At 72.1% G+C, this 54,344-nt stretch carries 57 protein-coding genes and 1 tRNA gene (1 of these 58 running past the window's edge); 29 read left to right on the top strand and 29 right to left on the bottom strand.

Features of this window, described 5'->3' with window-relative positions; translation table 11 throughout:
- The 3 genes from E0493_RS20400 to E0493_RS20390 all read left to right on the top strand — a co-directional run.
- Positions 1-185, top strand: partial view of an RNA-binding S4 domain-containing protein gene (locus E0493_RS20400; protein WP_160939107.1) — the 3' portion only. It extends 115 nt beyond the left edge of the window; the window shows 185 of its 300 coding nt (coding positions 116-300); its start codon lies off the left edge, out of view; the stop codon is at positions 183-185.
- A gap of 103 nt (positions 186-288) precedes the next feature.
- Complete coding sequence (fdxA, locus tag E0493_RS20395) at positions 289-621, top strand: ferredoxin FdxA (protein WP_160939106.1); 333 nt, start codon at positions 289-291, stop codon at positions 619-621.
- A 205-nt stretch (positions 622-826) separates the two neighbouring features.
- Positions 827-1,483: a CarD family transcriptional regulator gene (locus tag E0493_RS20390; RefSeq protein ID WP_235913911.1), complete on the top strand. Its 657-nt coding sequence runs from the start codon at positions 827-829 to the stop codon at positions 1,481-1,483.
- 90 nt (positions 1,484-1,573) lie between these two features.
- Here E0493_RS20390 and E0493_RS20385 read toward each other — a convergent pair whose 3' ends face one another.
- The 3 genes from E0493_RS20385 to E0493_RS20375 form a co-directional block, all read right to left on the bottom strand.
- Entirely contained in the window at positions 1,574-2,359 is a 786-nt protein-coding gene (locus E0493_RS20385; protein ID WP_160939105.1) for a Bax inhibitor-1/YccA family protein, read from the bottom strand.
- Positions 2,360-2,743: 384 nt separating this feature from the next.
- On the bottom strand, positions 2,744-5,245 hold the full coding sequence (locus tag E0493_RS20380) for an ABC transporter permease (protein WP_160939104.1): 2,502 nt from the start codon (positions 5,243-5,245) through the stop codon (positions 2,744-2,746).
- A complete protein-coding gene (locus tag E0493_RS20375) occupies positions 5,242-5,985 on the bottom strand; it encodes an ABC transporter ATP-binding protein (RefSeq protein ID WP_160939103.1) in 744 nt (247 codons plus the stop codon). The genes E0493_RS20380 and E0493_RS20375 overlap by 4 nt, the downstream gene beginning before the upstream one ends.
- Positions 5,986-6,052: 67 nt before the next feature.
- On the opposite strand from E0493_RS20375, the gene E0493_RS20370 reads away from it, so the two are divergent.
- The 7 genes from E0493_RS20370 to E0493_RS20340 all read left to right on the top strand — a co-directional run bounded on the left by E0493_RS20370 (position 6,053) and on the right by E0493_RS20340 (position 11,274).
- A complete protein-coding gene (locus E0493_RS20370; RefSeq protein WP_456316352.1) occupies positions 6,053-6,655 on the top strand; it encodes an arylesterase in 603 nt (200 codons plus the stop codon).
- Between the two features lie 6 nt (positions 6,656-6,661).
- The gene (thpR, locus tag E0493_RS20365) at positions 6,662-7,246 is read left to right on the top strand and encodes an RNA 2',3'-cyclic phosphodiesterase (RefSeq protein WP_160939101.1); all 585 of its coding nucleotides are present in this window, start codon (positions 6,662-6,664) and stop codon (positions 7,244-7,246) included.
- A 112-nt stretch (positions 7,247-7,358) separates the two neighbouring features.
- Positions 7,359-7,733, top strand: a complete 375-nt coding sequence (locus E0493_RS20360) for a DUF2946 family protein (protein WP_160939100.1) — start codon at positions 7,359-7,361, stop codon at positions 7,731-7,733.
- Positions 7,734-7,837: 104 nt separating this feature from the next.
- Entirely contained in the window at positions 7,838-8,302 is a 465-nt protein-coding gene (locus tag E0493_RS20355; RefSeq protein WP_202397247.1) for a copper chaperone PCu(A)C, read from the top strand.
- A 105-nt stretch (positions 8,303-8,407) separates the two neighbouring features.
- On the top strand, positions 8,408-9,907 hold the full coding sequence (locus tag E0493_RS20350) for a hypothetical protein (RefSeq protein WP_160939099.1): 1,500 nt from the start codon (positions 8,408-8,410) through the stop codon (positions 9,905-9,907).
- A gap of 33 nt (positions 9,908-9,940) precedes the next feature.
- Positions 9,941-10,663, top strand: a complete 723-nt coding sequence (locus E0493_RS20345) for an NAD-dependent deacylase (protein WP_202397246.1) — start codon at positions 9,941-9,943, stop codon at positions 10,661-10,663.
- Positions 10,654-11,274 (top strand): uracil-DNA glycosylase family protein, encoded by a 621-nt coding sequence (locus E0493_RS20340; protein ID WP_160939098.1) that lies wholly within the window; start codon positions 10,654-10,656, stop codon positions 11,272-11,274. Before E0493_RS20345 ends, E0493_RS20340 begins: the two co-directional genes overlap by 10 nt.
- 130 nt (positions 11,275-11,404) lie before the next feature.
- On the opposite strand, the gene E0493_RS20335 is transcribed toward E0493_RS20340, so the two are convergent.
- Together E0493_RS20335 and mscL are read right to left on the bottom strand one after the other, a co-directional pair.
- Entirely contained in the window at positions 11,405-11,797 is a 393-nt protein-coding gene (locus E0493_RS20335) for a metallopeptidase family protein (RefSeq protein WP_160939097.1), read from the bottom strand.
- Between the two features lie 44 nt (positions 11,798-11,841).
- Positions 11,842-12,339, bottom strand: coding sequence for a large conductance mechanosensitive channel protein MscL (gene mscL, locus E0493_RS20330; RefSeq protein ID WP_160939096.1), 498 nt, complete (start codon positions 12,337-12,339; stop codon positions 11,842-11,844).
- Positions 12,340-12,521: 182 nt separating this feature from the next.
- On the opposite strand from mscL, the gene E0493_RS20325 reads away from it, so the two are divergent.
- Entirely contained in the window at positions 12,522-12,701 is a 180-nt protein-coding gene (locus E0493_RS20325; RefSeq protein ID WP_160939095.1) for a hypothetical protein, read from the top strand.
- A gap of 577 nt (positions 12,702-13,278) precedes the next feature.
- Here the strand turns inward: E0493_RS20325 and E0493_RS20320 are convergent.
- The 4 genes from E0493_RS20320 to E0493_RS20305 all read right to left on the bottom strand — a co-directional run bounded on the left by E0493_RS20320 (position 13,279) and on the right by E0493_RS20305 (position 16,401).
- Positions 13,279-13,716: a CBS domain-containing protein gene (locus tag E0493_RS20320; RefSeq protein ID WP_160939094.1), complete on the bottom strand. Its 438-nt coding sequence runs from the start codon at positions 13,714-13,716 to the stop codon at positions 13,279-13,281.
- 128 nt (positions 13,717-13,844) lie between these two features.
- A complete protein-coding gene (locus tag E0493_RS20315; RefSeq protein WP_160939093.1) occupies positions 13,845-14,537 on the bottom strand; it encodes a S1 family peptidase in 693 nt (230 codons plus the stop codon).
- Between the two features lie 260 nt (positions 14,538-14,797).
- Positions 14,798-15,682 carry a CDP-alcohol phosphatidyltransferase family protein gene (locus E0493_RS20310; protein WP_160939092.1) on the bottom strand — a complete coding sequence of 295 codons (885 nt, stop codon included), beginning with the start codon at positions 15,680-15,682 and terminating at the stop codon, positions 14,798-14,800.
- Positions 15,682-16,401 (bottom strand): phosphatidylserine decarboxylase, encoded by a 720-nt coding sequence (locus E0493_RS20305; protein ID WP_160939091.1) that lies wholly within the window; start codon positions 16,399-16,401, stop codon positions 15,682-15,684. The genes E0493_RS20310 and E0493_RS20305 overlap by 1 nt, the downstream gene beginning before the upstream one ends.
- A 128-nt stretch (positions 16,402-16,529) precedes the next feature.
- Here E0493_RS20305 and E0493_RS20300 point away from each other — a divergent pair, with 128 nt between their 5' ends.
- Complete coding sequence (locus E0493_RS20300) at positions 16,530-17,201, top strand: cytochrome b/b6 domain-containing protein (protein WP_160939090.1); 672 nt, start codon at positions 16,530-16,532, stop codon at positions 17,199-17,201.
- Positions 17,202-17,237: 36 nt separating this feature from the next.
- Here E0493_RS20300 and E0493_RS20295 read toward each other — a convergent pair whose 3' ends face one another.
- The gene (locus E0493_RS20295) at positions 17,238-17,693 is read right to left on the bottom strand and encodes a c-type cytochrome (RefSeq protein ID WP_160939089.1); all 456 of its coding nucleotides are present in this window, start codon (positions 17,691-17,693) and stop codon (positions 17,238-17,240) included.
- A gap of 158 nt (positions 17,694-17,851) precedes the next feature.
- Here E0493_RS20295 and E0493_RS20290 point away from each other — a divergent pair.
- Positions 17,852-17,928 (top strand) — tRNA-Pro (locus E0493_RS20290).
- Between the two features lie 158 nt (positions 17,929-18,086).
- Positions 18,087-18,836, top strand: coding sequence for a TorF family putative porin (locus E0493_RS20285; protein WP_160939088.1), 750 nt, complete (start codon positions 18,087-18,089; stop codon positions 18,834-18,836).
- Between the two features lie 31 nt (positions 18,837-18,867).
- Here the strand turns inward: E0493_RS20285 and E0493_RS20280 are convergent, their stop codons facing one another.
- Positions 18,868-19,062, bottom strand: coding sequence for a DUF2842 domain-containing protein (locus E0493_RS20280; protein ID WP_160939087.1), 195 nt, complete (start codon positions 19,060-19,062; stop codon positions 18,868-18,870).
- A 142-nt stretch (positions 19,063-19,204) separates the two neighbouring features.
- Here E0493_RS20280 and E0493_RS20275 point away from each other — a divergent pair, with 142 nt between their 5' ends.
- Entirely contained in the window at positions 19,205-19,762 is a 558-nt protein-coding gene (locus E0493_RS20275; RefSeq protein WP_160939086.1) for an adenine phosphoribosyltransferase, read from the top strand.
- A gap of 137 nt (positions 19,763-19,899) precedes the next feature.
- On the top strand, positions 19,900-20,826 hold the full coding sequence (locus E0493_RS20270; protein WP_160939085.1) for a hypothetical protein: 927 nt from the start codon (positions 19,900-19,902) through the stop codon (positions 20,824-20,826).
- 32 nt (positions 20,827-20,858) lie between these two features.
- Here the strand turns inward: E0493_RS20270 and E0493_RS20265 are convergent, their stop codons facing one another.
- The 4 genes from E0493_RS20265 to E0493_RS20250 all read right to left on the bottom strand — a co-directional run bounded on the left by E0493_RS20265 (position 20,859) and on the right by E0493_RS20250 (position 25,328).
- Entirely contained in the window at positions 20,859-21,146 is a 288-nt protein-coding gene (locus tag E0493_RS20265) for a flagellar biosynthesis regulator FlaF (RefSeq protein WP_268894138.1), read from the bottom strand.
- 56 nt (positions 21,147-21,202) lie between these two features.
- Complete coding sequence (locus E0493_RS20260) at positions 21,203-21,631, bottom strand: flagellar biosynthesis repressor FlbT (protein WP_160939083.1); 429 nt, start codon at positions 21,629-21,631, stop codon at positions 21,203-21,205.
- 684 nt (positions 21,632-22,315) lie between these two features.
- Positions 22,316-23,500, bottom strand: coding sequence for a tetratricopeptide repeat protein (locus E0493_RS20255; protein ID WP_268894137.1), 1,185 nt, complete (start codon positions 23,498-23,500; stop codon positions 22,316-22,318).
- A 157-nt stretch (positions 23,501-23,657) separates the two neighbouring features.
- A complete protein-coding gene (locus E0493_RS20250; RefSeq protein ID WP_160939082.1) occupies positions 23,658-25,328 on the bottom strand; it encodes a formate--tetrahydrofolate ligase in 1,671 nt (556 codons plus the stop codon).
- 128 nt (positions 25,329-25,456) lie between these two features.
- On the opposite strand from E0493_RS20250, the gene E0493_RS20245 reads away from it, so the two are divergent.
- Complete coding sequence (locus E0493_RS20245; protein WP_160939081.1) at positions 25,457-26,443, top strand: Bug family tripartite tricarboxylate transporter substrate binding protein; 987 nt, start codon at positions 25,457-25,459, stop codon at positions 26,441-26,443.
- A gap of 142 nt (positions 26,444-26,585) precedes the next feature.
- On the opposite strand, the gene E0493_RS20240 is transcribed toward E0493_RS20245, so the two are convergent.
- The 7 genes from E0493_RS20240 to E0493_RS20210 all read right to left on the bottom strand — a co-directional run bounded on the left by E0493_RS20240 (position 26,586) and on the right by E0493_RS20210 (position 32,656).
- Positions 26,586-27,200, bottom strand: a complete 615-nt coding sequence (locus E0493_RS20240; protein WP_160939080.1) for a hypothetical protein — start codon at positions 27,198-27,200, stop codon at positions 26,586-26,588.
- Positions 27,201-27,327: 127 nt separating this feature from the next.
- Complete coding sequence (locus tag E0493_RS20235; RefSeq protein ID WP_160939079.1) at positions 27,328-27,930, bottom strand: ABC-type transport auxiliary lipoprotein family protein; 603 nt, start codon at positions 27,928-27,930, stop codon at positions 27,328-27,330.
- 19 nt (positions 27,931-27,949) lie between these two features.
- Positions 27,950-28,966 (bottom strand): MlaD family protein, encoded by a 1,017-nt coding sequence (locus E0493_RS20230; RefSeq protein WP_160939078.1) that lies wholly within the window; start codon positions 28,964-28,966, stop codon positions 27,950-27,952.
- Positions 28,967-28,969: 3 nt separating this feature from the next.
- A complete protein-coding gene (locus E0493_RS20225) occupies positions 28,970-29,761 on the bottom strand; it encodes an ABC transporter ATP-binding protein (RefSeq protein ID WP_160939077.1) in 792 nt (263 codons plus the stop codon).
- Positions 29,761-30,858, bottom strand: a complete 1,098-nt coding sequence (locus tag E0493_RS20220) for an ABC transporter permease (protein WP_202397245.1) — start codon at positions 30,856-30,858, stop codon at positions 29,761-29,763. Before E0493_RS20220 ends, E0493_RS20225 begins: the two co-directional genes overlap by 1 nt.
- Positions 30,859-30,918: 60 nt before the next feature.
- Positions 30,919-32,181 carry a flavin monoamine oxidase family protein gene (locus tag E0493_RS20215; protein ID WP_160939075.1) on the bottom strand — a complete coding sequence of 421 codons (1,263 nt, stop codon included), beginning with the start codon at positions 32,179-32,181 and terminating at the stop codon, positions 30,919-30,921.
- A 13-nt stretch (positions 32,182-32,194) separates the two neighbouring features.
- Entirely contained in the window at positions 32,195-32,656 is a 462-nt protein-coding gene (locus tag E0493_RS20210) for a YccF domain-containing protein (protein WP_367614556.1), read from the bottom strand.
- A 189-nt stretch (positions 32,657-32,845) separates the two neighbouring features.
- Here E0493_RS20210 and E0493_RS20205 point away from each other — a divergent pair, with 189 nt between their 5' ends.
- Positions 32,846-35,152, top strand: coding sequence for a molybdopterin guanine dinucleotide-containing S/N-oxide reductase (locus E0493_RS20205; protein ID WP_202397244.1), 2,307 nt, complete (start codon positions 32,846-32,848; stop codon positions 35,150-35,152).
- A gap of 149 nt (positions 35,153-35,301) precedes the next feature.
- Here E0493_RS20205 and E0493_RS20200 read toward each other — a convergent pair whose 3' ends face one another.
- On the bottom strand, positions 35,302-36,465 hold the full coding sequence (locus E0493_RS20200) for a patatin-like phospholipase family protein (protein WP_160939072.1): 1,164 nt from the start codon (positions 36,463-36,465) through the stop codon (positions 35,302-35,304).
- Between the two features lie 79 nt (positions 36,466-36,544).
- Complete coding sequence (locus E0493_RS20195) at positions 36,545-37,522, bottom strand: tripartite tricarboxylate transporter substrate binding protein (protein WP_160939071.1); 978 nt, start codon at positions 37,520-37,522, stop codon at positions 36,545-36,547.
- 198 nt (positions 37,523-37,720) lie between these two features.
- Between E0493_RS20195 and E0493_RS20190 the strand changes: the two genes are divergently transcribed.
- Positions 37,721-38,314, top strand: a complete 594-nt coding sequence (locus tag E0493_RS20190; RefSeq protein ID WP_160939070.1) for a biliverdin-producing heme oxygenase — start codon at positions 37,721-37,723, stop codon at positions 38,312-38,314.
- Entirely contained in the window at positions 38,307-40,892 is a 2,586-nt protein-coding gene (locus E0493_RS20185) for an HWE histidine kinase domain-containing protein (protein WP_160939069.1), read from the top strand. Before E0493_RS20190 ends, E0493_RS20185 begins: the two co-directional genes overlap by 8 nt.
- Positions 40,893-41,211: 319 nt before the next feature.
- Here E0493_RS20185 and purD read toward each other — a convergent pair whose 3' ends face one another.
- The 3 genes from purD to E0493_RS20175 all read right to left on the bottom strand — a co-directional run bounded on the left by purD (position 41,212) and on the right by E0493_RS20175 (position 43,080).
- Positions 41,212-42,480: a phosphoribosylamine--glycine ligase gene (purD, locus tag E0493_RS20180; protein WP_160939068.1), complete on the bottom strand. Its 1,269-nt coding sequence runs from the start codon at positions 42,478-42,480 to the stop codon at positions 41,212-41,214.
- A gap of 58 nt (positions 42,481-42,538) precedes the next feature.
- On the bottom strand, positions 42,539-42,667 hold the full coding sequence (locus tag E0493_RS23800; protein WP_268894136.1) for a hypothetical protein: 129 nt from the start codon (positions 42,665-42,667) through the stop codon (positions 42,539-42,541).
- Positions 42,668-42,780: 113 nt separating this feature from the next.
- A complete protein-coding gene (locus E0493_RS20175; protein WP_160939067.1) occupies positions 42,781-43,080 on the bottom strand; it encodes a hypothetical protein in 300 nt (99 codons plus the stop codon).
- Between the two features lie 176 nt (positions 43,081-43,256).
- Here E0493_RS20175 and E0493_RS20170 point away from each other — a divergent pair, with 176 nt between their 5' ends.
- The 4 genes from E0493_RS20170 (at position 43,257) to E0493_RS20155 (ending at position 46,557) form a co-directional block, all read left to right on the top strand.
- On the top strand, positions 43,257-43,853 hold the full coding sequence (locus E0493_RS20170) for a hypothetical protein (RefSeq protein ID WP_160939066.1): 597 nt from the start codon (positions 43,257-43,259) through the stop codon (positions 43,851-43,853).
- Positions 43,854-43,909: 56 nt separating this feature from the next.
- Entirely contained in the window at positions 43,910-45,382 is a 1,473-nt protein-coding gene (gene xseA, locus E0493_RS20165) for an exodeoxyribonuclease VII large subunit (protein ID WP_160939065.1), read from the top strand.
- An 18-nt stretch (positions 45,383-45,400) separates the two neighbouring features.
- The gene (locus tag E0493_RS20160) at positions 45,401-46,240 is read left to right on the top strand and encodes a M23 family metallopeptidase (RefSeq protein WP_160939064.1); all 840 of its coding nucleotides are present in this window, start codon (positions 45,401-45,403) and stop codon (positions 46,238-46,240) included.
- An 86-nt stretch (positions 46,241-46,326) separates the two neighbouring features.
- Complete coding sequence (locus E0493_RS20155; protein WP_160939063.1) at positions 46,327-46,557, top strand: hypothetical protein; 231 nt, start codon at positions 46,327-46,329, stop codon at positions 46,555-46,557.
- On the opposite strand, the gene E0493_RS20150 is transcribed toward E0493_RS20155, so the two are convergent.
- The gene (locus tag E0493_RS20150) at positions 46,524-47,426 is read right to left on the bottom strand and encodes a lysophospholipid acyltransferase family protein (protein WP_235913912.1); all 903 of its coding nucleotides are present in this window, start codon (positions 47,424-47,426) and stop codon (positions 46,524-46,526) included. The genes E0493_RS20155 and E0493_RS20150 overlap by 34 nt on opposite strands.
- A gap of 164 nt (positions 47,427-47,590) precedes the next feature.
- On the opposite strand from E0493_RS20150, the gene E0493_RS20145 reads away from it, so the two are divergent.
- From E0493_RS20145 to E0493_RS20135, 3 genes are all read left to right on the top strand, one after another.
- Positions 47,591-48,580 (top strand): Tim44 domain-containing protein, encoded by a 990-nt coding sequence (locus E0493_RS20145; protein ID WP_160939061.1) that lies wholly within the window; start codon positions 47,591-47,593, stop codon positions 48,578-48,580.
- Positions 48,581-48,880: 300 nt separating this feature from the next.
- Positions 48,881-50,473, top strand: coding sequence for an ABC transporter substrate-binding protein (locus E0493_RS20140; RefSeq protein ID WP_160939060.1), 1,593 nt, complete (start codon positions 48,881-48,883; stop codon positions 50,471-50,473).
- Between the two features lie 81 nt (positions 50,474-50,554).
- Complete coding sequence (locus E0493_RS20135; RefSeq protein ID WP_160939059.1) at positions 50,555-51,580, top strand: ABC transporter substrate-binding protein; 1,026 nt, start codon at positions 50,555-50,557, stop codon at positions 51,578-51,580.
- A 69-nt stretch (positions 51,581-51,649) separates the two neighbouring features.
- On the opposite strand, the gene E0493_RS20130 is transcribed toward E0493_RS20135, so the two are convergent.
- Positions 51,650-52,015 (bottom strand): hypothetical protein, encoded by a 366-nt coding sequence (locus E0493_RS20130; protein WP_160939058.1) that lies wholly within the window; start codon positions 52,013-52,015, stop codon positions 51,650-51,652.
- Between the two features lie 596 nt (positions 52,016-52,611).
- Between E0493_RS20130 and gpmI the strand changes: the two genes are divergently transcribed.
- Positions 52,612-54,141, top strand: a complete 1,530-nt coding sequence (gene gpmI / locus E0493_RS20125; protein WP_160939057.1) for a 2,3-bisphosphoglycerate-independent phosphoglycerate mutase — start codon at positions 52,612-52,614, stop codon at positions 54,139-54,141.
- Positions 54,141-54,344, top strand: a 204-nt coding sequence (locus E0493_RS20120; RefSeq protein ID WP_160939056.1) for a hypothetical protein, incomplete at its 3' end; no start/stop codon positions are given. The genes gpmI and E0493_RS20120, both read left to right, overlap by 1 nt.

Genomic DNA, 54,344 nt, shown 5'->3' with positions numbered 1-54,344 from the left:
TGAACCGCCAGCCGGTGGACAAGCCGCATGCCCGGCTGCGGGTGGGCGACGTGCTCACCCTGGCGCTGGGCGGGCCGGAGCGCGGGGTGGTGCGGGTCTGGCGCATCCTGGCGCTGGCCGCGCGGCGCGGCCCCGCTCCCGAGGCGCGGAGCCTCTACCAGGATCTCGACCAGCCGTCCGCATGAGGCGCAGGCCGGAGCGCCGCACAAAGGTGGTTGCTTCGCACCGCGCTGCGGTCCATCTCTGCGCCGCAACGCACGCCCGAACGATCGCCGAAGGAACCCGGCCGTGACCTACGTCGTCACCGAGAACTGCATCCGCTGCAAATACATGGACTGCGTCGAAGTCTGTCCGGTGGACTGCTTCTATGTCGGCGAGAACATGCTGGTCATCCATCCGGACGAGTGCATCGACTGCGGCGTGTGCGAGCCGGAATGCCCGGCCGAGGCCATCGTGCCCGACAGCGACGACAAGGCCGCCGAGTGGTCCGAGCTGAACCGCCAGTACGCGCAGGAATGGCCGAACATCACCCGCAAGGGCGAGGCACCGGCCGATGCCAAGGAGTGGGACGGCAAGCCGGGCAAGAAGGCGCTGTTCGACCCCAATCCCGGGAAGGCCTGACCCGCTCGCCACGCCATGGCGCGCATGGCGTGACGAAGCGGCGTTTTTTTTGTATGCTGGGCGCCCGGGTGTGGTTGCCGGCGCCATGGCGCGGCCCCACCCTTTCCAGTTGCGCGTGGCCGTGAGGCGGCTGCCGGTCGGGCGATGCCCTTCCGCCAAAGTCCCCTTCGCCCACGCGGCAGCGGCACCCAGGAGTTGAGAGCGGATGAAGCCACCCGCCGGCGCGAAGTCCCCCACCCCGCAATCCGAGCCGGCCCAGACGGCCTCCTCCGCTTCGCGCCGCACCGGCATGGCCGAGGGCCAGGCGCCTTCCCCCACCGAGGGGGGCGCCCCTTCCCGCCCGGTGCCACCGCCGAAGCCGCTCGGCAATCCCGGCAGCGACTTCAAGGCCGGCGACCATGTCGTCTATCCCACCCATGGCGTCGGCCAGGTGCAGGGCATCGAGGCGATGCAGGTGGCGGGGATGGAGCTGAAGGTGATCATCGTCACCTTCGAGGAGAACCGCATGACCCTGCGGGTGCCGCTGGGCAAGGCGGCCTCCTCCGGCCTGCGCAAGCTCGCCGGCAACGACATGATGGGCGAGGCGATGGAGACGCTGAAGGGCCGGGCGCGCATCAAGCGCACCATGTGGTCCCGCCGCGCCCAGGAATACGAGCAGAAGATCAACAGCGGCGACCCCGTGCAGATCGCCGAGGTGGTGCGCGACCTGCACCGCAACGCCGGCCAGCCCGACCAGTCCTTCTCCGAGCGGCAGATCTACGAGCTGGCGATGGACCGACTGGCGGCCGAGGTGGCGGCGCTCGACCAGACCGACAAGAACACCGCGATGAACAAGCTGCTGGAGCACCTGAAGCAAGGCTGACCCCTCCCGCTCCCGCGCCATGGGCATGAAAAAGGCCCCGGAGGGTTTCCCCTCCGGGGCCTTCCTGTTTCCAGGCCTCCGCGCCGCGGGTCAGTCCTGCTGGCGCACGCCCATGAACTGCAGCAGCAGCTGGAACAGGTTGATGAAGTTCAGGTACAGGCCGAGCGCGTCGAACACGCTGCGCTTGGCGGCGATGTCCGTGCCCTGCTCGTAGGCGAACTCCATGTAGTCCGCCTTGATCCGCTGCGTGTCGTAGGCGGTGAGGCCCACGAACACCACCACGCCGATGACGCTGATGGCGAACTGCAGCGCCGAGGAGCCGACGAACATGTTCACCAGGCCGGCGATGATGATGCCGATCAGGCCCATCATCATCAGGCTGCCGAGCTTCGTCAGGTCGGCCTTGGTGGTGTAGCCGTAGAGGCTGACCCCGGCGAACATGCCGGCCGTCACCACGAAGGTGGTGGCGATGGAGGCGCCCACATACACCGCGAAGATGCTCGACATGCTCGCGCCCATGGCGGCGCAGAACAGCCAGAACAGCGCCTGAACGGTGGTCTTGCTCATCCGGTTGACGCCGAAGGAGAGCACCAGCACGAAGGCGAGCGGGGCGAAGATCGCCGCGAAGCCGAGGATGGTCGGCTGCGTCGCCAGTCCGCGCGGCGTGCGCACGACCTGGAAGAACAGCTCGGAAAGGCCGGTATTGGCGATCACGTAGGCGACGATCGCGGTCAGCAACAGGCCCGACGCCATCCAGTTGTAGACGCCGAGCATGTAGGAGCGCAGCCCGGCATCGATGGCGGCCGCGTCAGCCGTGCCGACGCGGCCCCAGCCGGCCGCGCCCGTCGTGTACCGATAGTCGGGACCAGAGGCCATAGGTGTCAAACTCCTAGCAGCGCGGAGAATCCGCGGGTCATGGGTTATATGGACAATCCGTAATTTTGTTCAACGGGAATCGCCCTGCTGCGGTGGCGGCTGGCCATCCTCCCATCCCGGCCGGCCTTGCAGGAACCAAGATGGGGTTCCGCGTCGTCTTCCTCTAGGCAAAACCCGCCTCCGCAGCCGTCCGGCGGCGGTTTCCGGCACCATCCGGCAGCGGGCAGGCTGTTCTCCAACGCGTGGCAGGTCACGGCCGGGTGGCATCGGCCCCGGTGCGGGAGCCGGTCACGTCCGCGCGCCAGTCTAGGCTCCGCCGGCCGGCCTGTCAGCCGGCCCGAAAGGACAAGGATGGGGGTGGCCCGCTGCATGGCGTCCCTGCCCTCACTCATTCCGCAGCAGCGGCGCCGCGCGGCCCCGCAGGGCCAGCGCGGTGCCGGCATAGCCGAGCAGCAGGGTGAGCGCGGTGCAGCCGGCCACCGTCAGCGCCAACGTGCCGGGGAGAAAGACCCAGTCCGTGCGCATGACGAAGCGCGCCACCGCCCAGCTCGCCGCCGTGCCGCAGAGTGCCGCCAGCAGGCCGGCGGTCAGGCCGAGCAGGCCGAACTCCACCAGCCAGGCGCGGCGGATCTGCGCGCGGGTGGCGCCCACCACCTTCAGCACCACGGCATCACGCACGCGCCGCCGCTGCCCCGCCGCCATGGCGCCGGCCAGCACCAGCCCGCCGGCCAGCAGCGTGACCCCGGCCACCGCCGAGACCGCCGTGCCCAGCCGCTCCAGCAGCCCGGCCACCGCCGCCAGCGCATCCCGCACGCGAATGCCGGAAACGTTGGGAAAGGCGTCCGTCACGGCCCGCAACACCGCGGCATCCTCGGCGGGATCGCCGCGCACCGTGGCGATGTGGGTGTGCGGCGCCGCCTCCAGCAGCCCGGGCGAGGCCACCAGCACGAAGTTCAGCCCCAGCCCCTGCCACTCGATGTCACGCGTGCTGGCGATCTTCAGCGGCACCTCGCGGCCGAGCACATCCACCGTGATGGTATCGCCGATGCCCACGCCCCACCCCTCCGCCAGCCGTGCGTCGAGCGAAACCAGCGGCGGCCCCTGGTAGTCCGCCGGCCACCACTGCCCTGCGGCGAGATGCGTGCCCTCGGGCGGCGTGGCGGCATAGGTGAGCCCGCGGTCGCCGCGCAGCGCCCAGCGCGTGTCCTCGCTGGCCTGAACCCGCTCCACCGGCACGCCCTTGATGGCGACGATGCGCGCCCGCAGCGAGGGCACGCGCTTCACCTCCACCACGCCGGGCTGGGCGCGCGCCACCTCGTCGAAGCGCCGCGCCTGGTCGGATTGGATGTCGATGAAATAGAAGTTCGGCGCCGCCTCCGGCAGCTGGTCGTAGATCTGCCGGCGCAGGTTGCCCTCGATCATCGCCACGGCGGAAAGCGTGGTCAGCCCGATGCCGAGCGAGACCAGCATCAGCGTGGTCGGCGCGCCGGGGCGGTGCAGGTTGGCCAGTCCCAGCCGCAGCGCCGGGCGGCGGATGCCGCGCAGCCGCCGCGCGAAGGCGGTGAGCGCCGCCGCGCCAAGCCGGAACAGCAGCAGCGTGCCCCCCGCCGCGGCACAGAAGCCGAGGGCGAAGAGCGGCTGCTCCGCGGTGCCCACCACCAGCGCCACCAGGGCCAGCGCGGCGCCGGCGTTCACCGCCAGCAGCGAGAGGCGCGGCCGGGAGGGAGTCGCCTGCACGGTGTCGCGGAACAGCGCGGCGCCGGGGATCTCCCGCGCCCGGCCGAGCGGCCAGAGGGCGAAGGCCAGCGCCGTCAGCAGCCCATAGAGCGCCGCCTGGCCCAGCGGCAGCGGGTAGATCCCGAGCCGGGGCGGCACCGGCAGCGTGCCCTGCAGCAGGTGGGCCGCCAGCAGCATCAGCCCCTGCCCCGCAACCAGCCCGATCAGGATGCCCAGGCCGGCCAGCGCGAGAACCTGGATCAGGTAGGTGGCGAAGATCACCCGCGCCGGCGCGCCGAGGCAGCGCAGCGTGGCGATGGTGCGGCTGCGCTGGTCGAGCCAGGCGCGCACGCCCGTGGCGACCCCGATGCCCCCCACCAGCAGCGCCGTCAGCCCCGCCAGCGTCAGGAAGGAGGCGGCACGGTCGAGGAAGCGGTTCACCCCCGGCGAGGCTTCGGCGGCGTCGCGGATGCGCCAGCCGCCATCGTCGAAGGCGGCGCGCAGGTCGCGCGCGAAGGCCGTGGGCACCGTGCCGGGCGGCAGGCCGATGCGGTACTCGTACTGCACCAGGCTGCCCGGCTGGATGAGCCGGGTGCGCGGCACGGCCTCCAGCGCGATCATCGCCCGCGGGCCGAGAATGGCGGGGCTGGCCACCTTGTCCGGTTCGCTCCGGATCAGCCCGGCGAGGCGGAAGCGCCCCTCGCCCAGCCGCACCGTGTCGCCCACCTTCAGCCCCAGCCGCTCGGCCACCAGCGGCTCCAGCACCACGCCATCCGCCGGCAGCGCGCCCGCCGGATCCAGCTCAAGGCGCCCGTAGAGGGGGTAGGCGCCATCCACCGCCTTCAACTCCACCAGCGTGCGCTGGCCGGAGGGGGCGACGGCCATGGCCCGCATCTCCACCACCTCGGAAAGCCGGGCGCCGCGCGCCGCGATCCAGTCCCGTGCCGCCTGCGGCATCGGCCGGTAGGAGACGCGCACGGAAAGGTCGCCACCCAGGATGCGCGCGCCATCCGCCGCCAGCCCCGCCTCGGTGGCGGCGCGCAGGGTGCCGACGGCCGCAATGGCGGCCACCCCCAGCGCCAGGCAGGCCAGCACGATGCGCAGGCCCCGGATGCCGCCCCGCAGCTCCCGCCGCGCGAAGCGGAAGCCAAGCGCGAGCGTGCCGCTCATGCGGCGCCGTCCGCCACGAACCGCCCGTCGGCCATGCGGAGCTGGCGCCCGCAGCGGGCGGCGAGCACCGGGTCATGGGTGATCAGCAGCAGCGTGGTGCCGAGCTGCTCGCGCAAGCCGAAGAGCAGGTCCATCACCTTCTGGCCGGTGGCACCGTCCAGGTTGCCGGTGGGCTCGTCGGCCAGGAGCAGGCTGGGCTCGGCCACCACGGCGCGCGCCAGGGCCACGCGCTGCTGTTCGCCGCCCGAGAGCTGGCCGGGATAGTGCCCGAGCCGGTGCCCGAGCCCGACCCGCGCCAGCGCCACCTCAGCGCGCTCGAAAGCGTCGGCGCGGCCGGCGAACTCCAGCGGCACGGCGACGTTCTCCAGGGCAGTCATGGTCGGCACCAGGTGGAAGGATTGGAAGACGATGCCCAGATTGTCCCGCCGGAAGCGCGCCAGCGCATCCTCGTCCAGCCGGACGAGGTTGGCGCCGGCCACGCTCAGGCTGCCGCCCGAAGGGCGCTCCAGCCCGGCGAGCAGCATCAGCAGCGTCGTCTTGCCGGAGCCGGAAGGGCCGACGAGGCCAACCGCCTCACCCCGTTGCACCTCCATATCGAGCCCGCGGAGGATGTTGACCTCCCCTCCGGCCGCCGCCACCTTGAAGGTGAGGCCACTGGCCCGGACCAGGGCCGTGTCGCGCCCGTCCCCCCCGGGGGGCTGCGCTGCGGGGGATCGGATGGCGTTGGGTGCGTCCAGCATGTTCCGCAGATATGGCCGTCGCGCCGCGCTGCGAAGGGCTGCTCTCGGTATCGGAATATTTCTTTCGGTGAAGCCCGGTGGCGCGGCGCATGCGCAGGCCGATGCACCGGTGAAGCTCCTGATGCTCGGCGACTCCATCACCGCCGGCTACGGTCTCGCCAGGGAGCAGGCCCTGCCCGCGCGGCTGGAGGCGCTGCTGCGCGCGGCCGGCGAAAACGTGCAGGTCATCCCGGCCGGCGTTTCCGGCGACACCACGGCCGGCGGCAAGTCGCGTCTCGACTGGGCGCTGGCCGACCGGCCGCAGGCGGTGATCGTGGCGCTTGGCGGCAATGACGGGCTGCGTGGCCTGCCGCCGGCCGACACCGAGGCCAACCTCGACGATATCCTGACCCGCCTGAAGGCGCGCGGCATCCCGGCGCTGCTGGCGGGAATGCTGGCGCCGCCGAACCTGGGCGCCGATTACGGGCGCGACTTCGCCGCCACCTTCCAGCGCCTCGCCAAGGCGCATCCCGAGGCCGTCCTCTACCCCTTCCTGCTGGAGGGAGTGGCGGGCGACCCGGACCTCAACCAGCCCGACCGCATCCACCCCAATCCCCGGGGCGCGGAGGAAGTGGCACGCCGCATGCTTCCCGCTGTGCGGGAGCTCTTGTCCAAGGTGCAGGGAGGTTGAGCCGCCATGCCACGCCTGTTCGTTGCCCTGCCGGTCCCCGAGGCGCTGCGCGTGCAGCTCGCCGACCTCGCCGGCGGCATTCCGGGCGCCCGCTGGGTGCCGCCCGAGAACTACCACCTGACACTGCGGTTCATCGGCGAGGTCAACGGCTGGCAGGCCGACGAGGTGGATGACGCCCTGTCCGGCATCCGCGGCCGCCCCTTCGAGCTGCAGCTTTCCGGCGTGGACGTTTTCGAGAAGGCCGGCCGCATCCATTCGCTGCATGTGAAGGCGGAGCGCAGCGAGCGCCTCGCGCACCTGCAGAGCAAGGTGGAAACCGCCCTGCAGCGCGCCGGCCTGCCGCCCGAGCGGCGCCGCTTCACCCCGCACATCACCCTCGCCCGCACCGACAAGGCGGCGCCGGACAAGCTCATCGCCTTCGTGCAGGCGCACAACCTGTTCCGCCCGCCCGCGGTGGTGATGGACCACTTCTCGCTGTTCTCCTCCCGCCTCGGCAAGGAACAGGCGCATTACGAGGCCGAGGTGGACTATGCCCTGGATGCCGCGCCGAACGGCAACGAGGCGCATCCGGGGCGCGAGGCCGGCGCCTGAAGGAGATCCCGGCGGACTCCGGCACGGTTCCGGCAGCCCGGCGGCTTCCGTCCTGCCGCCGCCGATGCGGGAGGCGCTTCCGCCGGCGCGCCAACTCCTCTAGGCAGGGGCGGTGATCGTCCGGCTGCGCGCCCTCCTGGTGAGCCTGTTCGCGGTGCTGCTGCTCGGCCAGAGCGCGGCAGCGGCGGCCCATTGCCTGTGGCAGGCCCGCCGCCTCGCCGCCCCGGGCGAGCTGGCGGTGCCGATCTGCACGCCGGACGGCCTGCGGCAGGCGCACGGCACCGGCGGCCCTGACGCTCCGCCCGGCCCTGCCGAGCCCTGCGTGTGCATCGTTTGCCATGCCCTGCCGCAGGCCGGGCTGCCGCATCCGCCAACCCTGCCGGAGCCGGCATGGCGGCTGGCCCTCCACTCCGCGCCGCCGCCGCTGCCGCCCCGGCCCGCCGCCCGCGCGCCGCCCGGAATGCCGCGCGGGCCGCCCCTCGGCTGATCCCCCACGCGCCGTCGCCTTCACGCTTCCCTTTCGCGGACCTGCCGCGCCGGCCCATACCCGGCGGCCCGGCGGCATGGCCGCCGCAATCCGGATCTTTCCGCATGTTCTCTCGTCGTCTTCTGCTCGGTACGCTGGCCGGGCTTGGGCTTGCCACCGCCGCCGCCGCGCACGGCTACACCGCCGGCGACATCGCCATCGGCCACCCCTGGAGCCGCGCCGCGCCGGCCGGCATCACCGGCGCCGGCTTCATGACGCTGCGCAACACCGGCAGCGCGCCGGACCGCCTGGTCTCCGCCCGCGCCGAGATCGCCCGCACCGTGGAGATGCACACCAACGTGCAGGAGGGCGCGGTGATGCGGATGCGCCCGGTCGAATCCATCGAGATCGCGCCGGGCCAGGAGGTGAAGCTGGCCCCCGGCGGGTTGCACCTGATGCTGGTCGGGCTGAAGCAGCCGCTCACCAAGGGAGCGCGGGTGCCGCTGACCCTGGTCTTCCAGCGCGCTGGCGAGATCACGGTGGAACTGTCCGTGGAGGCCGCCGGCGCCGCGGGCGAGCACCACCACTGAGCCGGCCAGATCGGCAGGCAGGGGGCGGTCGCGCCCCGCTTCACTTCCGGCGGCGTCCCGGCCGCCGGATTGTTCCGGAGGTCCGCTTTACGTTAAATTACCGGAATGAAAATCCCGTCCGACAAGCATCAGGAGTTTGTCTTCGGCCGCCTGCTGGATGAGGTCTACCTGCTGCTCGACTTCATCAGCACCCGCGACAACCGCAGGCTGGACTGCCTGAACGGATGCATCGAGATCGCGGCCGGGACGGCGAAGCGGGCAGGCAGCAAGCAGGAGATCCTGGAGCGGATCACCGAGCTGCGCTTCCCGCCCCCTCAATCCGGACCGCCGACCGCCGCCGATGCCGCCTTCCTGATGGCGGTGAAGGACAAGCTGGCGACGGAGGCGCGGCCGGCGAACGGCCTGACCGTCGCCTTCACCGAGATGGTGCTGATCGGCAACGCGCTCGCCGGCAGGAACCCGGAGGCGAGCGGCCGGGAGAGCCGCCTCACCACCCGGCGCAACCTCGCCCAGGCCGCCTATCCCGAGCTGAGCGTCTATGCGCGGATGACGCGGATCGCCTGGATGGTCAGCCTGGGCCTGCTGCTGCTGCTGACCCTGGTCACCGCGATGATCACCATGGGGGTGGAGAACGGACGCAGCGCGCTCACCCGCCTGGCAACCGCCAACGCCACCTACGCCAGGGCCGCGGCGGCGGTTGTGGGCGCCGAGCAGCAGGAAAGCCGGCTGGCCAGCCTCACGGGCCCGTCCAGCGGCGCCCGGATCACCCCGAGCCTGGACCCGCCCTACCTCCTGCAGTTCTGCGACCGCGCCAAATATCTGAGGTACCTGCGCAAGGCGAAGCTGGCGGAGGATGCCGCCGGCGCCGTGCCCCTGGATTTCCCCCTCTTCGAAGCGCGCGGCCAGGTCCGCTTGTGCCCGGAGGTCTGGGACGCGGAGCGGGAGATCGACGCGGCACGCCGGCGGATCCAGGCGCTGATGGAGCAGCGCTGGTGGTTTCTGTCGGCCTTCGCGCCCTCCACCGCCGTCCCGCCCGCCGCCGCGGCCGGAGCCGAACGGCCGCCCTCATCCGCGGTGGCCGCCACGACGGCACAGGCAACCGGCGGCGCCCCGGCAGCGGAGGGCTCCGATGGCGCTCCCGCCCGCGCCTCGGCGGTTGGCGAGGAGGTTGACACGGCGCGCGACAACGAATGGCGCGCCGACGACGCCATCCGGCTGCTCAGCCAGCATGTGCTGCCGCTCTGCTTCACCGTTCTGGGTGCCGGCGTGTCCATCCTGCGCGATTCCAGCCGCCGCATGCATGAAAGCTGCCTGGCGCCGCGCGACCTTCCCATGGCCCTCAGCCGCCTGGCGCTCGGCGTCGCCGGCGGGCTGGCGGTGGGACTCTTCTACAGCACCCCGGACAACCCTGCCCTGCAGCTCGGCGGCATCACGCCGCCAGGCATGCAGGGAACGGCCGTTGGGGCGCAGGCCATGGCCTTCCTGGCCGGCTATGGGCTGGATGCGCTCTTCGCCTTCTTTGACAGCCAGATCCGCCGCCTCAAGGGGAACGACGCGCCCGCGGAAGCCGCTTCCAGGCCGGCGCCCTCAGGCCAGGCGGCTTGACCGGGCGGCCGTGCCAACCCAGCTCTGCTGCCCATGACGCCCCCGCCCCTGATCATCCTGACCGGCGCCGGCATCTCCGCCGAGTCCGGCCTTTCCACCTTTCGCGACCCGGACGGCCTCTGGGCACGCCACCGCATCGAGGACGTCGCGACGCCCGAAGCCTTCGCGCGCGACCCGGCCCGCGTCCATGCCTTCTACAACGCCCGCCGCGCGCAGCTGCGCGACCCGGCCATCCAGCCCAACGCCGCGCATCACGCGGTGGCGCGGCTGGTGGCCGCCTGGCCCGCCCCCGCCCTGCTGGTGACCCAGAACGTGGACGACCTGCATGACCGCGCCATGCCCGGTGGCGGTGGTGCGCCGCTCCTGCACATGCATGGCGAGCTGGCGAGGATCCGGTGCCTGGCCTGTGGCGAAGGCCACCGCTGGACGCAGGACCTTTCCACCGCCACGCCCTGTCCCGCCTGCGGCAAAGCCGGCGGCCTGCGCCCGGACGTGGTCTGGTTCGGCGAGGTGCCGCTGGGCCTGGAGCGGATCGAAGCGGCGCTGGAGGATTGCGGCCTGTTCCTTTCCATCGGCACCTCCGGGCAGGTCTATCCGGCGGCCGGCTTCGTCGCCGCGCTTCGCGGCCGTGCCCGCACGGTGGAGCTGAACCTGGAGCCAAGCGCCGGCACGCCCCTGTTCGACGAGGCGGAGCACGGCCCCGCCACGCGATGCGTGCCGCGCTTCGTGGAGCGCCTGCTGGCGGAATGGCGCTGAGCCTTGAGGCGGCCGCCGCCGCTGCCCGTGCCTGCACCCGCTGCGACGGCCTGCCGCTCGGTCCCCGCCCGATCTTCCGCGTCAGCGCGTCGGCACGGCTGCTGATCGTGAGCCAGGCCCCCGGCACCCGGGCGCATGAATGCGGCATTCCCTGGGAGGACGCCGCGGGGGACCGCCTGCGGGACTGGCTCGGGCTGGACAAGGCGCGCTTCCACGACGCCACGCGCGTCGCCATTCTGCCGATGGGCCTCTGCTACCCGGGCCGCCTGCCGCGCGGGGGGGATGCGCCGCCGCGGCCGGAATGCGCGCCGCTCTGGCACCCGCGGCTGCTGCCGCCGATGCGGAACCTGCGCCTGACGCTGCTGATGGGGCGGCATGCGATCGCCGGGCGGCTCGGCCCCCGCGCGGCCGCGAAGCTGGAGGAAACGGTGCGGGATTTCCCGGCCCATCTTGCGCGCGGCCTTTTCCCGCTGCCGCACCCCTCCTGGCGGACAAAGGTCTGGGCGGCGCGCCGGCCCTGGTTCGCGGCGGAAGTGCTGCCCGCCCTGCGGCAGGCCATCGCCGCCGCTTTGGATGGCGAGAGCGGATCCCGGCCAGACGGTACCGGCTGATTGGGTGAAGATGCGCGTCAAAACAGAAGGCTGGCGCGGCTGAGGTGAGCTAGAGCGAACGGAAACCGCTCCGGCACTCGGCGGGGACGGGGCCTCGTCCCGCCAGGGCGGCCAGCAGGGGCCGCTGCGCCTAGCCTTCGCCCTCGAGGCGGGCGATCTCCTCGTCCGAAAAGCCGAAATGATGGCCGATCTCATGGATCAGCACGTTGCGGACCAGGCGGAACAGGTCCTCCCCGGTCTCGATCCACTCAACCAGGATGGGCTCACGGTAGAGCAGGATGGTGTCGGGCTCGCCGGGGACGCCGAGATGCGTCTTCTCCGTCAGCGGCACGCCGCGGTAGAGGCCGGTCAGCTCCCAGGGATGCTGAAGCTCCAGCGCTTCCAGCGTTTCCTCGTCGGGCAGGTCCTCAACAAGGATCGCCGTGCCCTGCACCGCGCTGCGCAACTCCTCGGGGATGGCGGAGAAGGCGGTCTCGGCCATCTCCTGCAGGTCCTCGATGGAGGGAGGATGGTTGAAGCGCATGGAGCCATCCTAGCACCCGCGGGCGGGTGCCGCGAAGCGTCGCGTCAACGTGCTTGAGGCGACGGGGAAGGCGGCGGCGCCACCGGAGCGGAGGAGGGCCGCGCCAGCGCGTCGCGGATTTCCATCAGCAGCTTCTCCTGCGTCGTCGGCGCAGGCGGCGCGGCGGGCTTGGCGGCCTGGTGCAGCCGCAGCCGGCTGAGCATGCGCAGCAGCCAGAAGATGGCCATGGCGACAATCAGGAAGCGGATGATGGCGTTGATGAAGAGCCCGATCGCGAGCACCGCGGCACCGCTCTGGCGCGTCGCCTCGAGCGAGGGGCCGCGCTCGCCGCTCAGCACGATGAAGACGTTGGAGAAGTCCACACCGCCGATCAGAAGCCCGATCAGCGGGTTGATGAGGTCCTGCACCAGGGAATTGACGATGCCGGTGAAGGCGGCTCCGACAACGATGCCGACCGCCAGGTCCACCACGCTGCCGCGCATGATGAAGGCTTTGAACTCTTCGATCCAGCCCGGCTCCCGAATGCGCAGATAGGGCGGCATGCGTCGTCCTTCTCAGGAACATTGCGGTTGAGGCGACGAATGCGCCTTGTGCCGGCGGCCCCAGAGGCCGCCGGTGAAGGATCACTGCACCAATCGCTGGCCGGTGCGCCTCAGGGCGAGGTGCGCGGCGCCGGGTTGGTCGGGGATGCGGCGGAGCTTCCGCTNAGCTTCCGCTGCCCGACATGCCGCCGCCCGACATGCCGCCGCCCGACATGCCGCCGCCCGACATGCCGCTGCCAGACATGCTGCCACCCGACATGCCGCTGCCAGACATGCGGTCATTCGACATGCCGCTGCCCGAAGCGCCAACCGCGGAGGCCGGCGTCTGGCCCGGCGGCACCACCATGCCGCCGCCCATGTAAACGTCGCCGCTGCCGGAGCGGCTGGAGCGGCTGGACCGGCTCGTGCTCCGGCTGCTGCTGCTGCGCTCGTTGCTCAGCGGGGTCTTGACCTCAGGGTCCTTCCACAGCGGCCGCCCCAGGTTGACGTCGCTCGGCGAAGTCGTGGCGCCGGTCACGGCACCCGCGCCACCGCCCACCAGCGCCCCGACGGCCGCACCGGCCGGTCCGCCGAATGCCCCGATGCCGGCGCCGGTCGCCGCACCTGCCGCCGCGCCGCCCTGGACGCGCTCGCGCTCGTCGGTGCCACAGGCAGCCAGCGCGAGGGCCAGCGCAGCAGCACTCATGATTCGCAGCTTCATCTCGGTTCTCCCTGTGCAATGCCGCCTGAACGCAGAAGCCCGATAAAGGTTGTGCTGCCGCTTCAAAAGAATTGGACTTTCTTGCGCAGCGGGGCCCGCGCCCGGCGTACGGGCGCCAAACCGCGGCACAGGTCACTGCCCGCGGAACCTCTCCTCATCCTTGCAGCCCGGCCGGCGCCGGCGGCGCGCCGCTGCCGGCGCGGCCGAACACCTGCGTCGCGGAGCTCTGGACGAGGCGCCTAGCCTGCCGAGGCGACATAGTCCCGGAGTTCACTCGCCTCCTGTTCCGCTTCCTCGATGCGGGCCTTCACCAGGTCGCCGATGGAGACCATTCCGGCGAGTTGCCCCCGCTCGTCCAGGACCGGCAGGTGGCGCACGCGCCGGTCGGTGATCATCGCCAGGGCGTCGCAGACGCGCGTGGCCGGCGAAACGGTGTGCAGCACCCGCGTCATCAACTGGGTCGCCTGCATGGTGGAGGTCTCATCCCCACGGCTCGCGAGGGCGCGCACCAGGTCCCGTTCGCTGACGATGCCCAGCACAGTGCCCGCCTCGTCGCGCACCAGCACGGCGCCGATACGGTGCTGCGCCAATGTGCGGCAGACAGCCAAGGCGCCATCCTGCGGGCCGACCGAGATCACCTGCGTGCCCTTGTGGGCCAGGATGCGGGAAATGGTCATCAACGCTGCTCCCTTCCTAGCGGCGGGCGCCGCTCAGGGAGCCGCCACCCTGCCTTTTCGGAGAGGCGAACGATGCGGCGCAGGAACAACCCAAGTCCAGGAAAATCGGAGCGAGGCCGCGTGGCCGGTCAGGCGCGCGGCGGCATCGCGCCCAGCAGCCGGCGCGCTTCCTGCGCCGCGCGCCGGATCGACAGCACGAACACCTGGCGGTCGGACTGCGCCAGGCCATCGATGTCGGCGCCCAGCAGGAAGGCCAGGGCACCCGCCGCACCCGGCTGCGGCAGGGCGGCGGTGAGGCCGAGAAGCTGCCCCCCCTCATCCACGACCGGGCCGCCGGAATAGCCCATCAGCACCGGCATCCGCGCGGTGAAGCCGCGGCCGAAGCCGGGCATCTCGGCATCCGGCGCCTCGACATGCCCCTGGGCGATGGGGCTGCCGATGCTCGGCGCGCCGGCGGCCCAGACCAGCTCGCCGCGCTGCGGCGGGTCCTCCGCGCGCGCGGCGGGCGTGAGAAAGCCGGGCCTGACCTGCAGCACGGCCAGATCCATCCGCCCGCTGCGCGCCACCAGGCTCCCGGTCTCCTCAGCACCATCCGCGCGGCGCAGCAGGGCGGAGCGCGCGCCCCCTTCCAGCACATGGCCGCAGGTGAGCACGTGACGGTCGTCGAAGCCGACCACGCCGCCGCGCGTCAGGCCGCTGCTTTGCAGGGTGGCGAAGCTGGTGGCGGTGATCTGCTCGGCCGGGGTTCCCTGGGCAAGCTGGGCGGCCGGCGCCGCGCAGCCGGAGAGCAACGCCGGCAGGCCAAGCGTGCCCGCGGCCATGCCCTGAAGGAAACCGCGCCGCCCACCGGCAATCTGAACCCTGCAACCCCGCATCCGCGCCTCAACGAAAGGGAACGGTATCAACTTCCGGGTGAAAACCTTCACCCAAGTTGCTCAAAAACATGAATTCGGCCGCTTGTGAAGCCGTTCACGCCCAGGGTGCGAGAAGAAGATGAGGGAAAGCTGAACCCGCGCGCCGCAAAGTTGGACGTCGCGGAGTCGAAACGGGCCGGTGGCCGCCTTCCCGGGACGGCCGCGCGTCAGTTCTCCGGCTCGGCTTGTGGCGGGGTGCCGAGCGGCTGCATCAGCGATTCAGCCTCGCGCTTCAGGTGGAGATAGGAGCGGAAGGAGAAGGGCAGCATGGCGCAATAGATCAGCCCGGCCGCCGCCAGCGCCGCCCAGGGCTCGCTCACCAGCAGCGCCGCATAGGCGCCGATCGAAAGCAGCAGCGGCAGGATGAACTCCCGCGGCACCTTGAAATTCTTGAAGGACCAGGTGGGCAAGGTGCTGACCAGCGCCAGCGCCACCAGGATCAGCAGGATGCCGACGAAGGCGGGGTAGCGCACTGCCGAAGCCAGCCCGAACCAGCCCCAGCCCTCGAACGCCAGCGAAGCGAAGAGCGGGAACATGGCCAGCAACGCCCCGGCCGGCGCCGGCACGCCGGTGAAGAAGCTTTGCGAATAGGCCGGCTTGGGCGGCGGCCCCGGCAGCGGCATCGGCCCCGCGTCCAGCGCCGCGTTGAATCGCGCCAGCCGCAGCGACATGCAGACGGCGAACATCACGCAGGGCACGAAGCCCAGGCCGCGGTAGTCGTGCATGGTCCAGAGGTAAAGGACCATCGCCGGCGCCACGCCAAAGGAAAGAAAGTCGGCCAGGCTGTCGAACTCGGCGCCGAAGCGGCTGGTGGCCTTCAGCAGCCGGGCCAGCCGCCCGTCCAGCCCGTCGATCGCGCCGGCGGTGATGATCAGCCCCGCCGCCACTTCCCAGCGCCCTTCCAGCGCGAACCGCATCGCCAGCAGCCCGGCGCAGAGGCCGAGCAGCGTCAGGATGTTCGGGATCAGCCGGTTGAAGGACTGACCCTGGAAACGCGGCCGCTGGCGGGCGGCGAAGCGGAAACGGCGCGGGCGTGGCGGGGAGACGTTCATCAGTGCAGGGAACCCGGCGCGGCGTCCACGGTTGCCGGCTGCGACGTGACGGGGGCGAGTTCGGCAATCACCGTTTCGCCGCCGACCATGAGCTGCTTCTCGGCGACCAGCGGCCGCACGCCCTCAGGCAGGTAAAGGTCGGTGCGGCTGCCGAAGCGGATCAGGCCGAAGCGCTCGCCGGCCCGCAGGCTGTCGCCCTCCCGCACGAAGCAGAGGATGCGGCGGGCCACCAGCCCGGCGATCTGCACCACCGCAACGTCCTGCCCGTTCGGCATCCGGATCGCCAGCGCGTTGCGCTCGTTGTCGTCGCTCGCCTTGTCCAGGTTGGCGCTGACGAACTTGCCGTGCCGGTAGGCGATGCGCGTCACCACGCCTTCCACCGGGCTGCGGTTGATGTGCACGTCGGCCACCGACAGGAAGGTGGCGACGCGCCAGCGCGGCGCCGGGCCAAGGCCCAGCTCGGCGGGCGGCACCACCGGCTCGACGCTGACCACCCGCCCATCCGCCGGGGCGACGATCACCGGGCGGTCCGGCGTCACCCGCTCGGGGTCGCGGAAGAAATAGAAGCAGAAGGCGGTGAAGGCGGCGGCGAGCCAGAACAGCCAGGAGCCCAGCAGCAGGCCCCCGACCACGGCCACCGCCGCGCCACCGATGATGAAGGGCCGGCCCGCCGGATGCGGCGGGGCGAGGACCATGCGAAGGCTTTGCAAAAGCGCCATGACAGCAAGGTTATGGTCTGTCGCGCCCAGGTAAACAACCCGCCTCCCGGCGGGGGCGCGGAAAGCCCCCTTGCGGGAAGGGGCAAGGATGCGCCTCAATCCGGCATCACGGCCGGGGCGGAGGGAGCATGCAGCCGACAGGAACGGTTCGCGTGAAGGTGTGGGACCCCTGGGTCCGCCTGGTGCACTGGGCGATCGTCGGGCTGCTCGCCCTGTCCTGGTGGACGGCCGAGACCGGCCGGATGGACCTGCACCTCACCAGCGGGTACCTGATCCTCGCCCTGCTGCTGTTCCGGCTTGTCTGGGGCTTCTTCGGCTCGGAAACGGCGCGGTTCGGGCATTTCCTCCGGTCTCCGCTGGCGGCGCTCGGCCATCTGCGGCACCTCTTCCACCGTGCGCCCGACACCGAGCTGGGCCACAACGCCGCCGGCGGGTGGATGGTGCTGGCGCTGCTCGGCGTGCTGCTGCTGCAGGTGGGCACCGGCCTCTTCGCCGACGACCAGATCCTCACCCGCGGGCCGCTGGCCCGCTTCGTTTCCGGCGTGGCCAGCGACTGGGCAACCTTTGTCCATATCCGCAACTTCAACGTGATCCTTGGCCTCGCGGCGCTGCATGTGCTGGTCGTGGCGGTTTACGCCCTGGCCAAGGGGCAGAACCTCGTGCTGCCGATGCTGACGGGTGCCAAGCGGGTGCCGGCCGCCTTCGCCCGCCACGCGCCACGCCTCGGCTCGCCCGTGCTGGCGCTGGTGCTGCTAGCGGCGGCCGGCGCGGCGGCCTGGGGCCTTTCGCGGCTGGGCTGAAGGCGGGCGGAGGGGAAAGCTCCCCCTCCTTTCCCCTCAGCGGGCGCGAAACGCGCGATGGCAGGCGCCGCAGGTGCCTCCGGCTTCGCGGAAGGCCGTGGCGGTGGCGTCCGCGTCGCCGGAGGCGGCGGCTTCGTGCAGCTTGCTGGCGGCGGCGACCATGCGCCCGGCGGCGGCCTGGAACTCCGCGCGGTCCGACCACACGGCGGGGCGGGCATGGGTGTCGCCTGTGTCGCTGCCCGGCGGAAACAGCGCGGGGAAGCCCTGGAAAAAGGTCACCATGTCCTGGCTGCGCTCGGCCACCAGGGAAAGGTCGCCTTTCGCCTCCAGCGTCTTCTTGATGGCCTCCAGGTTCCCGCTCATCCGCTTCAGCCCCGCCTGGCGCTGGGCGACCACATCGCCCTGCGCCCGGGCAAGGCCCGCCGGGGCGAGTCCCGCGAGGCCGGCAGCGCCCAGCAGAAGAAGGGCGAGGGAGGCTTGCTTGATCCGCATGCACGACTCCGGAGCAGATTGCAGGATCCCCATCTCACCATGCCCGGCGAAAGAGAAAAGCAGCTTTTCTGCGCCGGCGGCGCGAAGCTGCCCTTGCCGAGCCACTCGGGCGGGGCTATACGCCGCGCCGTCCCTGATGAGACGCCCGGCCGGAACGACGGAGCGTAGCTCAGCCTGGTAGAGCACTGTGTTCGGGACGCAGGGGCCGGAGGTTCGAATCCTCTCGCTCCGACCAAATGATCCGGCCGGGCCGAAGCCCCGCCATGCAGCCCCGAGGGGCCGCGTGGCGGGGTTTTTCCTGTTCCGGGCCGGCGGAGGCGGTTGCACGGCTCTTGCTTGGGCAAGTTCCACCAGCGGCGGCGCGAGGCCGGCGGCTGGAGGGAACCTGAACCGATGAAGCCGAGCCTGGCTCTTGCCTTCGCCTTCTCTCTGAGCATTCCGGGCCTGACCCTGCCCGCGGCGGCGCAGACGACGCTCGACAGCCTTGGCCTGACCGTCACCGCCACGCCTGCGGCCGCCTCGGACTACCTGTTCCGCGGCATCTCGCAGACGCGCAACCGCCCGGCCATCCAGCTCACCCTGGATGTGCAGCACGAGTCCGGCTTCTACGCCGGCGCCTTCGCCAGCAACGTCACCTTTCCCGGCAGCAACGCCCGGCAGGAGCTCGACCTGCTCGCCGGCTACCGCCTCACTTCGGGCAATGCCGGCCTCGATCTCGGCGCCATCTGGTACACCTATCCCGGCTACGACAAGCCGGGCGGCAGCTATGAGTACAACTACGTCGAGGCGGTGGCGAAGGGCAGCTACACGCTGGACCCGGTCAAGTTCCTCGGCGCCGTCGCCTGGTCGCCGGACTTCTATTTCGAGTCCGGCAGCTCGGTCTATCTGGAGGCCGGCGCGGACCTCGCTTTGCCGCTCGCCTTCACCCTTTCCGGCCGCTGGGGCTACCAGTGGATCGACCGCAACCCGCGCTACGGCGCGCCGGACTATGCCAACTGGTCGGTCGCCGTCTCGCGCGAGGTGCTGGCGGGCTTCATCCTGAGCGTCGGCTACTATGACACCAGCCTTTCCAAGGGCGAGTGCTTCGGCGGCGCCAAATACTGCGATGCGCGGGCGCTGGTGATGCTGAGCCGGCCCTTCTGACGGCTCCGGCTCCGGCACGGCGGGCCCGCCCTCAGCGCGGCCGCCGTGCCGCCCAGAACATCAGGCTGCGAACGGGGAACACCCAGGCGAAGCCCGCCGCCAGGTAGAACGGCACCTGCAAGGCCCAGTGCCATTGCTGCACGTGGTCGCCGGCCCAGAGCACCACCGCCAGATAGGCCAGCAGCCCGAAGAAGCCCGCCAGGCAGGCAATGAGAATGCGCGACATGCCTCCCTCTTGGCAGGGCTGCCCGGCTTCGCCAAGTGAAGGCGGCTCCCGTTTGCAGCGGGGCGGCGGGGGACTTAGTCTCCGCCCCCAAGATCCGGGGCCCCGCCCCTCCCCGCCCCTTCCGCGTGCCCGAAAGAACCCGATGCCCGAGCCCGGCCTGCCTCCCGCCCAACACGATGCCGCCTTCGACCTGAAGGCGCATATCCGCAGCGTGCCGGACTTCCCGAAGCCCGGGATCCTCTTCTACGACATCTCCACCCTGCTGCGGGACGGCCCCGCCTGGAAGGCGGCGATGGCGCGGCTTGCCGATGTGGTGCGCCCGCACCGGCCGAAGCTGCTGGCCGGCATCGAGAGCCGTGGCTTCCTGCTTGCGGCCCCGCTGGCGCTGGAGCTCGGCCTCGGCTTCATCATGCTGCGCAAGCCGCGCAAGCTTCCGGGCGAAACCATCGGCTTCGACTACGACCTCGAATACGGCACCGACCGCATCGAGATGCAGGCCGACGCCGTGGCGCCGGGTGACCGCGTGGTGCTCCTCGATGACCTTCTGGCCACCGGCGGCACCATGGCCGCCGGCGTCCAGCTCCTGCGCAAGGCCGGCGCCGAGGTGCCCCTGGCCGCCGCGATGATCGAGCTGGCCTTCCTGAAGGGCCGCGAGCGGCTGGACGTGCCGGTCCAGACCCTCATCTCCTACGATTCCTGACCATGGCGCGCGGCGGCTCCCGCCCTCCTGGTGCCGTCCGCGCCGAGATGCCCGGCGGCACCGGCAGGCTCGGGCGCCGCGACGGCCTGCGGATTGGCGCCTGCGCCCTGCTGGCGGCAGCCACGGGAAGACGAGCCATGGCCCAGCCGCAACCCGCCGCCCTGGCGCCGGACCGCACGACCCTGCTGCTGCCCGGGCCGGAAGGCGGCGTTGTCGCGCGATGGGCGCAGGACGTGACCACCCGCCTGGCGCGCGGCCTGCCCCATGCCGTGGCGCTGCACAGCCTCGTGCTCGGCGGCCCGGACGGCGTGACCGCCGCCAACCGCTTCGCCACCATGGAGTCGGGTGAAGGGCGGCTGCTGCTGGCCATGCCCGGCCTTGCCGCACAGGCCAGGCTGATCGGCGAAAGCCGCGCCCAGTTCGATCCGGAAGGATGGCTTCCGATCTGCGTCTCCTGCCAGCCGGCGGTGCTGGCGGGGCGTGGCCGCTATCCGCTCGCTGGCAACCGTCCGCTGCGGCTGGCCCTGTCCACGCCGGGCGCGCCGGAAACGGCCGCGCTGCTGGCGCTGGATCTGCTCGGCCACCCCGCGGTGCCGCTCTTCAACCTCACCGGCCCGGCGGCCGAGGCCGCCCTGGCGGCGAACGAGGCGGACGCCATGGTGATCGCCTCGCCGGCGGCGCTGCGGCGCGCCGCGGAGCTGGGCCTGACGCCCTGGCTGGAACTGGAGGTGCCGGGCCGCCGCGACTACCCGGAATTGCCCTCCACGGGCATGGCCATCACCCACCCGGTGCCGCTGGCGGCGGCGGAAGCCGGCTTCGCGGCGTTGCGGCTGCGCACCGCCCTCATGCTGCCGCCCCTGACCTCCGCCGATGTGGTGGCCGCCTGGCGCCGGGCGGCGCTGCGATGGCAGGAGGAGGAGACGCACCAGTCGGCGGACGGCGCGGCGCTGGCCCTGGTCGGCGCCGAGGCGCGCGCGGTGACTTCCGCGCTGACGCCCTCCCCGACCGCGGTGCTGGCCTATCGCGAGTGGCTGCTTCGCCGGCTTGGCTTCCAGGCCGCCTGATCCCGCCGGCAGGGTCCCGCCGGCAGCGCGGCTCAATGGCGGGGTGCGAGCCCGGCCATGACCTGCTCGTTGATGCCGGCCAGGAAGTCGTAGTCGGGCTCCGGCCGGGCGATCTCGCGCAGCACCGCCTGCCCGAGGGTCTCCAGGCCCTGGCGCAGCCGGAAGGGCATGCGGGCGCCGGGAGCATGCAGCGCCAGCAGCACGGCCTCCCAGAGGCGCCGGGTGACGTCCAGCGCCGCGCGGGCCATGACGGGGTCGCCACTCTCCCGCGCCCGTCGCAACAGCAGGATGGCATGGCGGAACAGCATCGCCTCCTCCATCCGCTGCCCGGGCGGGACGGGCCTGGCCGGAACCGGGCGGCGCGCGCCCGCCGGCATCACTGCGCCGGCTCCCCCTTGAGGGACAGGGGGTCGAGGCCGGCCAGCGCGGCGTCCTCGTGCTGGATCAGGCGGCGGATCATCCGCAGCGCCTGATAGCACTCATCCTGCTCGGCGGCGGCGATGGCGCTGTCGAGCAGCTCGCGCGCCTGGGCCGAGGTTGTCGCGGCGTGGAACTCGCCGGCGAGGTCACGCGCCAGCTCCAGGCCGCGCGCGCGCTCTTCCTCGTTCCCGATATAGGCGGTCTGGATGGCGAAGTAGATGCGCCGGGCCGGCGTCGTCGCAGCCTCCGGACTCATGATCTGCTTGCCGAACAGAAAGCGCGCGCGGCTTGTCAGCTCGACCCGGGCGCGATTGCGGAAGCGGAGGGGCGCTCCGTTGACGACCAGCAGGTCACCCTGGCGCAGTTCGAGCACAAGCGTCGACATGGTTCGGCAGCTTCTCGGTGCGGGACGGCAGATGCCGGCGCCCGCTTGGGGGAGCCGCTCCCCGGCGCCGCCAAACGGCGACGGGAAACGGCCGGGGATGCTCACCCGGCTGCCCTCCCTCTCGTGTGGGAGCGGCGGCCGTGGAGCGGCTCGGATCCTCAGCGTTCAGGGCATGGTGGCCCTGCTCCTTGCTTCAAGCGACGGCCACGCCGGGGAGGATCTGGCTACCGGAGAAGGGCCGTCACCGCCGGGCGCCGCATGTCGCGACACCGGGCACTCTGGCCCGGAACGGCTAACGCTTCCTGAACCGCGAGGCTCAACCCGAACTTCGTTCCAGCGAAGCGACAGGGCGGACCGGCGCTCCGGCACACCGTTCCCGCGACCCCGCCCCTCCAGGCCGCCCGGCGTGGCGGCCCCCGGCCGCAGGCCCTTCAGCCATGCGGAAGACAGGCCAGCATTCCCGGAGCAGCCAGCCCAACGCCACGCAAGCACCGCATGAGGCGGGAGTCCAGCAATCAGGGCGGCCTCCTAAAAAAGAGATTGCAGATGCCATTTAGCGGCATTCGCGTCCTGCTGCGAAGGTTTTACGCATGGTGGGACAGCACGATTCGCGTGATCAGGCCAGGCGAGCCGCGACAGCGAGGACCCCGCGCGGGTGATGGACGCGCTTCAGACGCCGGATGCTCAGGCGACGCGCAGCACAAAGGCGGCACCGGCCACCGGCTGCCCCAGTTCCTGGCGCAGCACGAGGCTGCGCTCCGCCAGGATGCGCAGGTCGAGCGCGGCGAGAAGCGCGCGCAACGCGGGCAGGTCGTGGCGGTAGCGGAGGCCCGGTCCTAGCGCATAGGTGTCCCCAGCCCCGCTTTCCACGCTGAAAGCCAGGTATCCGCCTGGCCGCAGCGCCGTGGCCATGCCGGCAAGGGCCGGGCGCAGCTCGCCGAGATAGTTCAGCACGTCCGCCGCCGCGATCAGGTCGAACTGTCCGGGGTGGCGGGGCAGGAAGGCCAGCAGGTCGGCCTCGTGCAGCGCCGCGTAGCAGCCCTGCCGCGCCGCCTCGGCCAGCATGCGCGGGGAAAGGTCCACCCCCTCCAGCCGGTGCGCGAAGGGTGCCAGCGCCCGCCCCGAAAGCCCCGTGCCGCAACCGAGATCAAGCACTTGGCGGCTGCCGTCGGCCGCGAGCCCGGCCTCCGCCAGCAGGTCCGCCAGCGCCGCAGGGGTGCGATAGGCCAGCTTGTCCTCCAGGTCGCGCTCGAAGCGCGGCGCATACTGGTCGAACAGGTCGCGCACATAGGTGGCGGGCGCCCGGTCCGGCGCCGCGCCCTCGCCAAGCGCGGCCAGGAGGAAGCGCGCCTGCTCGGCCAGTTGCGGCGCGAGGTTCGGAAGCAGCAGGGCGGCCCGGGCCGCCGCCGCCGCCGCCGCGGTCTTCCCGGCCTCCCGGCAGGCATGCGCCAGCGCCAGATGCGCCTCGCCGGCGGCAGGCGCCAGGGCCACGGCCCGCCGCAGCGGCGCCAGCGCTTCGCCGGAGCGCCCCAGGCCGCACAAGGCCTGGCCAAGGTTGCGCAGGCTGGTCGGGTCGTTCGGGCGGATCGCCAGCGCGGCGCGCAGGGCCTCGACCGCCGCCGCGAGTTGCCCCGCCTCCGCCAGGGTGCCGCCCAGCGTGGCCAGGAAGACCGGCGCCGCCGGCTGCAGCGCCACGGCACGCCGGATCAGGCCCAGCGCGCGCGGCAGGTCGCCGCGCTGGCGGAACACCAGGCCCAGCAGGTTCAGCGCATTGGCGTCATCGGGCCGGACGGCGAGCAGGCGCTCATAGCGGGCGGCGGCGCCCTCCAGGTCGCCGGCCTGGTGGCGGGCGACGGCCTCGCGGAGCAGGGCTTCGGGCGTCAGGGCCTTTTCTCCTGAACAAGGGCGGCACCGGCATGGCGGCGAAGCCGCCGCGCCACGGCGCCGCTTGCCGCGCCGGGCGGGGCGCGGTCCGGCAACCCAATGCCTCCGCGCCTGTTCGGGCGCTCCCGCCCGTGCCGCGGCCTCAGAACAGGCCCTCGATGCGGCCTTGCGGATCCAGGCCGATGCTTTCCGCCGCCGGGTGCCGCGGGAGGCCGGGCATGGTCATGATCTCGCCGGCGATGGCGACGACGAAGCCCGCCCCCGCGGAGAGCCGCACCTCGCGCAGGGGCAGCACGTGGCCCTCCGGCGCGCCCATCAGGCTGGGGTCGGCGCTGAAGGAATACTGCGTCTTGGCGATGCAGACCGGCACATGGCCGAAGCCCTGCTCCTCGAAGCGGCGCAGCTTCGCGGCGACCGGCGGCGGAATGGCCACGCCGCCGGCGTGGTAGATCTCGCGCGCCACCGTCTCGATCTTGCCGGCCAGCGAGAGATGGTCGGAATAGAGCGGCTCGAACCGCGCGCTGCCGCCGGCCACCAGCGCCTGCACGGCACGCGCGAGGTCCGCCGCGCCGGCCGCGCCCTCGCCCCAGTGGGTGCAGAGGATGGCCTCGGTGCCGAGCTTCGCCATCGCCTGCCGCACCGCGGCGATCTCGGCCTCGGTGTCGCCGGTGAAGCGGTTCAGCGCCACCACCACGGGCAGGCCGAACTTCTGCATGTTCTGCACATGCCGCGCCAGGTTGGCGATGCCGCGCTTCACCGCCGCGACATCCTCGGTGCCGAGCGCCGACTTCGCGACGCCGCCGTGCATCTTCAACGCCCGCACCGTGGCGACGACCACGCAGGCGGAAGGCGCGAGGCCGGCGGCGCGGCACTTGATGTCGAGGAACTTCTCCGCGCCGAGGTCGGCGCCGAAGCCGGCCTCGGTCACCACCACGTCGGCCAGCCGCAGGCCGAGCCGCGTCGCCATCACGCTGTTGCAGCCATGCGCGATGTTGGCGAAGGGGCCGCCATGCACCAGCGCCGGCGAGCCGTCGAGCGTCTGCACGAGGTTGGGCGCCAGCGCGTCGCGCAGCAGCGCCGCCATGGCGCCGTCGGCCTTCAGGTCGTGCGCGGTGACGTTCCGCCCGTCCCGCGTCTGGCCGACGATGATGCGGCCGAGCCGCGCGCGCAGGTCGTCGAGGTCGCGCGCCAGGCAGAACACCGCCATCACCTCGGAGGCGACGGTGATGTCGAAGCCGTCCTCGCGCGGGAAGCCGTTCGCCACGCCGCCCAGCGCGGCGTTGATCGAGCGCAGCGCGCGGTCGTTCATGTCCACCGCGCGGCGCCAGGCGATGCGGCGCGCGTCGAGACCGAGCTCGTTGCCCCAGTAGAGGTGGTTGTCCACCATCGCCGCCAGCAGGTTGTTGGCGGAGGTGATGGCGTGGAAGTCGCCGGTGAAGTGGAGGTTGATCTCCTCCATCGGCGCCACCTGCGCGCGGCCGCCGCCCGTCGCGCCGCCCTTCACGCCGAAGCAGGGGCCGAGCGAGGGCTCTCGCAGGCAGATCATGGTGCGGGTGCCGAGCGCGTTCAGCGCGTCGCCCAGGCCGATGGTGGTGGTGGTCTTGCCCTCGCCGGCGGCGGTCGGGCTGATGCCCGTCACCAGCACCAGCGCGCCCTGTGGCCGCTCCCGCTGCGCCGCCACGAAGTCGAGGCCGATCTTGGCCTTGTAGCGGCCATAGGGCTCCAGCGCCTCGTCGGGAATTCCCGCGCGCGCGGCGATCTCGCCGATCGGGAGGAGCTTCGCCGCGCGGGCGATGTCGAGGTCCGTCGCCATGAGGTCATCCTGCTGCTGCACGCGGCTTATCGTCGTGCCCGCGAAGCGGCAAGCCGCCGCGGGGATTGGCAAGCCTCGCCGTCCCATGTCACGTTGTCTGACAAGAACATTGCAGAGAGGAAATCTTCATGCATCGCCGCACGCTGCTGGGCGCTCCGCTGGCCGGGGCCGCGCTGGCCCTTCCGGCCCTCCGCACGGCCCGCGCCCAGGCTGCCTGGCCGAACCGGCCGGTCACCATGCTGGTGCCCTTCGTGGCCGGCGGACCCAGCGACATCGTCGCCCGCGCCATCGCCAACCGCATGAGCCAGACCGTCGGCCAGCCGGTGGTGGCGGAGAACCGCGCCGGCGCCAATGGCGAGGTGGCCGGCCGCCTGCTCGCCCGCGCCGAGCCGGACGGGCACACGCTGATGATCGGCTCGATTGGCGTCTACGCCATCAACGCGGCGCTGCGGCCGGAGCTGGGCTACGACCCGGTGAAGGACTTCACCCCCATCACCCTCGCCGTCAGCATGCCGAACGTGCTGGTGGTGAACCCGGACAAGGTTCCGGTGAAGACCACCGCCGAGCTGGTCACCTGGCTGAAGGCCAATCCCGGCAAGGCGTCCTATTCCACCAGCGGCGTCGGCTCCTCCGACCAGATGACCACCGAGCTGTTCAAGCAGCGCACCGGGGTGGACGTGGCGCATGTGCCCTATCGCGGCGGCGCGGCGGCGGCGACCGACCTGATCGCCGGCAACGTGCAGATGTCCTTCCAGAACCTCGGCACCGTCGCCGGCCATATCGAGGGTGGCCGCCTGCGCGCGCTGATGATCACGGATTCGAAGCGGCACCCGGTGCTGCCCGACGTGCCCACGGCGGCCGAGGCGGGACTCGACGACTTCGTCATCACCAGCTGGCAGGCGCTGATGGCGCCGGCCGGCCTGCCGCCCGGGTTGCAGCAGCGGATCCATGCCGCCGCCACCGAGGCGCTGCTCCACCCCGAGGTGCGGCCGCGCCTGGAGCAGATCGGCATGACGGTGGTGGCCAACAGCCCCGAGGAATACGGCAAGTTCCAGCGCGCCGAGATCGAGCGCTGGCGCAAGGTGATCCAGACCGCCGGCATCACCGCGGACTGACCGGCCGTCCAGGTGCGGCCCCAAGATGCGGCCCCAACGTGCGGTTTTGACGGCGCGGCGGGGCGCCATCGCTTCTGAACGGCGCGGCGGGGCGCCATCGCTTCTGAAAGGCGCGGGAGGGGCGGAGCGCCCCTCCCCACCCTCAGGCCGGGCCTTCCGGCGGGTCCAGCAGTTGAAGGCGGGTCACCCGCCAGCCGCCGGCGTGCCAGGCAAGGTCGAAGCCAAGGCCGCCGGGTCCCTGTGCCGGCCCGATCTCCACCCGTACCCGCCCCCAGCCGAGCGGGCGCAGGCGGCGCACCGCCTCCAGCGGCCGCAACGCGCCATCCCGCAGCGGCGGCAGGGCCTGGCGCGCCTGCACCATCCGGCGCAGCGCCACGGGATCGCCCCAGCCTTCCATCACGGCCCCCGTCAGCCCGGCGAGATAGCGCTCCGCCTCCACTCCGCCGGACGCCGACGTCGTCGCCAAGGAAGGCGGCGGCAGGCCGGAAGGCAGATCCAGCCGGCGCAGCAGCGCCGGAGCATCCCGCCAGAGCGCCAGTCCCGCCATGCCGAGCAGTGGCTGCGCCGGGCCGGAAAGGCCGATCGCGCCCAGTGCCAGGCCACCCGCCAGCAACAGCCGGCCACGGCGGCGGGGCTGGGCCGGCGGCGGCACTTGTTCCGGCGCAGGGGCCGCGGGTGCGGGGAGCGGGACGGATTGACGGGCCTCATAGGCGTCCCACACCTCGCTCCAGGGGTCGGCGGCTCTAGCGGGCGGCATGCGCAGCTTCGCCTGTCATGCACCCAGCCCATTCCGAATGTCTCATGCGGCGGTCCAACCGTCTCGTCGTTCCATTTTTTGAGATTACTGGGACGATGCTTGCCGAAGTGTAAATGTGCCTCCTTTCTCAGGCAAAGCGGGCGAGCTGGCTTTCGAGCTGACGCAGCGCCGCGGCGAAGGCGGCGTTGATGCCCGCCGCGACGGCTTCCGGCGGCAGCGGACGCTCCGGCGGCAGCGGCGCGGTGCCGGTGATGGAAAGCTGCGCCAGGATACGGCTGTTGTCGCCACTCTCGCGCAGCACCACGGCGGAAAGCCCCGCCCGCGCCTCGCCGCGGCCGAGATCGGCCAGCAGGGCGGTCAGCTCCGACTCCAGGATCAGGTCGGCCTGCGCCCGGCTGCCCGGCGTGACCACCGCGGCGAACAGGCCTGAAGCGGTGAGCCAGCGGCGCAGCGCCTCCTCCGCCAGCTCGGCCGGCGGTGCCGTCCATTCGGCGTAGAAATCCACCGCCTCGGTGCCGTCGGGCCGCAGGCTGCGCAGGCCGCGGGTATCGAGCGCCGGCGAGGCCCGCATCAGCCGCACCAGCAGCACCCGCTTGTGGCCGCCACGCGCCGGCGGCGCCTCGCGCCGCGGCGCAAGCGGGAAGCGCTTCACCTCGACATAAGGGTATTCCGGCAGCACCGAGCAGGCGGCGAGCGTCGGGAGCGTAAGCAGGAGCAGGCGGCGGCGCATGGGACTTCCCTTCGGGGGATCAGCGGTTGGGCGGCGGCGGCGCGCCGAACAGCACCTGGCCCGGAGCGCGCCGCAACGCCTCCGTCGTGTCGCGCAGGTTGCCCACCGTCGCGCGCAGGTCGCGCAGCAGCGGCACCAGGTCGGCGGTGGTGCTCTGGGTGGTATTGCGGGCCGACCGGGCGGCCTGCTCCAGCGCGTTGATCACGGCGGGCAGGCGGCTCAGGCTTTCGCGCAGGTCGTCGGCGGCGGCGCGCGCGCTGGCCAGCGCCGCCTTTGTCTCGGCGCTGCCCAGCAGGGCGCGCAGGTCGGCGGCCGCGCCGCGCAGTTCCGCCACGGTGGCCGGGATGTCGGACTGCGTCACCGCCTGGCGCACGGCGCCCAGCATGGCGGCGGCCTCGGTGAAAGCATGAGCGAGGTCGCCGCTCTCCACCTGCCCGCGCACGGCGGAGACCACCGCCGTCACGTCGTTCAGCAGTTCCTCCAGCGGCGCCTGCTGGATGCGGGCGAGAATGGTCTCCGCCGCATTCTGCACCTGGGCCACGGTGGAGGGGATGGCGGGGATCACCGGATAGGCCGGCGCCCAGGGCACGTCGCGCCCCGGAAACCGCTCCGGGTTGACGAAGTCCAGCTCGATATAGGCGACGCCGGTGATCCCCTGGGTGGCCAGCCGCGCGCGCAGGCCGCGCTCCACGGCCCGCTCCACCTGCTTCGGATCGTCCATGGTGGCCTTCTCGGTGTCGAGGGCGAGGCGCACCAGCACGAGCTGAAAGGCTTCCACGGCGGCATTGCGGTTGGTCGGCGGGTATTCCGCGTTGACCAGCCCGACCTTGCTGACCTGCCCCACCTGCACGCCGCGGTAGCGCACGGGAGCGCCCACCTCCAGCCCGGTGACGCTCTCGCGCAGGTAGGTCTCGAAGATCATGCTCTGGCGGCCGAAGCCACCGCCGGTGAGAAACAGCAGGAAGCCGAGGCCGAGCCCCAGCCCGACCAGGATCAGCGCGCCGATGCGCACATAGAGGCCGCGATGTGTGGGCATGGTTCAGGCCGCCTCCCGGCGGAAGAAGGCGCGCACCGTGGGGTGCGTCGCGTGGTCGCGTAAGCGCCGCGGGTCGCCCTCGGCGATCATGCCCTTGGCCTGCTTGTCCAGCATGATGCAGCGGTCGCCGATGGCCAGGATGCTCTGCAACTCGTGCGTCACCACCACGAAGGTGGTGCCGAGGTCGCGCGCCAGGTCCTTGATGAGCTGATCCAGCCCCGCCGAGGTGATCGGGTCGAGCCCCGCCGAGGGCTCGTCGAGGAACAGCACGGAGGGGTCGAGCGCCATGGCGCGGGCGATGCCGGCGCGCTTGGCCATGCCGCCCGAGATCTCGGCCGGCAGGCGGTTGGCGGCGTCCGACAGGCCAACCAGGCCGAGCTTGACCCGCGCCACCTCCTCCCGCGCCGCGCGCGGCAGGCGGGTATGCTCCTCCAGTGGCAGCATCACGTTCTCCAGCAGCGTCATCGAGCCGAACAGCGCGCCGGACTGCCACATCACGCCGATGCGCGACAGCAATTGCCGCCGCGCCGCGCCCTGCGCCGCCTCCATGTCCTCGCCGAGGATGTGGATCGCGCCCTCGCTCGGCCGGTAGAGGCCGATCAGCAGCTTCAGCAGGGTGGACTTGCCGCAGCCCGAGCCGCCGAGGATGACGAAGACCTCGCCTCCCGCCACCTGGAAGGTGACGTCGCGGAACAGCACGGTGCTGCCGAAGGCCATGGTGAGGCCGCGCGCCTCCACCACCGGGTTCTCGACCCGGGTGCGGTGGATGTCGGTGGCTTCCGGGGCGTCCGCCATCACCAGCCCAGCCGGTAGAAGAGCACCGCGAAGAGCCCGTCGAGCACCACCGTGGCGACGATGCCGCCGACCACGGCGGCGGTCGCCGCGTCGCCCACCGCGCGCGGCCCGCGCCCGGCGGAGAGGCCCGAGCGGCAGCCGATGCCGGCGATCGCCAGGCCGAAGATGATCGACTTGCCGAGGCCGCCGACCAGCCCGCCCAGCGTCAGCCATTGCTGCAACTGGTTGATCACCAGCGCCGGCGGGAAGCCCAGCGTGCCCATCACCACGCCCATGCCGAGCAGGCCGGAGAGGTCCATCAGCAGGCTGAGCACCGGCATCACCGCCATCGCCGCGACAAGGCGGGGCAGCACCAGCATGGCCATGGGGTCCACCCCCATGATGCGCAGCGCGTCGATCTCCTCGTTCACCGTCATGGTGCCGAGCTCGGCCGCGAAGGCCGAGCCGGTGCGGCCGGCCAGGATGATGGCGGCCACCAGCGGCCCCAGCTCCCGCACCAGCGAGATGCCGACCAGCGGCGGGATGTAGATCTCGGCGCCGAACTGCCGCATCGGGACGGAGGACTGGAAGGCGAGGATGACGCCGATCAGCGTGCCGAGCAGCAGGGTCAGCGGGAAGGCGCGCAGCCCGGCCTCGTCGAGGTGGCGCAGCAGGTCGTTGAAGCGAAGCCGGCGCGGGTGGGCGAGCACCGCCGCGCCCATCACCGCCGTCTCGCCGATGAAGCCGGTGGAAACCAGCAGCCGTTTCACCAGGCCGACGCCCCAGGCGCCGACCCCCGCCACGAAAGGCAGACGGGCGTCGCCTGCGGCGGGGCGGGGCGCGGCCAGGGCGGCGCGGGCGCGATCCATCACGGCCGCCACTGGCTTGCTGGCGCCCTCGACCGCCGCGCCTTCCGCGACCTCGGCGCTCCGCAGCACCAGGGCGGCGCCGGTGGTGTCCAGGCTGGAGACGGCCGAGAGGTCGAGCCGCCGCGCGCCGCGCGCCGCCTTCTCCACCGCCTCCCAGATCGACCCGACCTGGCGCGTCACCAGCGCGCCGCGCAGGCGCAGCGTCTCGCCGTCGCGCTCGAAGCCCGCCTGTTCCACTGTGTCACTCATCGGTGGCTGCATCTGGGCAGCGATGGCGCAAGTTTAACCCCTCGTCCATCAACCCTCCGTTCATGACTGGGTTGCGAGGGCGGCCCGGGCGGCAGCCTCCCCGGTGACCCATGCGCCACCGACCGTGCCGGCGAAGCGTGGATGGCAGGCTTCTCCGGCGAAGCAGAGCCGCCCGCCGGCCAGCGGCGCGGCCAGGTCAAGCCGCGCCCCGGCACGCCCCGGGCGGGCATGGGAATAGGCACCGCGCGCGAAGGGATCGCCGCCCCAGCGGCTGGCCAGCGCCCCCGCGCGGCGCAGGGCGCGATCGGCCCGGCCGCCATAGGCGCGGCGCAGCTCGGCGAAGGCGAAATCCGTCAGCGCCGCCTCTCCCTCCCGCTCCAGCGCCCAGGCAGCCTCGCCACCCAGGAAGCCCATCAGGTGGTCCCGCCCGAAGGGCCAGGCGATAAAGGTCATCGCCGTTTCGTCCTCCCGCGAGACGCGCCGCTCAAGCCCGGTGAAGGGGCCGAGGTTCAGCCGGTCATCGCCGGCGGCGCGCAGCCCGAGCTTGGTCAGAAGGCCCAGCGGCAGGTCGTGGAAGGCCTGTTCGGTGGCCGGCGGCAGGGCGGGGTCGAAGCGCACCCCGCCGGCTGCCAGCACGGCGGTGGGCAGGGTGACGATGGCCGCCCGGGCCGCGACCCGGCCGAAGCCGCCCTCCGCCACCACGCCCTCCGCTTCGCCCCAGCGCAGCCGCTCGACGACCGCGCCACAGGCGATGGGAAGACCCGCGGCGAGGCCCGCCAGCAGGCCGCCGATGCCGCCCGGCAGCAGCAGGTTGGGGCCGCCGAGCTGGGTGGCCATGAAATCCCGCAGGTCCATCGCGGCGAGCGGCGCGGCGGCGATCACCGGCCCTTCCCAATGCGCCACCGTGGCGTCCCAGAAGCCGCCGCGCGGGGCGTCGTCGGCGGCGGAGGCGTCCCGCGGGGCGGTCGCCAGGGCGGCCTGCAGCCGCGGGTGGAAGGCGGCATAGGCGGTGTCGTAGTCCGCCATCTCCGCCTCCGTGGCGAGGCGGCCGTCGAGGAAGCAGACATGCCGGCGCACCGCGTCGTGGTCGAAGGGCTCCAGGCCGGCCGCCAGCGGGGTGAGCGGGTTCTCGCCGGCCTGGTGCAGCCAGGTGGCGCCAAGGTCGAAGGGGGCGCCGAGCGTCGTGCTGTCGGTCCAGGCGCGGCCGCCGGGCCGTTCGCGCGCCTCCAGCACCTGCACCGTGCGCCCGGCGCGCAGCACCGCCCGCGCCGCCGCGATGCCCGCCGCGCCGGCGCCGACCACCAGGATGTCGGGACTGCTCACCGGGGCCGCGCCGTCAGTCGCGCCGCCCCCGGTCCCGAGCCGCCCGGCCGCCGGAGAGTTCGGCGGCGTCGGCCACCGCGTTGGGCACCACCCGCTTGCCCACCGGGAGGAGCGAGGCGGCGGCGAGCTTCAGATGCGCCCAGGCGAAGGGCAGGCCGATGATGGTGACGGCGGTGCTCACCGCCAGCGTCAGGTGGGAAAGGCAGAGCCAGACGCCGGCCAGCACGAACCAGATCAGGTTGGCCAGCCAGCCCAGCGGGCCGGAGCCGATGGTGCCGAAGCCGTTCAGGTCCTCGGTGGAGACGAGCCGGCGGCCGAAGGGGGCGAAGCTGTAGCTGGCCATCATCAGGCAGGCGCGCGCCCAGGGCAGGCCGATCACCGTGATCGCCATGATCCCCGCCGCCAGCAGCCACAGCAGCGCCGGGATGAAGCCGAGCCCCGGCACGTTCCACAGGATGTTCAGCAGCAGCGCCACTTCGCTCTCCTCTCGCCTCACGGCTGAATGCCGCCCGGCCGCCCGGGGTTGCTTGTCCGGGACCAACTCCCGAAAGGGGTCTTCCCGAAGGGAGCCGATACAGGGCCTCGGCCGCAAAGGCGAGCATCGGTGGATGACAGCGCCGGCATCCCGCCGCACAGTGCCGGTTCGACCGCGGGAAGGATGGACATGGCGAAGCAGACGGCTGCGGGGGCGCTGAAGCCCCATTCCTCGCACTGGGGTGCGTTCCGCGCGGGCTGGCAGGGCGACACGCTGGTGGTCGAGCCGCATCCCGCCGACCCCGATCCCTCCCCCATCCTCGGCAACTTCGCCGCCGCCCTGCGGCACAAGGCGCGCATCGCCCGGCCAATGGTGCGGCGCGGCTGGCTGGAGCGCGGCCCGGGGCCGGACAGCGCGCGCGGGCGGGACGAGTTCGTCCCCGTTTCCTGGCAAAAGGCGCTGGACCTGCTGGCCGGCGAGCTGGCGCGGGTGCGCGACGCGCACGGGCCGCGCGCCATCTTCGGCGGCTCCTATGGCTGGTCCTCCGCCGGGCGCTTCCACCACGCGCAGAGCCAGGTGCACCGCTTCCTAAACGTCGCGCTCGGCGGCTATGTCCGCTCGGTCAACAGCTACAGCGCCGGCGCCTCGGCGGTGATCATCCCGCACATCCTCGGCAACTACGAGGAGATGACGAAGCACAACGTCACCTGGGAGCAGATCGTCGAGCATACCGGCCTCTGCCTCTCCTTCGGCGGCATGGCGGTGAAGAACAGCGCGGTGGCGTCGGGCGGCGTCAGCCGCCACATCGAGCGCGGCTCGATGAAGGCCGCCGCCGAGCGCGGCTGCCGCTTCGTGCTGATCGGCCCGCTGCGCGACGACCTGCCGGAGGAGGCGCGCGCCGAGTGGCTCACCATCACCCCCGGCACCGACACCGCGATGATGCTGGGCATGGCCCACACGCTGGTGGCCGAGGGGCTGCACGACCGCGCTTTCCTGGCCAGCCGTTGCACGGGCTGGGAGAAGTTCGAACCCTACCTGACGGGCCAGGCCGACGGACAGCCGAAGGACGCCGCCTGGGCCGCCGCCATCTGCGGCATCCCCGCCGAGACCATCGCCCAGCTCGCCCGCGACGCGGCGGCGACGCGCACGCTGATCAGCATGGCGCATTCCCTGCAGCGCGCCGAGCATGGCGAGCAGCCCGTCTGGATGGCGATCGTGCTGGCGGCGATGCTGGGCCAGCTCGGCCTGCCCGGCGGCGGCTACAACTACGCGCTGGGCGCCATCGCGCATTACGGCAGGCGGTTCAACGCGGTGCCGGTCGCCTCGCTGCCGCAGGGCCGCAACGGCGTGCCGGACTTCATTCCCGTGGCGCGCATCAGCGACCTGCTGCTGAACCCCGGCCAGCCCTTCGACTACAACGGGCAGAAACTGACCTATCCCGACATCCGGCTGGTCTACTGGGCGGGTGGCAACCCCTTCCACCACCACCAGGACCTCGCCCGCCTGCGCCGCGCCTTCGCGCAGGTGGACACGCTGGTGGTGCACGAGACCTCCTGGACCGCCACGGCCAAGCATGCCGACATCGTGCTCCCCTGCACCATGACGCTGGAGCGCGAGGACATCGGCGGCCAGACCACCGACCCGCTGCTGATCGCCATGCACCGGCTCGCCGAGCCCTATGCCGAGGCGCGCGACGACTACAGCATCTTCGCCGACCTGGCCGAGCGCCTGGGCAAGCGCGAGGAATTCACCGAGGGGCGCGACGCGCGCGGCTGGCTGCGCCACCTGTATGAGCGCACCCGCGCCGCCCTGGCCGAGCGCGGCGACCCCGCCCCTTCCTTCGAGGAGTTCTGGGCCCTGGGCGAGCTGGCCCTGCCGCAGAACCCGGATGATGGCGGCCCGCTGCGCGCCTTTCACAACGACCCCGAGGGCGAGCCGCTTTCCACCCCCTCCGGCAAGGTGGAGATCTTCTCCGAGACCATCGCCGGCTTCGGCTACGACGACTGCCCCGGCCACCCCGCCTGGCTGGCGCCGCAGGAGGCGCCGGCCGCGGAGCGCCCACTCTGGCTGGTGGCCAACCAGCCCTGGACGCGGCTGCACAGCCAGCTCGACTTCGGCGGCACCAGCGCCGATTCCAAGCGGCGCGGCCGCGAGGTGATGCGCATCCATCCGCGCGATGCGGAAGCGCGCGGCATCGCCGAGGGCGACATCGTGCGGCTGTTCAACGCGCGCGGCGCCTGCCTGGCCTCGGCGGCGCTGAGCGAGGTGGTGAGCCCCGGCGTGGTGCAGCTTGCCACCGGCGCCTGGTACGACCCGGCCGACCCGGCGGAGGACAACCCGCTCTGCGTGCACGGCAACCCCAACGTGCTGACGCGCGACGCGGGCACCTCGCGGCTGGCGCAGGGCTGCACGGGGCAGCTCACCACGCTGGAGGTGGAGAAATTCACCGGCAACCTGCCGCCGATCCGCGCCTGGGACCCACCGGCGGAGGGGTAAGAAGCCTGGGGGAACGAATTCCCCCAGGCCCCCATCCTTTTTCTTCGGGTCTCCCGCGCGGGCGGGAAGCGCAGTCCCAGGCTGACAGGAAAAAGAAGGGAGCTTCGGGGGGATTCATTCCCCCGACCTTGCTTCATGCCCGGCGCACGTCATGCCCGGTGCACGTCATGCACCTGGATGCCGCTGCCAGGGGGCGGCATGGCCAGCCATTCGTCGTGCAGCAGGGTGGCGCGGGTATCCTCCAGTCCGCTCCGCCAGTGCTCGTGCATGGCGGTGGTGGAGAACTCGTAGTCCTTCGCCTGCCCCTCATGCGCCTGCTGCTGATAGATCAGGTGCAGGATGACCACCTCCGGCAGACGCTCCAGCCGCTCCTTGGCCTTGCGCTGCCCGGCATCGAGCTGCTGCTCGGGGATCTGCTCCAGCGCCCGCCTGAGCTCCACCTCAAGCTCGCGGATCCGGCGGTACTGGTCGGTCACGAAGCGGGTGCGGCTGCTGTAGCGGATGTCCTTCTCGCGCGAGAGCACCGCCGGCATGGAACGCGGCACCCGCCCCCGCGCGCTGAACAGGTCCACCTGGAAGGCCAGCGTATTGCCCTCGAGGTTCTCCAGCAGGTGATGCAGGGGCGTGTTGGAGACGATGCCGCCATCCCAGAAGTAGTCGGTGCCGATGCGGACCATGGGCAGCGAGGGTGGCAGCGCGCCGGAGGCCATGATGTGCTCCTCCGTGATGCGCATATGGGCATTGTCGAAATAGGTGAAGTTGCCGCTGGCGACGTTGACCGCGCCGACGGAGAAGCGGATGCCGCCGTCGTTCAGCCGGTCGAAGTCCACCAGCTCGCGCAGGGTCTGGCGCAGCGGCCCATTGTTGTAGAAGGCCGTGGCGGTGCGCGCGCCGGGCAGCGAGAACCAGGGGTTCGGCAGGTTGGGTTCGAAGAAGCCCGGCTGGCCCCGCAACATGGTCAGCAAGGCCGAGGCCTCGTGCCGCCACTGCCGGAACAGGTCGCCATCGGGCAGGACGTTCCAGATGCGCTCGTTGGTGATGCGCTCCCAGAAGGTCCGCAGCGCCGCCACCCGGCGCTCCGGCGCGTTGCCGGCGATCAGCGCGCCGTTGACCGCGCCGATCGACACCCCGGCCACCCAGTCCAGCGCCATGCCGGCCTCGGCCATCGCCTCATAGACGCCGGCCTGGTAGGCGCCCAGCGCCCCGCCTCCCTGGAGGATCAGCGCGTTGCTGCGGCACCCTCCGGGCCGCCAGGCTTCCTGCGGGCGGGCGCCGCGGGGGGCGCCGCGGGGGGCGGAGGATGGCAGGTCCATCGGCAGGTCTCCTTGGCAGCGGGCGACAAGGCGGAGATGCACCTCTTGCGCCGCACTGCCAAGCCTTGCCCGGTGCGGCTCAGATGTGCAGGTTGAGCCGGTCGATCATCGCCTTCTCCTCGCGCCAGGTGCGCTCGGCGAAGGCCGTGTACTCCTCCGGCCCCATGTAGATCACCGGCATGTCGTAGCGGTCGAGGATGGCGGTGTGCTGCGGGTCGGTCACCGCTTTCTTGAAGGCGGCGTCCAGCACGCGCACCACGGCAGGGTCCATGCCCTTCGGCCCGGCGACGCCGTAGGGCGAGGTGGAAACGATGTCGATGCCGAGCTCCTTAAGGGTCGGGGTGTCGGGGAAGCGCTTCGCCCGCTCCGGCCCCCAGGTGACAAGCAGGCGGAGCCGGCCGTCCTTCACCATCTCGGCCCAGCCGGAGCTGTCGGCCAGGGCGTGGATCTGGCCGCCGAGCAGCGCCGTCACGTTTTCGGAGAAGCCGCGGAACGGCACATGCGTCCATTCGAGGCCGCGCTGCCCGGCGATCTGCTCCATCGTCAGGTGCAGCGAGGTGCCGACGCCCGGCGTGCCGTAGTTGATGCTGCCCGGCTTCTGCTTGGCGGCGGCCAGGAACTCGTCAAAGGTCTTCCAGGGCGCATCGGCGCGCACCACGACGCCGAACAGGTAGCCGGTCAGGTGACTGACCCAGGTGAAGTCCTTCAGGGTGTTGAAGGGCGGCTTGTCCACCATCTGCGGATAGCGGAACACGCTGATCGGCATCTGCGACAGGACATAGCCGTCCGGCTTCTCGTTCAGCAGCGCCTGCGGCCCAAGGATGCCGCCGGCACCGGCACGGTTCTCCACCACCACCGGCTGGCCGAGATGGCGGGCGGCAGCCTCGCAGAAGGCGCGCATCTGCACGTCCGTGGTGCCACCGGCGGCCCAGGGCACCAGCATCCGGATGGGCCGGCTGGGAAAGCTGCTCTGCGCCAGGGCCAGGCTCGACAGGGCCGGGCTCGCCAGGGCGCCGGCCGCCAGGCCCAGGGCGCCGCGACGGGTCAGAAGGGTCATCGTCCGTATCCTCTCTGCGCACGGGCTTCTGCGGGCCCGTGACCAGTGCCAGATGTGGCGCATCCGGCGGGGCTGGCGCAACCATCCTCTCGCGCGGCGCGCCACGCCCTTGACGGGCGGCGGCATACCGGAAGATTGATCGGTCCCTTCCGGTCAGGCGCTATGCCGGCCGTCCCGGTGGATGAGAATGCGGCGGACATGACGGCTCTTTCCTCGACCGCCCGCAAGGCGGGCCTGCGCTGGCATCTGCGCGCGGCGACCCAGGACCGCCACGCGGAGGCCGACCGCCTCGGCGCCGGCTTCGACCTGCGCAGCCCGGCCGGGTACCGCGACTTCCTCTGCGCCCATGCCCGCGCCCTGCCCGCCCTGGAGGCCGCCTGCGAGGCCGCGGGGCTGGAGCGGCTGCTGCCCGACTGGCCCCGCCGCCGCCGCCGGGAGGCGCTGGCGGCCGACCTGGCGCGGCTCGGCGCCACGCCGCCGCCGCCCGCTCACCTGGTGCTCCCTTCCGCCGCCGCCGCGCTGGGAGCGGCCTATGTCCTGGAAGGCTCCAGGCTGGGCAACGCGATGCTGCTCCGCATCGTGCGGGCCGCATTGCCCCTCGCGGACGGCGCTCCGATCGCCTATCTCTCGCACTCGCCTGGCGCGGAAGGCTGGCCCGGTTTCATCGCCCGGTTGGAACTGGCCCTGCCGGACCCGGCCCAGTGGGCGGACGCCACCACAGGCGCGCGCCTCGCCTTCGATTGTTTCCTGGCGGCCATGCGTCGTGAAAGGACGGCTCCCCTGCATGCGTGACGACCTTGGCGACCTGGCGCTGCCCAGCGACGTGGACCTGACCAACTGCGACCGCGAGCCCATCCACCTCCTGGGCACCATTCAGCCGATCGGCTTCCTGGTCGCGGTTTCGGCGGACTGGGTCGTGCGGCGCGCCTCGGCCAATGTCGGCGACCACCTGGGCCAGGATGCGGAGTCCCTGCCCGGGGAGTTCCTCAACACGCTGCTGACCCGCGAGGCGATGCACCAGATCGGCGGCCGCCTGCACCTGCTGCGCGGCGCCAACGCGGTGGAGCGGCTGTTCGGCGTCAGGCTGCGGGAGGGCGGCATCCCCTACGACCTCGCCATCCATCTGTCGGGCGAGCTGATCGTGCTGGAAGGCGAGCCCTCCGACCTGGAGGACGCGCTGGAGGCCGGCAACACCGTGCGCGGCATGCTCTCCCGGCTGCACCAGGCCGAAGGCTTCGAGGGCATCTGCCGCGAGGCGGTCCGGCAGATCCGCGGCCTCACCGGCTTCAACCGCGTCATGCTCTACCGCTTCGACCATGACGGCGCCGGCGAGGTGATCGCCGAATCGGCGGCCAGCTTCCTTCCCTCCTTCATGGGGCTGCATTTTCCCGCCTCCGACATCCCCCGCCAGGCGCGCAAGCTCTACGAGCGCAACTGGCTGCGCCTGATCGGCGACACCGAGGCGCAGCCCGTGCCGGTGCTGCCGTTGCTCGACAGCCACCGGCAGCCGCTCGATCTCTCGCTCAGCGTGCTGCGCAGCGTTTCGCCGATTCATATCGAATACCTGCGCAACATGGGCGTGCAGGCCTCGATGTCGGTCTCGGTGCTGCGCAAGGGGCGGCTCTGGGGGCTGATCGCCTGCCACCACAACGAGGCGCTGCGCGTCTCCTTCGAGCGCCGCACCGCCGCCGAGCTGTTCGGGCAGGTCTTCTCCCTGGTACTGGAAAGCCGCGAGCGCGAGGCCGACCAGGCGCGCGAGGCCGAGGCCAACCGGGTGCACCAGCAGCTCATGGCCGCGCTCGGCGCCATGCGCCCGGGCAGCCAGTCGCTCACCGAGTTCCTGGAGCTGCTCGGCGAGGTGATCCCCTGCGACGGCATTGGCCTGTGGAGCAAGCGCGGCACCGCGATGCGCGGCCATGCGCCGACCATCGAGGAGTTCTCCGGCCTGATCCGGTTCCTGAACCGCAGCGCCTCGGGCACCATCTACGCCACCCACAAGCTCGGCGAGATGTATCCGGCGGCCGGCGAGTTCGCCGGGCGCACGGCGGGGCTGCTGGCCATCCCCCTCTCCCGCACCCCGCGCGACTACCTCGTCTTTTTCCGCCGCGCCGTGACGAATTCGGTCACCTGGGCGGGCGACCCGCACAAGCCGGTGGCGCTCGGCCCCAACGGCGCGCGGCTGACCCCGCGCAAGAGCTTCGCCGCCTGGCAGGAGACGGTGGAGGGGCAGAGCCGCCCCTGGACCGAGAGCGACCTGCTGATGGCCGAGCGCCTGCGGGTGACGCTGCTGGAGGTGGTGCTGCAGCTCACCGACCTTGCCGAGCGCGAGCGGCAGGCGGCGCAGGAGCGGCAGGAGATCCTGATCGCCGAGCTGAACCACCGGGTGCGCAACATCCTCGGCCTGATCCGCGGCCTGGTCACCCAGAGCCGCGGCCATGCGGCCACGGTGGACGAGTTCGCCGAGATGGTGGGCGGCCGCATCCAGGCGCTGGCCCGCGCGCACGACCAGATCACCACCGACCGCTGGCACCCGGCGCCGCTGGACGAGCTGATCCGCGCCGAGGCCGAGGCCTACCTGAGCGGCGGGACCGACCGGCTGCGCCTTTCCGGCCCGCCGGCGCTGCTGGAGCCGTCCGCCTACACCACCATGGCGCTGGTCATCCACGAGATGATGACCAACGCCGCCAAGTATGGGGCGCTGTGCGACCGGTCCGGCCACGTGACCGTGCAATGGGCCTTCACCGCCAACCAGGACCTTGAGATCCGCTGGACCGAGGAGGGCGGGCCGCCGGTGAAGCCGCCGATGCGCCAGGGCTTCGGCACCACCATCGTCGAGCGCGCCCTGCCGCACGACCTCAAGGGCGAGGCCGAGCTGCACTACAAGCTTTCCGGCGTCGAGGCCCGCTTCCTGCTGCCTGCCGGCTGCGTGCACCAGAGCACGGCGGACGGGCCGCTTCCGCGCGAGAGCGCCGCCGCGCCGGCCGCGCCGCGGGAGGAAGGCTTCGCCCTTTCCGGCCGGGTGCTGCTGGTGGAGGACAACCTGCTGATCGCCATGGATGCGGAGGACCAGCTCCGCCGCATGGGCGCATCTCATGTGGATGTCGCGAGCAGCGTGCAGGCGGCGCTGCGGCTGCTGGAGCACGCTCCGCCGCAGGTGGCGCTGCTGGATGTGAACCTCGGCCGCGAAAGCAGCTTCCCGGTGGCGGATGCGCTGGCGGCACGCGGAATTCCGTTTGTCTTCGCCACCGGCTACGGCGAGGCCAACGCCTTCCCCGACCGCTTCCGCACCACCGAGGTGATCGGCAAGCCCTACACGGCGACGGAAATGCGCCAGACCCTGCAGCGCCGGCTCGCGGCCCGCGGCAATTAGGCCGGACCTCTCCAGGCGGGGCGAACCGCCGCCGCTCCGCCCCATTCCGGGCGAGCGGCCAGGCCGCTTCGGCGCCGGGCAGATCGCCCTGCCCGCGCCGGCGGCCCCGTTGGCGCAGGGCACTCCCGGCCGGCTTCCACGATCCCCCTCCGCCGCGAGGGTGGTGCCGAGGCGAGGCCTGCCGGCACCCGGGCAAGCGGACGAAGCGCGCGGAAGCGCGGGCTAGCGCGGTTTGCGTTCGCTTTGGCTCACTTCAAACGCTTCAGCCATTTGTTTTGAAGAGCATCTTCACCCGATCGGGATCCGCTCCAGGACGGTGTCACAGCGCCCGCCAGCCGATGTCGCGGCGGCAGAAGCCGTCCGGCCAGGTCAGCCGGTCCACCGCCTCATAGGCGGCGTCATGCGCGGCACGCAGGCTTGAGCCGGTGGCGGCGACGCCGAGAACCCGGCCGCCGGTGGCAAGCAGCGCGCCATCCGGACCGCGCATGGTGCCGGCATGGAAGACATGCGCGCCCGGCACCGCCGCCGCCTCCTCCACCCCGTCGATGCGGGTGCCCTTGGCATAGGCGCCGGGATAGCCGCGCGCCGCCATCACCACCACCAGCGCCGCCTCCGCCGACCAGCGCAGCGCGAAGCGGTCCAGCTCGCCGTCGCAGGCGGCCAGCAGCGCCGCCAGAAGGTCGGACTGCAGCCGCAGCAGCAGCACCTGGCACTCGGGGTCGCCGAAGCGGACGTTGAACTCGATCAGCCGCGGCCCGGAGTCGGTCAGCATCAGGCCGGCGAAGAGCACGCCGCGGAAAGGCGTGCCGCGACGCGCCATTTCCGCCAGGGTCGGGCGGATGATGCGCGCCATCACCTCGGCCTCGATCTCCGGCGTGAAGGCAGGCGGCGGGGAATAGGCGCCCATGCCGCCGGTGTTCGGGCCGAGGTCGCCCTCGCCCACGCGCTTGTGGTCCTGCGCCGCCGCCATCGGCACGGCCGTGGTGCCGTCGCAGAGGGCGAAAAAGGAGACCTCCTGGCCGATCAGGCATTCCTCGATCAGCACGGTGGCGCCGGCGGCGCCATGCACCCGGTCCTCCATGATCTCGATGATGGCTTCCTCGGCCTCCGCCACCGTGCCGGCCACCACCACGCCCTTGCCGGCGGCAAGGCCGTCCGCCTTCACCACGATCGGCGCACCCTTCCGGCGGACATAGGCGCGCGCGGCCCCCGGCTCGGCGAACTGCGCCCATTCGGCACCGGGCACGTTAGCGGCGCTGGCGACCTCGCGGGTGAAGGCCTTGCTGCCCTCCAGCCGCGCCGCCGCCGCGCTCGGGCCGAAGCAGCGGAGGCCGGCGGCGGCGCAGGCATCGGCCAGGCCCAGCGTCAGCGGCGCCTCGGGGCCGGCGATCACCAGGTCCACGGCCTTTTCCCGGGCGAAGGCGACCAGCGCCGGCACGTCCTCGGCGCCGATCGGCACGCATTCGGCCAGCTCGGCGATGCCGGCATTGCCCGGCGCGCACCACAGCTTGCTCAGCAGTCCGGAGCCGGAGAGCGCCCAGGCCAGCGCATGCTCGCGGCCGCCGCCGCCAATCAGAAGCACCTTCATGACCTGCCACTCTCCTCACGCGAAGTACGGCGGGCGCTAGCACAGCACAGGGCGCGCGTCAGCCCACCGCCGCCCGCACCACCCCGCCGCCCCGCACCGGCGCGACGGTGCTGGCCGCCGCCGCCATGCCGCCATCCGGTGCGCGGTCATTCCCCTGGGCCTCTGCCGCCCCCGAGGCCGTCAGCACCGCATTCCCGCGTCGCTGCTCGCCGCAGAGAAGGCCGCGCCGCCATGCCCATCCTTGGCGCGCCCGGGCAGGTCATGGGGACGCGGCGGCCATGGGCGCGGCGCCGGACCTCGTCATGGCCCCGGCAGGCCGGCGCCGCGCCGGTAGCCCTCCAGGCAATCGTTGCGCACCCGCGCGCCGATCACCGCCGCCCGCGGGTTGTTCGCACCCAGCCAGGGCTGCATCACCTCGGCCTCCCGGCCCCGCCGGATGCAGGCCAGCTCCGCCGCCCGGTCGCGCTCCGGCTGGCCCGAGGCGCGGCCGGGCGCCGCCGCCGGCATGGCCGGGGACATGGCCTCCGGCGCCGCCGGCTGCGCCGCGCAGGCAGCAAGCCCGAGCACCCATCCCATCCCCAGCCATGCCCTTCGATGCATCGAAGCTTTCCTTTCCTGATCCGGCCACCCCGGCCGATGCCATCATTGGCCCTTTCCAGCGGCCCCTTTCCGCTGGCCCCGTTCCGCTCGCGGCGCGTCGGAAGTACAACGCCTGCCTCGATTGACCGGATGCCGCCACCGCGCGACAAGCGCGCGCCCCACTGGAACCCGCCTCCATGCGCATCCCCCTGACCAGGCTCCTCGCCACCCTCTTCCTTGCGGGCGGCACCTCCGGCGCCGCGCTGGCGAAGGACCAGCCGCCCGCCATGCCGACCCGTGACGTGGTGGTCACCTACGAAGTGGACCCCAGCCCGCCGACGGTGGAGAGCGTCGCCTTCCTGGTCGCGGAAGGGCGCATCCGCACCGAGGGGCAAGGGCTGATCAACCGCGTGACCCACCTGATCGACACGCGGGGCGGCGACGTCACCGCGGTGATCGACGAGGAGCGCAGCTATCACGATCTCGGCAAGGTGGCGGAGGTCATGACCCAGGACATCCTGCCCATCCGCCAGGGGGACAAGATGACGCGCGAAGGCAGCGACCGCGTCGCCGGCCAGAACTGCACGGTCTGGCGGATCGAGCCGGCGGGCGAGAGCACCGACGAGGAGGCGCGCCACGCCTGCATCACCGCCGACGGCGTGCCGCTGCGCCTGCGCGAAGGCGAGGGCAGTGACGCCCTGACCCTCTACGTGGCGACCGAGGTGCGCTACGGCGCGCAGGACCCCGCGCGCTTCCGCGTCCCGTCCGGATACAAGCCGATCACCGAGCCCTGACGCGCGGCGCCGGCCGCCCTCGCCAGAGGCCGCGCCGCGCCGCATAATGGCGGCCGATGGATACGCTGCCCGACGCCCGCCCTAGCAACACGCCGGAATTCACCGTCTCGGAGATCAGCGGCGCGATCAAGCGCACGCTGGAATCCGAGTTCGGCCGGGTGCGGGTGCGCGGCGAGATCACCGAGCTGAAGGCCTATCCCTCCGGCCACATCTACTTCGCCCTGAAGGACGAGGGCGCCAAGATCCGCGCCATCATCTGGCGCTACGCGGTGCCCAAGCTCTCGCTGCGGCCGGAGAACGGGGTGGAGGTGATCGCCACCGGCAAGGTCTCCACCTATGGCGAGCGCTCGGACTACCAGCTCATCGTCGACCGGATGGAATATGCCGGCGAGGGCGCGCTGCTGGCCCGCGTCGAGGCGCTGCGCAAGAAGCTCGGCGGAGAAGGCCTGTTCGACGAGGCGCGCAAGCGGCCGCTGCCGCTGCTGCCGCGCGTGGTCGGCGTGGTTTCCTCCGAGAAGGGCGCGGTGATCCAGGACATCCGCACCACCATCGCCCGGCGCTTCCCGCGCCAGGTCCTGCTCTGGCCGGTGCCGGTGCAGGGCCAGGGCGCGGCCGAGCAGATCGCCGCGGCCATCGAGGGCTTCTCCCGCCTGCCGCGCGGCATCCCGCGCCCGGACGTGCTGATCGTCGCGCGCGGCGGCGGCAGCCTGGAGGACCTGATGGCCTTCAACGACGAGGCCGTGGTCCGCGCCGCCGCCGCCTGCCCGATCCCGCTGATCTCGGCGGTCGGGCACGAGACCGACACCACGCTGATCGACTTCGCCTCCGACCGCCGCGCCCCCACCCCCACCGCCGCCGCCGAGCTGGCCGTGCCGGCGCGGGCCGAGCTGCTGGCCGGGCTGGCGCAGACCGCCGCGCGGCTGCTCGCCAGCGGCCAGGGCGCGCTGGACCGCGCCCGGCTGCGGCTCTCCCGCGTCGAGGGGCGGATGCCGGACCTGCCCGGACTGGTGGGCGCCGCGCGGCAGCGGCTCGACGACCGCGCCGAGCGCCTCGCCCTCGCCCCGCGCGCCCTGCTGACCCGCAAGCGCGGCATGCTGGACGCCGTGGCCCACCGCCTGCCGCACCCGCGCGAGACGCTGGCCGGGCACCGGCACACGCTGGGGCTGCTGCAGGCACGCGCCGGCGCCGCGCTGCAGCGGCTGCTCGACCGGCGGCAGGGCGCGCTGCACCGCATCCCCGATCCGGGCGCCCGCGTCGCGGGGCGGCTGCGCGAGGCGGGGCTGCGGCTCGCCGGCCTCGCCGCCCGGCTGGAGGGTGCCTCCTACCAGGGCGTGCTGGCGCGCGGCTTCGCCCTGCTGCGCGACGAGGCCGGCGAGCCGGTGACGCGTGCCGCCGATGTCGCGCCCGGCGCCCGGCTGAGCGTGACGCTGCAGGACGGCAGCCTGGATGTGACCGCCGACGGCAAGGGGTCCGGCGGCGCTTCGCCCAAGGGCCGGCGCACGCCGCCATCCCAGGGCTCGCTGCTCTAGACCATGAGGGATTCGAGGATGATCGGTCGCCGCCTGATCCTGGGTGCGCCCGCTTTGCTGCTGGGTGCCTGCGCCGCCGGCGGGGAGCCGGCCACCGCCGCTGCCCCCGGGCCGCTGCTGGACCTGCCGCCCCAGGGCCTGACGCAGGGCGGCTTCGTTGTCGGCCGGGTGCCGCCGGGCAGCCGCGTTACGCTGGATGGCCGCCCGATCAGCGTCGGCCGGGAAGGTCGTTTCGCCCTGGGCTTCGGGCGGGACGCGGCGCCCGAGGCGCAGATCGCCGTCGCCGCGCCGGATGGGCGGGCCGAGGCGCGTCCCCTCGCCATCGCCCGGCGCGACTGGGACATCCAGCGCCTCGCCGGGCTGCCGCCGAAGATGGTCACGCCCGATGCGAAGCAGCTCGCCCGCATCAAGGCCGAGCAGGCGCGGCTGAACGCGTTGCGCAAAACCGACAGTTCCCTGCCCCATTTCGCCGAGCCCTTCGACTGGCCGGCGCGCGGGCGGATCAGCGGCGTCTATGGCAGCCAGCGCATCCTGAACGGCGAGCCGCGCGCGCCGCATCTCGGGCTCGACGTCGCGGTGCCCACCGGCACGCCCTGCGCCGCCATGGGCGGCGGCCGCGTGCTGCTGGCGGACAACCTCTACTTCACCGGCAACACGGTGCTGCTGGACCATGGCCACGGGCTGGTCAGCCTCTACGCCCATCTCTCCCGCATGGAGGTGGCGGAAGGCGCGATGCTCGCCTGCGGGCAACAGCTGGGGGAGACCGGCGCAACGGGCCGCGTCACCGGGCCGCACCTGCATCTCGGCCTCTACTGGTTCACCACGGCGGTGGACCCCCGCCCGTTGCTGCCGGCCTGAGCGGCGCGTCTGGCGCGGGGCAAACACCACGAAAACGCCGCATCACGTTCATGATCCGGTAAGCGTCCAGGCGGCATAGGGCGCGCATGACGCCGCTCCCCCGCCCCTCCCTGTCCGCCGAGACGCTGCCTGCCCGCGGCAACATCGAATCCCCCATGGTCGCCCTGTTCGAGGATGCCTGTTCCGCCAGCGCGGCGCTGCGCCGGGCGGGCCTCACGCGCTGGCGCCAGTCCTCGCCCGGCGTGGTGGTTCTGGCGCCGCTGCCCGGCCTGCGCGAGCAGCTCTACGCGGCCGGCGCGCTGCTGGTGGTGGAGTAGGCGGCGCGCGTGAAGCGGCGGTGCAGCCAGAGCCATTCCTGCGGCCGGGCACGCACCCAGGCCTCGATGCGCGCGTTCATCGCCAGGGTCAGCGCCCGCACATCGGCCGCGCGGTCGCCGCTGTCGGGCAGCGGCAGCGGGGGCTCTACCACGATGCGGAAGCGGCAGGGGCCGATGCGCTCGACATGCGTGGGAAGGACCGGGCAGCGGAAGCGCAGGGCGAACTCCGCCGGCGCCGAGGTGGTCATCGCCGGCTGGCCAAGGAAGGGCAGCTCCAGCCCCTCGTTCAGCTTCTGGTCCATCAGCAGGCCCAGCGCCTCGCCCCCGGCCAGGTGCCGCAGCGCCATCCGCGCCCCACGCGCGCCCTTGGGGAAGAGCGGCATCTCCGCGCCGCCCTCGCGCATCTGCCGCAACACGGCGTCCACCAGGGGGTTGTCCGGCGCCCGGTAGAGGCTGGCCATGCGCACCCCCAGCCGCGCCGCCGCCACCGGCAGCGTTTCCCAGTTGGCGAGATGGGCGGAGATGAAGATGATCCGTCGCTCGCCGGAAGGCAGGTTCTCCTGCCCGCTCACCTCCCAGCCCGGCCCCTCGGTGGATTCAGGCAGGCCTGGCAGGTGCGGCAGTTCCATCATGGTGCGGCCGAGATTGTCCCAGGCGCCGCGCAGCACCTGCTCGCGCCAGCCGGGATCGCGCTCCGGGAAGGCCAGTTCCAGGTTGCGCCGGCCGATGCGCGAGACCGGCAGCCACGGCCCCACCGTCCGCGTCACCGCGCCACCCAGCGCCGAGGCGCGGCGCGGCCCTAGCCGGCGCGAAAAGGCCAGCAGCCCCCGCACCAGCAGTGCCTCCAGCCGCCATTGCCATTGCCGCAGCGCCAAACCATGTCCCCCTGCATCCGCGAAGGGCGGTCTTCTGCGGCATTTGCGCGGCTTTGGCCACCGCTTCCGGTGGCGTGCAACCGTCCCATGCGGCATGGATTACGCTCCCGTAATCCCCATATGATGGGCCGATGAACCAAGACCGGAGGATTCTCCCCATGCGTGGTAAGGCCAGGTTGCTGGCAGCCCTCGCCGCCTTTGCCCTGGTGCTGGGCCCGGCCCTGGCGGAAGCCCGCCCGGGTGGCGGCCGCAGCAGCTTCGGCAGCCGCGGCAGCCGCACCTTCTCCCCGCCCCCCGTCACCCGCACCGCGCCCGACACGGCACGGCCGATGGACCGCACCTTCCAGCAGCCCACCCGGCCCGGCAGCACCGTTCCCGGCGCGGCGAGCACCCTGCCCGGCCGCAGCGGCAGGTTTGGGGGCGGCTTCGGCGGCGCGTTGCTGGGCGGCCTGATCGGCATGGGCCTGGGCGGCCTGCTCTTTGGGCACGGCCTGTTCGGCGGCTTCAGTGGCTTCGGCAGCTTCCTGGGCTTGCTGCTGCAGATCGGGCTGATCGTGCTGCTGGTGCGCTTCGCGATGAACTTCTTCCGCAGCCGCCAGCACGCCATGGCGGGCGGGCCACGGCCCCAGGGGGGCCCTCAGGACCGCCCCCAGGACCGCCCCCAGGGCCGCCCCCAGGGGCTGCACCGCATGGCGCAGCCGATGGGCAGCCAGCCGATGGCGGGCGGCGCCGCCTCGGCGCCGGTGGCGGTCGGCGACAGTGACTTCCGCGCCTTCGAGTCGCTGCTGCGGGAGGTGAACGCCGCCTGGTCCCGGCGTGACGAGGCCGGCCTCGCCCGCCTGGTGACGCCGGAGATGATGAACTTCTTCGCGCAGGACCTGCGTGACCTCGCCGCCCGCGGCTGGCGCAACGAGACGCGGGACGTGCGGCTTGAGCAGGGCGACCTGGCGGAGGCCTGGCGCGAGGGCGGCACCGAATACGCCACCGTGGCCATGCGCTTCAGCCTGATCGACGTCACCCATGACGCCCAGGGCCGCGTGGTGGAGGGCGACGCGCAGCGCCGCGACACCACCACCGAGATCTGGACCTTCCGGCGGAATGCCCCCGGCGAGGCCTGGAAGCTCTCGGCCCTTCAGCAGACCGGCTGAAGCCACCCGCCGGATCGGACGGAAGAAGCGCGGCGCGAGCCGCGCTTCTTTTGTGCCCTCGTCCATGCAAGCCGCTGGAGAAGGAGGATTTTGCCCAATGCCTCGGCGCGCTTCGCAAGGCGCCTGCGACCATGGCCGGAGCATCCAGCATGGAATTTGTGCAGTTGCAGCAAAATCCGTTCAATCCGGCGCGAAAGCGCGCGAAATGCGCTGAAAGCCTGGGCACTTCACGTGGAAAGGAGTATGGCCGCCTTCCCTGTGGAGGAGCCGCCGGGCTCCCCCCGTCCTGAAGGAGGCCCCATGCAACGCCGCGATTTCCTGCTCTCCAGCGGGGCCGCCCTGGCCGGCAGCCTTCTGGCCGCGCCGCGCCTCGCCCGCGCCCAGGACGCGGGTGTGCTGCGCTTCGTCCCGCAGGCCGACCTGCCCAACCTCGACGCCGTGGCCGGCACCCAGCTCGTGGTGCGCAACGCCAGCCTGCTGGTCTTCGACATGCTCTACGGCCTGGGCGCCGACCTGGAGCCCAAGCCGCAGATGTGCGAGGGCCACGAGACCAGCGCCGACGGCCTCACCTGGAGCTTCCGCCTCCGCCCCGGCCTGAAGTTCCATGACGGCGAGCCCGTGCGCAGCGCCGACGTGGTGGCCAGCATCAAGCGCTGGATGCCGCGCGACGGCATGGGCCAGATGATCCAGTCCCGGCTCGATGCGCTGGAGGCGGTGGACGACCGCAACTTCCGCTTCCGCCTGAAGCAGCCCTTCCCCAAGCTGCTCTACGCGCTGGGCAAGAGCAACACGCCGCTGCTCGTCATCATGCCCGAGCGGATCGCCGGCACGGACTCCTATACCCAGATCAAGGAATACGTCGGCTCCGGCCCGATGCGCTTCAAGCGCGACGAATGGATGGCCGGCTCCCGCGCCGTCTTCGAGAAGTTCGCCGACTACCAGCCGCGCGACGAGGCGCCCGACTGGCTGGCCGGCGGCAAGCGGATGATGGTGGACCGCATCGAGTGGATCACCATGCCCGACCCCGCCACCGCCCTCGGCGCGCTGCAGAACGGCGAGGTGGACTGGTGGGAGAACCCCATCGCCGATCTCGTTCCGGTGCTGAAGACCAACCGCAGCGTGACGGTCGAGATCGCCGATCCGCTGGGCAATATCGGCGCCATGCGGCTCAACCACCTGCTGCCGCCCTTCGACAACGTGCTCGCCCGCCAGGCGCTGCAGCTCGCGGCCAGCCAGGAGGACTATATGCGCGCCCTGGTGGGCGAGGATGAGTCGCTCTGGAAGACGCTGCCCGGCTTCTTCACCCCCGGCACCCCGCTCTACACCGAGGCGGGCGGCGAGCGGCTGAAGGGCCCGCGCCAGTACGACAAGGCCCGCGAGATGCTGAAGCAGGCCGGCTACAACGGCGAGAAGGTGGTGATGCTGGTCGCCGCCGACGTGCCGACCACCAAGGTGCAGGGCGACGTCACCGCCGACATGCTGAAGAAGATCGGCGTGAACGTGGACTACCAGTCGCTCGACTGGGGCACCGTCGGCTCCCGCCGCACCAGCAAGAAGCCGGTCTCCGAGGGCGGCTGGAACATCTTCTTCAGCTGGCACAGCGGCGTGGATTGCATCAACCCGGCGCCCTACAAGGGCATCGCCGCCAGCGGCGACAAGGCCTGGTTCGGCTGGCCGAGCGACGCCAAGGCCGAGGCGCTGATCGACGACTGGTACGCGGCGCCAGACCTCGCAGCCGAGAAGAAGGTCATCGACGACCTCAACCGCGAATCAATGGACAACGTCACCTACATCCCCACCGGCTTCTTCCTTGGCCACACCGCCTGGCGGGCGAAGCTCTCCGGCGTGACCAAGGCGCCCTTTCCGCTGTTCTGGGGCGTGAAGAAGGCCTAAGCCCGCCCGGCATGCGGGTTGCTTGACCCCCTCCGCCGCCGGCGCGCGAACAGGCGCCCGGCGCGGAACCGGGAGATCCGCATGCTCACCACCCGCCGTGGCCTCGTGCTCGGCTCCGCCAGCCTGCTCGCCGCGCCCCGCCTGGCGCGCGGGCAAGCCGCCCTGACGCCGGTGAAGTTCTGCCTGGACTGGGCGTTCCAGGGCCCCCAGGCGCCCTATCTCCTCGCCGCCGACCGCGGCTTCTTCCGCGAGGAAGGGCTCGACGTCACCGTGGATCGCGGCTTCGGCTCCGGCGACACGCCGGTGAAGGTGGCGGGTGGCGCCTATGATTTCGGCATCGCCGACCTCTCCCCCGCCATCCGCCTGCGGCTGGCGACGCCCGGCGCCGACATCATCGCCCCCTTCGTCGTCCAGCAGGGCAGCCCGCTCGCGGTGATGACGCTGAAGCGGACCGGAATTGCCAAGCCGAAGGACCTGGAAGGCCGCAAGCTGGCCGCGCCCGAGACCGATGCCGGGCGCCAGCTCTTCCCCGCCTTCGCCAAGGCCACCGGGATCGACCTCGGCAGGATCAACTGGCTCACCGTCACGCCGCAGCTCCGCGAGCCCATGCTGGCGCGCGGCGAGGCCGACGCCATCACCGGCTTCGAGGTCTCCGGCGTGTTCAGCCTGCGCGCGCTGCGGGTGCCGCAGGAGGACATCGTCTCCATGCGCTATTCCGACGCCGGGGTGGCGCTGCTCTCCACCGCCCTGCTGGTGAAGCGCCCCTATGCCGAGGCGCACCCCAAGGTCGTCACCGGCATGATCCGCGCCATCGCCCGCGGCCACGCCGAAGCCTGGAAAGATCCGGACGCCGCCATCGCATCCCTGGCCAAGCGCGACGCCACCGCGCCGAAGGAGCTGGAAAAGGCCCGCATGCTGGCCAACTTCGCCTTCATCCGCACGCCGCAGGTGCTCGAAGGCGGCTTCGGCAACCTGCCGGAAAGCCAGGTGCAGGCGGCGATCGAGACCATCCGGGACGCCTTCAACCTCACCGCCGAACTGAAGGCGGACGCGATGTACACGCCGCAATACCTGCCGGACGCGGCGGTATTGAAGCTCCCGGCCTGACGCCGATCCTCGGGGGCGCCGCCCCCGGGACCCCCGCTGGGGTGGTTGAACCACCCCAGACCCCGATATTCAGGACGACGTCACCGCCGCCCGGGCGGCAGCGCGCCGGTCATCGGGCAGGTCGAACCAGCAGATTTCGTACATCGCCGGCGCGCGTCCCAACAACTGCCATTCATGCGCAATCCGTTGAAGGGCGACGGACACATCCTGATCAGCCCACGGCTGGAATGTCGCGCTCTCATCGAGACTGCCCACTAAAAATCCCAGAGAAAGCATTCGCTCTATGATCATCAGAGATTTCGCCATCAGAAATTTATCTTTACTTTGCGCCCCTTCCTTAAGATAATCAGATATTTCCCATAGACCCACCCAATCTTCTTCCGATCTATCTATGACTTTATTCAATATAGTATTAATTTCCTTGAATTTTTCCATTGCATTACTCAATAATGAAGTCGTTTTACACTGTTTAAGCCGATAATGTTTATGTCGATAGCTGGCCCGCCACTACGTGATGATTTCCTGTAGCCAATTCGACTTCCGTCCGGCAGCTCTACAAGCTTTTCAGCGTGGCCCGGGGGAGTAATGTCTTGACCCCCACGGCCACGTGTCAGCCGCTCAAGCATGTCCAGAGCAGCCTCCTCACCGCCAGTCATGCCCCTTATGGCTGTATCGCTTCGCCTTCGCGCTTCCCCGATCGGAACGCCGCCGGGCATCAGGATATCCTCGAAGCTCTCCAGATTCTCGATCTGACGAGCTGAAGGTGCAACCCGAGGCGGCGTGGCCGAAGCCCTGCCGCTCGCGCCTCGGCCACCGCCCGAAATCAGCGGCGAGAAGGGCTACACACGCGGCATCAGGCGCGCAGGATCATCCTCGGCCCGGCGCGGGCGCTTCTGGCCAAGGAGGGGCGGCGCAATGGCGGGGAGCCGCCACGTCCCCCCTCCCGCCGCCCGAGCGCCTCCCTCTGGGCAAGCCACCCCCTCCGGCGCTATCCCTCCCCATCCTCGCACCAGGACCGGAGACACAGCGCCATGCCCCATCCGAAGCCCGTGATGCTCGTCATCCTCGACGGCTGGGGCTGGCGCGAGGAGCAGGCGGACAATGCCGTCCGCCAGGCCCGCACCCCGAACTTCAACCGGCTCTGGGCGGAATGCCCGCACAGCTTCCTCCACACCTCCGGCGGGGATGTCGGCCTGCCGCCCGGCCAGATGGGCAATTCGGAGGTCGGCCACCTCAACCTCGGTGCCGGTCGCGTGGTGATGCAGGACCTGCCGCGCATCAGCGCGGCGGTGGCGGACGGCTCCATCGCCCGCCTGCCGGCGGTGACCGGCCTCATCGCCAGGCTCAAGGCGAGCGGCGGCACGCTGCACCTGATGGGCCTGCTCTCGCCGGGCGGCGTGCACAGCCACCAGGACCACGGCCTCGCACTCGCAAAGATCTTCGCCGAGGCCGGCATCCCCGTCGCCGTGCATGCCTGGACCGACGGGCGCGACACCCCGCCCGAGGCCAGCCCCGACTACCTCGCCGCCTTCGAGCCGAAGCTGCCGCAGGGCGCCCGCATCGCGACGGTCACCGGCCGCTACTTCGCCATGGACCGCGACAGGCGCTGGGAGCGCGTGCGCCAGGCCTATGACGCCATGGTGGAGGCCAAGGGCGGCCATGCCGCCAGCGCCGCCGCCGCCATCCAGGCGGCGCACGCCGCCGGCAAGACCGACGAGTTCATCCCCGCCACCGTCATCGGCGACTATGCCGGCATGCGCGACGGCGACGGCCTGCTCTGCTTCAACTTCCGCGCCGACCGCGTGCGACAGATCCTCGCCGCCCTGCTCGACCCAGCTTTCGACGGCTTCACCCCGCCACGCCGCCCGCGCTTCGCCGGCGCCGCCGGCATGACGGAGTATTCCGAGGCGCTGAACCAGCACCTCGCCACCCTGTTCGGCGCCGAGAGCATGAAGGACATCCTCGGCGCGGTGGTGTCCGCCGCCGGGCTGAAGCAGCTCCGCATGGCCGAGACGGAGAAGTACCCGCACGTCACCTACTTCCTGAACGGCGGCGAGGAGACCCCCTTCCCCGGCGAGGAGCGCACCATGGTGCCCTCCCCCAAGGTGGCCACCTACGACCTGCAGCCGGAAATGTCGGCGCCCGAACTGACCGAGAAGGCGGTGGCGGCGATCGGCACGGGCAAGTTCGACCTCGTCGTGCTGAACTTCGCCAATGCCGACATGGTCGGCCATACCGGCAGCCTGGCCGCCGCCACCAAGGCCGTCGAGGCGGTGGACACCGGCCTCGGGCGCATCGCGGAGGCCGTGCGGGCCCGGGGCGGCGCCCTTCTCGTCACCGCCGACCACGGCAACGCCGAACTGATGAAGGACCCGGAGACCGGTGGCCCCCACACCGCCCACACCACCAATCCGGTGCCGGTGCTGCTGATGGGCGGGCCGCAGGGCGTCGCGCTGGCGGAGGGTCGCCTGGCGGATGTGGCGCCGACCCTGCTGGCGCTGATGGGCCTGGAACAGCCCGCGGCGATGACCGGGAGGAGCCTGCTGCGGAAGGGCGACTGATGCCGACCCGGCGGCCGCGCGGCTGCGTCGCGCGCGCCGCCCCGCGCCCTTCTTCCGGCCTGCGGCCCTGGCTTCTGCTGGGGCTGCTGCTGCCGCTCGCCCAGGCGCCGGCGCTGGGCGAGGCGCCGCCGCCCACCCGGCGCTCGGTGCGGGACGCGGAAGCGGCCGCGCGCGCCGCCCAGGAGGCGGCCGCCGAGGCGGAG

This window comes from Teichococcus coralli (genome assembly GCF_009829925.1).
Lineage (GTDB): Bacteria > Pseudomonadota > Alphaproteobacteria > Acetobacterales > Acetobacteraceae > Pseudoroseomonas > Pseudoroseomonas coralli.
This window is presented reverse-complemented; position numbering and strand designations above follow the sequence as displayed.

Bases quoted from the DNA above. Each gene is read 5' to 3' on its own strand.
- E0493_RS20390 (WP_235913911.1), top strand. From the start codon at position 827: ATGAAGCCACCCGCCGGCGCGAAGTCCCCCACCCCGCAATCCGAGCCG.
- E0493_RS20385 (WP_160939105.1), bottom strand. From the start codon at position 2,359: ATGGCCTCTGGTCCCGACTATCGGTACACGACGGGCGCGGCCGGCTGG.
- E0493_RS20380 (WP_160939104.1), bottom strand. From the start codon at position 5,245: ATGAGCGGCACGCTCGCGCTTGGCTTCCGCTTCGCGCGGCGGGAGCTG.
- E0493_RS20375 (WP_160939103.1), bottom strand. From the start codon at position 5,985: ATGCTGGACGCACCCAACGCCATCCGATCCCCCGCAGCGCAGCCCCCC.
- thpR (WP_160939101.1), top strand. From the start codon at position 6,662: ATGCCACGCCTGTTCGTTGCCCTGCCGGTCCCCGAGGCGCTGCGCGTG.
- E0493_RS20355 (WP_202397247.1), top strand. From the start codon at position 7,838: ATGTTCTCTCGTCGTCTTCTGCTCGGTACGCTGGCCGGGCTTGGGCTT.
- E0493_RS20350 (WP_160939099.1), top strand. From the start codon at position 8,408: ATGAAAATCCCGTCCGACAAGCATCAGGAGTTTGTCTTCGGCCGCCTG.
- E0493_RS20345 (WP_202397246.1), top strand. From the start codon at position 9,941: ATGACGCCCCCGCCCCTGATCATCCTGACCGGCGCCGGCATCTCCGCC.
- E0493_RS20340 (WP_160939098.1), top strand. From the start codon at position 10,654: ATGGCGCTGAGCCTTGAGGCGGCCGCCGCCGCTGCCCGTGCCTGCACC.
- E0493_RS20335 (WP_160939097.1), bottom strand. From the start codon at position 11,797: ATGCGCTTCAACCATCCTCCCTCCATCGAGGACCTGCAGGAGATGGCC.
- mscL (WP_160939096.1), bottom strand. From the start codon at position 12,339: ATGCCGCCCTATCTGCGCATTCGGGAGCCGGGCTGGATCGAAGAGTTC.
- E0493_RS20325 (WP_160939095.1), top strand. From the start codon at position 12,522: ATGCCGCCGCCCGACATGCCGCCGCCCGACATGCCGCCGCCCGACATG.
- E0493_RS20320 (WP_160939094.1), bottom strand. From the start codon at position 13,716: ATGACCATTTCCCGCATCCTGGCCCACAAGGGCACGCAGGTGATCTCG.
- E0493_RS20315 (WP_160939093.1), bottom strand. From the start codon at position 14,537: ATGGCCGCGGGCACGCTTGGCCTGCCGGCGTTGCTCTCCGGCTGCGCG.
- E0493_RS20310 (WP_160939092.1), bottom strand. From the start codon at position 15,682: ATGAACGTCTCCCCGCCACGCCCGCGCCGTTTCCGCTTCGCCGCCCGC.
- E0493_RS20305 (WP_160939091.1), bottom strand. From the start codon at position 16,401: ATGGCGCTTTTGCAAAGCCTTCGCATGGTCCTCGCCCCGCCGCATCCG.
- E0493_RS20300 (WP_160939090.1), top strand. From the start codon at position 16,530: ATGCAGCCGACAGGAACGGTTCGCGTGAAGGTGTGGGACCCCTGGGTC.
- E0493_RS20295 (WP_160939089.1), bottom strand. From the start codon at position 17,693: ATGCGGATCAAGCAAGCCTCCCTCGCCCTTCTTCTGCTGGGCGCTGCC.
- E0493_RS20285 (WP_160939088.1), top strand. From the start codon at position 18,087: ATGAAGCCGAGCCTGGCTCTTGCCTTCGCCTTCTCTCTGAGCATTCCG.
- E0493_RS20280 (WP_160939087.1), bottom strand. From the start codon at position 19,062: ATGTCGCGCATTCTCATTGCCTGCCTGGCGGGCTTCTTCGGGCTGCTG.
- E0493_RS20275 (WP_160939086.1), top strand. From the start codon at position 19,205: ATGCCCGAGCCCGGCCTGCCTCCCGCCCAACACGATGCCGCCTTCGAC.
- E0493_RS20270 (WP_160939085.1), top strand. From the start codon at position 19,900: ATGGCCCAGCCGCAACCCGCCGCCCTGGCGCCGGACCGCACGACCCTG.
- E0493_RS20265 (WP_268894138.1), bottom strand. From the start codon at position 21,146: ATGGAGGAGGCGATGCTGTTCCGCCATGCCATCCTGCTGTTGCGACGG.
- E0493_RS20260 (WP_160939083.1), bottom strand. From the start codon at position 21,631: ATGTCGACGCTTGTGCTCGAACTGCGCCAGGGTGACCTGCTGGTCGTC.
- E0493_RS20250 (WP_160939082.1), bottom strand. From the start codon at position 25,328: ATGGCGACGGACCTCGACATCGCCCGCGCGGCGAAGCTCCTCCCGATC.
- E0493_RS20245 (WP_160939081.1), top strand. From the start codon at position 25,457: ATGCATCGCCGCACGCTGCTGGGCGCTCCGCTGGCCGGGGCCGCGCTG.
- E0493_RS20240 (WP_160939080.1), bottom strand. From the start codon at position 27,200: ATGCCGCCCGCTAGAGCCGCCGACCCCTGGAGCGAGGTGTGGGACGCC.
- E0493_RS20235 (WP_160939079.1), bottom strand. From the start codon at position 27,930: ATGCGCCGCCGCCTGCTCCTGCTTACGCTCCCGACGCTCGCCGCCTGC.
- E0493_RS20230 (WP_160939078.1), bottom strand. From the start codon at position 28,966: ATGCCCACACATCGCGGCCTCTATGTGCGCATCGGCGCGCTGATCCTG.
- E0493_RS20225 (WP_160939077.1), bottom strand. From the start codon at position 29,761: ATGGCGGACGCCCCGGAAGCCACCGACATCCACCGCACCCGGGTCGAG.
- E0493_RS20220 (WP_202397245.1), bottom strand. From the start codon at position 30,858: ATGAGTGACACAGTGGAACAGGCGGGCTTCGAGCGCGACGGCGAGACG.
- E0493_RS20205 (WP_202397244.1), top strand. From the start codon at position 32,846: ATGGCGAAGCAGACGGCTGCGGGGGCGCTGAAGCCCCATTCCTCGCAC.
- E0493_RS20200 (WP_160939072.1), bottom strand. From the start codon at position 36,465: ATGGACCTGCCATCCTCCGCCCCCCGCGGCGCCCCCCGCGGCGCCCGC.
- E0493_RS20195 (WP_160939071.1), bottom strand. From the start codon at position 37,522: ATGACCCTTCTGACCCGTCGCGGCGCCCTGGGCCTGGCGGCCGGCGCC.
- E0493_RS20190 (WP_160939070.1), top strand. From the start codon at position 37,721: ATGACGGCTCTTTCCTCGACCGCCCGCAAGGCGGGCCTGCGCTGGCAT.
- E0493_RS20185 (WP_160939069.1), top strand. From the start codon at position 38,307: ATGCGTGACGACCTTGGCGACCTGGCGCTGCCCAGCGACGTGGACCTG.
- purD (WP_160939068.1), bottom strand. From the start codon at position 42,480: ATGAAGGTGCTTCTGATTGGCGGCGGCGGCCGCGAGCATGCGCTGGCC.
- E0493_RS20175 (WP_160939067.1), bottom strand. From the start codon at position 43,080: ATGCATCGAAGGGCATGGCTGGGGATGGGATGGGTGCTCGGGCTTGCT.
- E0493_RS20170 (WP_160939066.1), top strand. From the start codon at position 43,257: ATGCGCATCCCCCTGACCAGGCTCCTCGCCACCCTCTTCCTTGCGGGC.
- xseA (WP_160939065.1), top strand. From the start codon at position 43,910: ATGGATACGCTGCCCGACGCCCGCCCTAGCAACACGCCGGAATTCACC.
- E0493_RS20160 (WP_160939064.1), top strand. From the start codon at position 45,401: ATGATCGGTCGCCGCCTGATCCTGGGTGCGCCCGCTTTGCTGCTGGGT.
- E0493_RS20155 (WP_160939063.1), top strand. From the start codon at position 46,327: ATGACGCCGCTCCCCCGCCCCTCCCTGTCCGCCGAGACGCTGCCTGCC.
- E0493_RS20145 (WP_160939061.1), top strand. From the start codon at position 47,591: ATGCGTGGTAAGGCCAGGTTGCTGGCAGCCCTCGCCGCCTTTGCCCTG.
- E0493_RS20140 (WP_160939060.1), top strand. From the start codon at position 48,881: ATGCAACGCCGCGATTTCCTGCTCTCCAGCGGGGCCGCCCTGGCCGGC.
- E0493_RS20135 (WP_160939059.1), top strand. From the start codon at position 50,555: ATGCTCACCACCCGCCGTGGCCTCGTGCTCGGCTCCGCCAGCCTGCTC.
- E0493_RS20130 (WP_160939058.1), bottom strand. From the start codon at position 52,015: ATGGAAAAATTCAAGGAAATTAATACTATATTGAATAAAGTCATAGAT.
- gpmI (WP_160939057.1), top strand. From the start codon at position 52,612: ATGCCCCATCCGAAGCCCGTGATGCTCGTCATCCTCGACGGCTGGGGC.